The following is a 44402-nucleotide window of genomic DNA, read 5'->3' on the forward strand; positions in this document are numbered from 1 at the left end:
CAAGGGCTGGGAGAACAAGGACGAGCACGGCTCGGACTACGGCTCGGACAACGGCTCCGACAAGGGCTGGGAGAACAAGGACGAGCACGGCTCCGAGTACGGCTCGGACGAGCGCGGCGGTTACGGCAAGGACGAGCGCGGCTCGGACGAGCGTGACTGGGACAAGGAGCGCGAGTTCGTCTACTACGGCGAAGCCAAGGTCGACAAGGACGCCAAGCCGGGTCGCTACGAGCTCAAGGGCTCCTGCGGCGAGGGCGAGCTCGTCGTGCTGCCGCACGGCGGTGTCGACGGTGGTGACGGTGGCGTCAGCACCGGTACCGACCGGGGCCTGGCCACCGGCGGGGCGGGCCTGCTCGGCGCTGCCGCGCTGGGCGGGATCGTGCTGATGCGTCGTCGGCGGACCGATGGTTCGCTCGTCTGACGTGACGGCGACACCGGCCGGCGGCCGTCACGGGAAACCGTGGCGTGCCGCCGGCACGGCCGTCGTCGTCACCCTGGCCATGATCGGCGCCGGCATGATCGGCGCCTCACTGAAGACAACGCCCACTCCCCGGCCGCCGCAGCCGCTGGCCCAGGCCGGCCCCGAGGCGACGGCGCCGGCGAGCACCGCCGACGATGCCGCGCCGGTCGACGGGCAGCCGGTCGGTCAGGCCGCGGCCGGGTTGGCCCGTTCGGCACCGACCAGCATCGAGATCCCCCGGATCGGTGTCGACGCGACGATCATGTCGTTGGGTACCAACCCGGACGGCACCGTTCAGGTCCCACCGCTGGACAAGGCAGACCAGGCCGGGTGGTACGAGCCCGGTGCGAGCCCGGGCGAGACGGGTAACGCGGTCATCGTCGGGCACGTGGACTCGGCGGTGCTCGGCCCGGCCGTCTTCTTCGACCTCGGCGCTCTCCTCCCCGGCGACACCGTCACCGTGCGCCGCGCCGACGGAGTGCCGGCCACCTTCACTGTCGACTCGGTGAAGTCGTACCCGAAGACGGCCTTCCCCACCGAGTTGGTCTACGGGCCGAGTGACCGGCCCAGCCTGCGGGTGGTCACCTGCGGCGGTCAGTTCGACCAGGCCGCGAAGAGCTACCCGGACAACATCGTCGTCTTCGCCACTTTGGCGGCCTGACCGGCGGCGAAACGAAACGCGGTCCGGCCGGTCGGGTCACCCCGACCGGCCGGACCGCGTCCGGCGTACCTGACTCAGGCAGCCGCGGAGGTCCGCACCAGGGTACGGATCTGACGCAGCAGCACCGACAGGGCGGCGAGGTCCGCCCGCGACTCGTCGAACTCACCCATCGCCCGTCGGGCCCGGTGGATGGAGGTGGCGTTCGACTGCTCCCACTGCTGCACCCGCTCGTGCGGCGGCAGGTCGCCCGGGGTGGAGTCGAGTACCTCCGCGGTGAGCGCGGCCAGCGCTGCGTACAGGTCGTATCGCAGCGCCATCCGAGCCAGCGTCTGCCAGCGGTCCTCCCGCGGCAGCAGGGAGATCTTCGACAGCAGCGAGTCCACCCGGAACAGGTCGGACAGCACGAAGTAGACCGAGGCCACCTCGCTGACGTCCCGCCCGCTGGCGTTCGCGGTCTCCACCACGTCCATCAGACCGAAGCTGTACATCAGCCGGGTCGCCCGCTCCGCCAGCTCGCGGGGCAGCCCACGCTCGGTCATCGAGTCCATGTGCGCGGCGATGCCCTGGCGCTCGTTGCCGTAGAACAGCTCCTCCAGCCCCGGCAGCAACCGGGTGACCCCGTCTCGCAGCCGGGCGATCTCGGCCGGCACGTCGATCGGCGAACGCCGGTTGGAGACCAGCCACCGCACCGCCCGATCGAGCAGACGACGGGTGTCCAGGTAGACGCTGGTCTGCAGCTCCGGCGCCACCTTGTTGTCCAGCGCCTCGACCGCGTCCCACAGGTCGCGCAGGCCGAACACCTCGCTGACCACCACGTACGCCCGGATCACGTCGGCCGCGCTGGCCGCCGTCTCCTCGACCACCCGGAAGATGAACGAGATGCCACCCCGGTTGATCGCCTCGTTGACCAGCACCGTGGTCACGATGTCCCGGCGCAGCCGGTGCCGGCCCATCCGGTCGGCGAACCGCTCGCGCATCGGCGTCGGGAAGTAGTTCACCAGGACGTCGGTGGTCCACTCCTCGTCGGCCAACCCCTCGGTGAGGATCTCCCGCTCCAGGACGATCTTCACGTACGCGAGCAGCACGGCGAACTCCGGCGCGGTCAGCCCGGACTCGCTGCGGACCGCCAGCTCCTCGTCCGGCGGCAGCGCCTCCAACGCGCGGTCCAACCCGCCCGAACGCTCCAGCTCGTTGATCATCCGACGGTGCACCGGGAGCAGCGAGGCGGCCTGGGCCTGGGCGTTGTTGATCGCCCGAGCCTGGTCGTAGTTGTCCCGCAGCACCAGCTCCGCGACCTCATTGGTCATCCCGGCCAGCAGCTCGTCCCGGTCGGCCATTGTCAGCTCGCCATCGGCCACCGCCGTGTTGAGCAGGATCTTGATGTTCACCTCGTGGTCGGAGGTGTCCACCCCTGCCGCGTTGTCGATGAAGTCCGTGTAGATCCGGCCACCGGTCAGCGCGTACTCGATCCGGCCGAGCTGGGTCCAGCCCAGGTTGCCGCCCTCGCCCGCCACCCGGCAGCGCAGGTTCCGCCCGTCCACCCGGATCGCGTCGTTGGACTTGTCACCCACCTCGGCGTTGGTCTGGGTGGAGGCCTTGACGTAGGTGCCGATGCCGCCGTTCCAGAAAAGGTCCACCGGGGCGGTGACGATCGCCTTCATCAGATCCTGTGGCGACAACTGCGTGACGTCGTCGTCCAGGCCGATCGCCGCCCGGACCTGCGGCGTGATCGGGATGGACTTCGCGGTACGCGGGAAGATGCCGCCACCTGCCGAGATCAGCTCCGGGTTGTAGTCCTCCCAGGAGGAACGGGGCAGGTCGAACAGCCGTCGACGCTCCGTGTACGAGGTGGCGGCGTCCGGCTCCGGGTCGAGGAAGATGTGCCGGTGGTCGAAGGCGGCCACCAGCCGGATGTGCTCGGAGAGCAGCATTCCGTTGCCGAAGACGTCGCCGGACATGTCGCCGACGCCGACCACTGTGAAGTCCTGGGTCTGGGTGTCCACCCCCAGCTCACGGAAGTGCCGCTTGACCGACTCCCAGGCGCCCCGGGCGGTGATGCCCATCTTCTTGTGGTCGTAACCGGCGGATCCGCCGGACGCGAACGCGTCGCCCATCCAGAAGTTGTGGGCCTTCGAGATCTCGTTGGCGACGTCGGAGAACGTCGCGGTGCCCTTGTCGGCCGCCACCACCAGGTACGGATCGTCGCCGTCGTGCCGGACAACGTCCTCGGGCGGCACGATCTGCCCGCTGACGATGTTGTCGGTGACGTCCAGCATCGCGCCGACGAACTCCTGGTAGCAGGCGACCGCCTCGTCCCGGTCGCCAGGCTTCTGCTTCAACACGAAGCCGCCCTTGGCGCCGACCGGCACGATCACCGTGTTCTTCACCATCTGCGCCTTGACCAGGCCCAGCACCTCGGTACGGAAGTCCTCCCGACGGTCGGACCAGCGCAACCCGCCCCGGGCCACCGGCCCGAACCGCAGGTGCACACCCTCGAAGCGCGGCGAGTAGACGAAGATCTCGAACTTCGGTCGCGGCGCGGGCAGGTCCGGAATGGCCTGCGGGTCGAGCTTGAACGCCACGTACGCCTTCGGCCGCCCGTCGGCGCGCTTCTGGTAGAAGCTGGTCCGCAGGGTCGCCTCGATCAGCGTCAGGTACGAGCGCAGGATCCGGTCCTGGTCGAGGCTCGCCACGTCGTCCAACGCGCCCCGGATCGTCTCCACCAGCTCACCGCTGCGCTGCTGCCGCTGCTCGGTGCTCGACTCGCCCGGCGCGAACCGGGTCTCGAAGAGCTCCACCAGCAACGCGGCGAGCTTCGGGTACGCGATGAAGGTCTGCTCCATGTAGTCCTGCGAGAAGACAGTGCCGGCCTGCCGCAGGTACTTCGCGTACGCCCGGAGCACCACCACCTGCCGCCAGGTCAGCCCGCCGCGCAGCACCAGCTCGTTGAACCGGTCCACCTCGGCCTCGCCGCGCCAGGCTGCCGCGAAGGCGTTCTCCACGTGCGGGCGCACCTCGGCCAGCTCGTGATGCCCCTCGGGCAGCATGAGGCCGAAGTCGTACAGGTAGACCCGGCCGTCGATGCGGTCCACCTCGTACGGGTGCTCGTCGACCACCCGTACGCCGAGCGAGTGCAGCACCGGCAGCACGGCGGAGAGCATCATCGGCTCGCCGTACCGGTAGACCTTGAACCGGACGTCCATGGCCTCGGCGAGGTCCGCGCCTGGCACCCGGGTGCCCGGTCGGGGCGCGAGCTGCTTGCGGAACAGGTGCATCTCCAGCTGGCCGGGCTCCTCGAGCAGCTCCAGCTTCGCCAGGTCCTTCATCGCCTCGTACGGCGTGTGCCCGTCCTTGTAGCCCTCCGGGAACGCGTCGGCGTACCGGGTGAACAGGTGCTTGGCCTGCTCGTCGCCGAGCTTGCGCTCCAGCACCAACCGGTAGTCGTCGTCCCAGAGTCGGGTGGCGTCGGCCAGCTCCTCGGCGAGCAGGTCGGCGTCGATGTCGCCGGGTGGCCGCGTCGGGTCGGTACGAACGATGAAGTGCACCCGGGCCAGCATCGACTCGGTGACGCGGGTGGTGTAGTCCACCCCGACACCGTTCAGCTCACGCAGCAGGATGTCCTGCATGCGCAGCCGGTTCTGAGTGGTGAACCGGTCCCGGGGCAGGTAGATCAGGCAGGAGATGAACCGCCCGTACGCGTCCCGACGCAGGAACACCCGCAGCTGCCGGCGGCCGGCCATCCGCAGCACGCCGACGACAGCGTGGTACAGGTCGTCGGTCTTGATCTGGAACAGCTCGTCGCGCGGGTAGGTCTCCAGGATCTGGATCAGATCCTTGCCCGAGTGGCTGCGCTGGCTCAGGCCGGAGCGGTCCAGCACCTCGGCCACCTTGCGGCGTACCACCGGCAGCTCGCGGACGCTGGTCCGGTAGGCGGCCGTCGAGAACAGGCCCAGGAAGCGCCGCTCACCGATCACGTCACCGGCGGAGTTGAAGATCTTGAAGCCGATGTAGTCCAGGTACGCCGAGCGGTGCACTGTGGCACGGGAGTTGGCCTTGGTGATGATCAGCAGGCGCTTCTCCAGCACCTTCTCGTGCGCCTCGGGCGTCATCGAGGACAGCGACCGCGCATCCGGCGAATCGGAGCGCAGGATGCCCAGACCGGTGCCGAGCACCGCCTCCAACGCCTTGCCGTCGACCGGGTCGGCGGCGTCGCCGCCGTCGGCGTCCACCAACCGGTACTCGCGGTAGCCGAGGAAGGTGAAGTGGTCCTGGGCGAGCCACCGCAGCAGCTCCACCGAGTCGGTGATGTCCTTTTCCGGCACCGGTGGGCGGTTGTCGGAGGTACGGGCGGACGCCAACTCGTCGGCGAGCGCGAGGGCACGCTGACGCATCTTCGGCCAGTCCTCCACCGCCTCCCGCACGTCGGTGAGCACCCGCTGCAACTCGCGGCGCAACCGGTCCCGTTCGGCAGCGTCCCGGACCGGGTCGATCTCGATCCGCATCCAGCTCTCGATGATGTCGCCGGCGATCGCGTCGTCCGGTTCCACATCCGCGGAGACCTCGGTGAGCCGGCCCAGCGGCTCCCGCCGCACCACCACCAGCGGGTGCACCAGCAGGTGCACGTCGAGGTGGTACGAGTTGAGCAGGGCCGTCACAGAGTCGACCAGGAACGGCATGTCGTCAGTGACGATCTCGACGACCGTGTGGTGCTGGTCGGCGTGCGGTTCGTGGATCCGCAGCTTCAACTCGCCCGGCACCCGCTGCTGGGCGAGATCCCGGTGCGCCCGGGCCGCGTCGAGCATCTCTTCCGCCGTGAAGCCGACCAGCTCCTCGTCCGGGGCGAACCGCCAGAAACGGCCGACAAGTGTCGCCGCGTCGTGGTCGTCCCCGGCGAGCGCGACGGCCTGGGCCACCAGGCGCTCCGCGTTGGGGACTGGTTCGTCGAGCTCGGCGTCCTCCACGTCGTCGGCCAGCGCCTCGGCTGGCAGACCCAGATCGTAGATGGTGTCGATGCTCGACCCGGTCAGCCCGGTGACTCCCGTGTCGAGTCGGCCGTAGCCGTCCCCGTCGGTCGCCGAATCGAAGCTGTCATCGTCCCGGCCGGAGTCATCCTGCCGGAGGTCGGGTTCCGGTTTGATCGCCGGACGCCGGTCCATCGGTGCCACTCCCCTCGACCCACCGCGTTGTGGGTCACTCTGCCGCCCAGCCTAGGCCCTGCCGTTGTGCGCCTTCGTCGGCGGACCACTGGCCAGACGTCCGGATCGGGACTTTGTCCTTTCACCCGTTGCGGGTCCGAGGTTGGCCGGCTGCGGGATACCCCGCCACGCGATGTTCATCACACGGGCGCGGCCCGTCTTTGGGCGCGGCCGAGCGCCGGGGGGACGTTGGGGACGGCGTTCCCGTACTACCGTGCGAGGGCAGTCCGAGATCGGAAGGACCAGCTTCATGCCCTTGTCGTACCCTCGGCCCCACCGGCCGAACCCCGCCCGCCGGCTCGCCGCCGCCGTCACCACGGCGCTGCTCGCGGCGGGTGTCCTGGTCGGTTGTTCCGGTGACGACGGGCCGCAGCGCACCGTCGACGCCTTCCTGGCGGGCTGGCGTAGCGGTGACCTCCAGGCGGTCGGTCTGATCGACCCGCTCGGCTCGAAACTGCCGTCGGCCGACGTGGCGCGCGAGATCAAGGACCTCTCCGGTGAGCTCGCGGCCACCCCACCCAAGTTGACGCGTCGCGGCGAGCCGAAGATCACGAAGGACATCGCCACCACGACAGTCCAGGTGGAGTGGGCCCTGCCCGGTCAGGCCCGCTGGGCGTACGACCGGGAGGTGCGGCTCGCCCACGGCGACGACGACCAGTGGCAGGTGATCTGGGAGCCGACTGTGGTGCACGAGCAGCTCGCCAAGGGCGACCGGTTGGCGCTGCGGCGCGACCCCGGTGCCCGCGCCGCGGTGTTGGACAACGCCGGAAAGCCGCTGGTGACCCCGCGCCCGGTGGTCCGGGTGGGTGTGCAGCCCAACGGGGTCACCGACCTCAAGAAGCTCGTCAAGGACCTCGACGCGGCGTTCAAGGCCATTCGCCCGGCGCTGGTCCCCGGCGTCGACCTGGCCGACCTGCCCGACCGGGTGGCAAAGGCCGAGCCGGGCGCATTCGTCGAGGTGGTGTCGCTCCGCGAGGAGGCGTACCGGCAGATCAAGCCCCGGATCTACGACCTGCCCGGCACCAAGTTCGTCTCCGACAAGATCGACCTGGCGCCCACCCGCGAGTTCGCCCGTGCCCTGCTCGGCTCTGTCGACCCGGCGCAGGCCGACGACCTCGCCGCACACCCCGACCGGTACGTCGTCGGTGATCTGGTCGGGCACGGCGGGCTACAGGGCCGCTACGACGAACGACTGCGCGGCGGCCCCGGGCTGACAGTGGTGGTCGAGCGTCCGGCCGAGGGCGGCAAACTCGAACCCACCGGCGCCGAACTGTTCCGCCGGGAGCCGCAGCCCGGGCAGGCGCTGAAGACCACGCTGGACGTCGCCGTGCAGAACGCGGCCGACGGGGCACTGCGCGCCGAGTCGCGCCGGTCCGCCCTGGTGGCGGTCCGGATCAGCGACGGCGCCGTGCTCGCCGCCGCGAACGGCCCCGGTCCGGCCGGGCAGAATCTGGCCTTCGACGCCCAGGTGCCTCCGGGCTCCACCTTCAAGATGGTCAGCACGCTGGGCCTGCTGGACCGGGGCGCGGTCACGCTGGACGGGCCGGTGGACTGCAAGAAGACCTTCACCGTGGACGGCCGGTCCTTCAAGAACTCGGACAACTTCGAGCTCGGCTCGGTGCCGTTCCGCACCGACTTCGCCAAGTCCTGCAACACGGCGTTCGCCGCGCTGGCCCCGAAGCTCGGCGGCGACGGGCTGGCCGCCGCCGGTCGCTCGCTGGGCCTGGAGGGTCAGTGGGACCTCGGCATGGACGCCTTCACCGGCAAGGTCTCGACGGGCGGCAGCCTGGCCGAGCAGGCCGCCGCGTCGTTCGGGCAGGGCACCACGCTGGTCAGCCCGCTCGCCATGGCCGGCGCCACCGCCGCCGTCGCCCGCGGCCGCTTCGAGCAGCCGAAGCTGCTGCTCGACCCGGCGCCGGCCAAGCCGGCACAGGCAGGCGAGCAGCTCAAGCCGGAGTCCGTCGCGGCGCTGCGCACGATGATGCGCGAGGTGGTCACCGCCGGCACCGGCAGCGCGCTCAAGGATGTGCCGGGTGAGGTGTACGGCAAGACCGGCACCGCCGAGTACGACGACAACCCGGCGCACACCCACGCCTGGTTCGTCGGCTGGCGGGGCGACGTGGCGTTCGCCGTGTTCGTGGAGAAGGGCGGGGCCAGCACCGCCTCGGCAGTCCCGATGGCCGAGCGCTTCCTCCGCGCCCTCCCCACCCCCTGACCCACCCGTCCGGGACTCCGCCGGGCGTCCGGCCGTTGCCCGGGGCCGTCCGCGGGCCCGCCGGACGTCCGGCCGCTGCCCGGGGCCGTCCGGAGGCCCGCCGGACGTCCGGCTACTGCCCCGGGGCCAACGCCCGGCCTTGATCGACTCGGTTTCGCTAAAACTGCGGTGTCCGAGCCACCCCGGATTCACTGACCCCGAGTGGATCAAGACCAGGAGGCCGAGGGACGGGTCAGGCAGTGTCGGCTTCGCGCCTTTCGGGCGGGTTCTGCGTCGACGGGGCGGTGCGTCGGAGGAGACCTGGGCCGGCCGACGCCGGCGGGCCGACCGGTTCGCGCTCGACAAGGGGCGCGACACTGGCCGCGATGCCCGACGGCTCGGAGTGGACCCGTCCGCCCGTGCCGGGTGGCTCCCCCTCGGCCGGGACGTCGTACGGCCCCGCGCTCACTGACGAACCCACGCCGGGGACACCGACGCCGGCAGACCCGACATCGGCAGACCCGAGCCCGGCAGGCCCGACGTCGGCGGGGTCATTGTCAGCGGGTTCGATGCCAGCCGGGAATTCAAGCCGCGCAACCCGCTCAGCGCGGTCGAGCCCGTCAAGCCCGGCAAGCCCGTCGAGCCGCTCGGCACGGTCGGGACGCTCGGCACGGTCGAGCCGCTCGGGACGCTCGGCACGGTCGGGACGCTCGGCACGGTCGAGCCGCTCGGTGGCGGTCGCAGCCCGGCCGTTGCCGCGTCGCGGGGAGGGCGTGGGCCGGGCCGACAGCAGTCGGGGCGGCACCGCTTCCGGGGCGGTCACCGGTGCCAGACCGGCGACCACTGTGTTGACGATCTCGGCCGCGTACGAGCCGTCCGGGTCGTAGTCGGGGTCGAAGACGGTCAGCTCCACGCCGAGGCAGTGCGGGGTGTCGACCAGGCCGGCGAGCAGGATCTCCAGCTCGGCGAAGGCGATTCCACCCGGGTCGGGGGCGTCCACGGCGGGCATCACCGCCGGGTCGAGCACGTCCACGTCGATGTGCACCCAGTAGCCCGCGCAGTCGGCGAGTTGCTCGTGCGCCCACTGGGCCGTCCGGGCGGCGCCCTCGGCGCGCAGGGCCGGCACCGGTCGGGTGGTGATCCCGGCGGCCTGAAGGTCGAGCCGGTACTCGTCCTGGGCACGGATGCCGAGCACCACCACGTCGATGTCGCGGAAGTAGGGCCGGCGGCCCTCCAGCGCGGCCAGGTCGGCCTGCCCTCGACCGGTGACCAGGGCCAGGTCCTCACCGGCGGCAGCGCCGACGTAGGAGGCGTTGCCGGGGTGCCGGAAGTCGGAGTGCCCGTCGACGAAGACCAGCCCGATCCGCCCTCCGACGGCCTCGCCGAGGCGGTGCATGGCCAGGGCCGAGCCGAGGAGCACTGAGCAGTCGCCGCCGAGCACCACCGGGAACTCGCCCCGGTCGATGATCGAGCCGATGCGTTCGGCGAGGGCCAACGAGTAGTCGGCGATCTCCCGGGCGTGGCACACCCCGTCGCCGGGTCGCCAGTCGCCCGGGTCGTACCGGGCGGGGGTGACGCAGCCGGCGTCGCGGGCGCGGAGCCGGGCCAGCAGGTCGTGGTCGCGCAGCGCCCCGGGCGCCTTGGCGCAACCCGGGACCGACGTTGACGTCGGCGGCCGTAGACCGAGATTTGTCGGCGCGTCGAGGACGGCGATCCGGCGCATCGTGAGCTCCCGTCCTCGGTGGTCGGGCGGGCCGGCCGGAACGCCGGCCCGCGCTGGCGTGCTACGAACTCAGAACAGGGCGCTGGCCAGGGCCCGACGCGCCGAGGCGACCGCCGGATCGTCCGGGCCGGCAATGGAGAAGAGCGAGACGAGGTGCTGGCGGACCGTCTCACGGTCCTCACCGGCGGTGCGCCGGACCAGACCGACGAGCCGCGCGTACGCCTGCTCGGCCAGGCCGCTGAGCACCTCGATGTCGGCGGCCAACAGCTGGGCGGCGACGTCGTCGGGGGCGCTCTCGGCGGCGGCCAGCGCGGTGGACGGGTCGGCGCCGGCCACCCGGCGGGCCACCCCGACCTGGGCCAGCCCCGCCGTGGCCGCGGCGTCCGCCGGGGCGTCGGCGAGGATCTTCCGGTACGCCTGTTCGGCGGCGTCCAGGTCGCCGCTCATCAGCGCGTCGTCCGCCTCGTCGAGCCGGGGGTCCTCCGGCTCGGCGACGCTCACGCCACCGGCCTTGAGCACGGCCTGGATCCACTGCCGCAGCTGAGCCTCGGGAACCACTCCGGAGAAGGCGTCGACCGGCTGGCCGCCGACGACCGCGTAGACCATGGGGATGCCCTGCACGCGGAACATCTGGGCGATTCGGGGATTTTCCTGCACGTCGACCCGGGCCAGCACCCAGGTGCCGCCGCCCTCGGCGTTCAGCCGCTCCAGGACCGGGGCGAACTCGTCGCTCTCCGGGAAGCCGGCCGCACCGAAGAACACGACGACGGGCGTGGCCATCGAGCGTTCGAGCACGTCGGACTGAATTGTCGCCTCGGTGACGTCCACGATGGCGGTGTCACCGCCGGCGGTGGGCGCGCCGGGGGCGCCGTTGGACGGGCCGCTCTGTGGGGGCGTGCCGGGGCGGGTACTTGCTGGTGCGGGGCCACGCAGCGTGCTGAGGTCGACCGCGCCGCGGGTGAAGATCGACGAGGTGATCCGTGGGTCGCTCATGGTTACCTAGTCTCGCACGTGAGCCCCCGATCTCAGCTCACCCGCAACCCCGACGTTGCAACTCTCACGCCCCGCCCCCACCCCCCCGATCTTGCACATTCTGTCGCCGGTACGCCACATTTATGCCTTATGCCAGCACCGAAACTGCAAGATCGACGGGGTGGGGGGGTGGCGGGCAGGGTTAGAAGCGGGCTGGTTCGCGGTAGGTGCCCCACTCGGCCCGCAGGGCGTCGCAGATCTCGCCCAGGGTCGCCTCGGCGCGGACCGCGTCGAGCATGGCGGGGATCATGTTCTCGTCGGTGCGGCTCGCCTCGATCATCCGGGTCACCGCCGCGCGGACGGCCGACTCGTCCCGCGCGGTCTTGCGCTCGGCGAGCACCCGACGCTGCTCCAGCTCCACCTCGTGTGAGATGCGCAGGATCTCCAGCTCCTTGGCGACGGTGCCGGTGTGGCAGTTGACCCCGACGATCTTCTTGTCGCCCTTCTCGAGGGCCTGCTGGTAGACGAAGGCCGACTCGGCGATGTGCCCGGTGAACCAGCCGTCCTCGATGCCGCGCAGGATGCCCGAGGTCATCGGGCCGATCTGGTGTGGCCCGTCCCCGCCGAGCTGCCGGATCCGGGCGAAGATCTCCTCCGCCTCGGCCTCGATCTTGTCGGTCAACGCCTCCACGTACCAGGAGCCGCCGAGCGGGTCGGCCACGTTGACCACACCGGTCTCCTCCATCAACACCTGCTGGGTACGCAGGGCGATCTCGGCCGACTCGTCGGTGGGCAGCGCCAGGGTCTCGTCCAGTGCGTTGGTGTGCAGTGAGTTCGTGCCGCCGAGCACCGCCGCGAGAGCCTCGACGGCGGTGCGTACGACGTTGTTTACCGGCTGCTGCGCTGTCAGCGACACACCGGCGGTCTGCGTGTGGAACCGCAGCCACAGGGCCTTCTCGCTGGTCGCGCCGTAGACGTCACGCAGCCAGCGGGCCCAGATCCGGCGGGCGGCACGGAACTTGGCGATCTCCTCGAAGAAGTCGAGGTGCGAGTCGAAGAAGAAGCTCAGCCCCGGCGCGAAGACGTTCACGTCGAGCCCACGCGAGAGACCCAGCTCGACGTAGCCGAAGCCGTCCGCCAGGGTGTACGCCAGCTCCTGCGCAGCGGTCGAGCCGGCCTCACGAATGTGGTAGCCGGAGACCGACAGCGGCTTGTAGCGCGGGATCTCCCGGGCGCAGTACTCCATCAGGTCGCCGATCAGGCGCAGGTGCGGCTCCGGGTCGAAGAGCCACTCCTTCTGCGCGATGTACTCCTTGAAGATGTCGGTCTGCAGGGTGCCGTCCAGCTTGGACAGGTCGGCGCCCTGCCGCTCGGCGGCGACCAGGTACATGCAGAACACCGGCACGGCCGGACCGGAGATGGTCATCGAGGTGGTCACGCCGGCCAGGTCGATGCCGTCGAAGAGCGCCTGCATGTCGGTGGCGGTGTCGATGGCAACGCCGCAGTGGCCGACCTCGCCGAGCGCCTGCGGGTCGTCCGAGTCGCGACCCATCAGCGTCGGCATGTCGAACGCAACCGAGAGCCCGCCGCCGCCGGCGCCGAGGATCATCTTGTAGCGCTCGTTGGTCTGCTGGGCGTTGCCGAAGCCGGCGAACTGCCGGATCGTCCAGGTCCGACCCCGGTAGCCGGTCGGATACAAACCCCGGGTGTACGGGTACTCGCCCGGCCAACCAATCCTTTCGAAGCCCGGATAGGTGGCACCCTCCGGTGGCCCGTACACCGGCTCCACCGGCATCCCGGAGAGTGTGGTGAAGTCCGCGTCCCGCTTGCGCGCGGCGTCGTACCGGGCCTGCCAGCGCGCCCGTCCGGCGTCGATCTCGTCGGCGTCCATGAGCAGGGCTCCTCCTCGGGTCCTCGACTGCACGTCGAGTGTAAGGCCCCTACCTGAACGATCGCTAAGTCAGCCCGTACCGACGAGTAACGGCGAGCGCCCGCATCGATCATAGAGTTGTGGTGGTGCACAAATCCCGCAACCGGGGCCAAAATGGCCACCACGACTGCATGATCGACGGGGGAACTGGGTCAGATCGCGCAACGCACCGGTCAGGCGGGGGGCACGGTGGGGGTTTCGCTGATCGCCAGGTCGTCGACCCGGATGTTGACCTCATCGACCCGCATTCCGAACGCCTCGACCGCCTCGGTCACTCGAGCGCGCACCTGACCGCTGACCTCTGCCACCTGTCGACCGGCCTCGATCACCAACACCAGGTTGACCACGGCCGCGTCCCCGGTCACGTGGGCCGAACAACCCCGACGGGCGTCACCCACCTGGTCCAGCCCGACCCGGTCGAGAACCGCGTTGAAGAACCGGGCGACGTCTCCACCCAAGTCGGCCACACCGGGCACCGCGCGGGCCGCCGCGACGGCGATCTTCTCGATCACCTCGTCGGCGACCTGCGTCGTCCCGCCGGCCGGCACCGACGCCCTGCTCAGCTCCTGCGTTGCTTCCAGGTCCACAGTCGCTCCTGCTCCTCACACCACCGAGTCAACCGTCAGGCTGTTGGGCAGCTACGTCTCAGGCTCCGGCTGCCGCGCCCGGCTGGTTCAGCTCGATGTCGTCCACAGTGACGTTGACCTGGGTGACAGTCAGGCCGTACTTCTCCACCGCTTCGATCACCGCGGCCCGCACCGCCTCGGTCACGTCGGCCACGACGTGCCCGGCGTCGATCACCAGGACCACGTTGATGACGGCCGAGCTGCCCTTCACGTCGGCCGACACGCCCCGCCGAGCGTCGCCCACCTCGTCCAGGCCGATCTTGTCCAGCACGCTGTTGAAGAAACGGGAGACATCGCCGCCGAGGTCGGCGACACCGGGCACGGCACGAGCGGCCGCACCGGCGATCTTCTCCACGACCTCGTCGGAAACCGACGTGACACCCCGGGCCGCGCCCGTGGCGGGCTGCACTGCGCCGGCGTTCTCCACCGCGTCCGTCATGATCACATCTCCCCTGGTCCCGTGCACTGTGGACCGACCCGCTCGTCAGCCCGCTTCGCGGAAGCCCCGCTTGCGGCCACGCGCGGCGAGCCTACTAAAACCAGAGCGACCTTCGCTTGTGGGCGTGCGGCGCGCACGAGCGACGGCGTCGGTCCGCACCGGACAGTGCCGATCGGGTTCGTCCAGGTGGACACGCCGGCCGGCGGGTCGCCGGGTCAGCGCGCGAGCTGGGCGAGCAACTCGTCCGCTGCCGTGTACGGATCGGTAGCGCCCTCGGCAACCTTGGTGGCGAGCGTGGCCAACTCCGTACCGTCGCGCAGTGAGCCGATCCGGGAGCGGAGGGTACCGAGCGCGATCGCCTCGATCTCGGCGGCGGCCCGCGCCTCCTGGCGGCGGCGCAGCTCGCCGTGCTCGACCAGCCAGCCCCGGTGCTTGTCGATGGCGGCGGCGATGTCGTCGATGCCCTCGCCCCGCGCGGCGACCGACCGGACCACCTGGGGCCGCCACTGCCCCGGCCCGCGCTCACCGAGCGCGATCATGCCCTGGATGTCACGGACTGTGGCGTCGACGCCGTCCCGGTCCGCCTTGTTGACCACGAACACGTCAGCGATCTCCAGGATGCCGGCCTTGACCGCCTGGATCGCGTCGCCCATCCCGGGTGCGAGCAGCACCAGCGTCGTGTCGGCGAGCGAGGCGACCTCCACCTCGGCCTGCCCGACGCCGACCGTCTCCACCAGCACCACGTCACAGCCGGCGCCCTCCAGCACCCGGACCGCCTGCGGCGTGGCCGCGGCCAGCCCGCCGAGGTGGCCCCGGCTGGACATCGACCGGATGTAGACGCCCGGATCGGTGGCGTGGTCCTGCATCCGCACCCGGTCACCGAGGATCGCTCCGCCGGTGAACGGGCTGGACGGGTCGACAGCCAGCACACCCACCCGGTGCCCGCGCGCCCGCAGCGCGCGGACCAGCTCGTTCGTGGTGGTCGACTTACCCACCCCGGGTGAACCGGTCAGCCCGACCACCTGGGCCTGCCCGGCGTACGGCGCCAGCGCCGCGGCGATCTCCGGCAACAGCGCGTCACCGTTCTCCACCAACGTGATCAGGCGAGCCACCGCCCGGGGGTCGCCGGTGCGGGCCCGCTCGACAAGCAGCGGTACGTCCCGGCTGCGGCGCACCGACGTGGTGCCCGCTGCCGGGACGTGCTCAGTCTCGCTCACTGCGCCATCCCCGTTCGCGACCGCGGGGCTCGCAAGACCGGCTCACTCCTCGCGCTCACTGGCTGGTCTCGGCCTTGCCCGGCACGTGGATGATCAGCGCGTCGCCCTGGCCGCCGCCGCCACACAGCGCGGCCGCACCGGTGCCACCGCCGCGCCGCTTCAGCTCCAGGGCGAGGGTGAGTACGAGACGCGCGCCGGACATGCCGATCGGGTGCCCCAGCGCGATCGCGCCGCCGTTGACGTTGACCTTCTCCGGGCTGATCCCGAGGTCCCGGGTGGACTGGACGCCGACCTGCGCGAACGCCTCGTTGATCTCGATGAGGTCCAGGTCCGCGACGCTCAGGCCACCCTTCTTCAGGGCGTGGTTGATCGCGTTGGACGGCTGCGAGTGCAGGGAGTTGTCCGGGCCCGCCACGTTGCCGTGCGCACCGATCTCGGCCAGCCAGGTCAGCCCCAGCTCCTTCGCCTTGGCCTTGCTCATCACGAGCACCGCGGCGGCGCCGTCGGAGATCGGCGACGAGCTGCCGGCGGTGATGGTGCCGTCCTTGGCGAAGGCGGGGCGCAGCTTGGCCAGTGACTCGACTGTGGTGTCCGGACGGATGCCCTCGTCCTCGGTGATCACCAGCGGGTCACCCTTGCGCTGCGGGATGACCACCGGGGCGATCTCGTCGGCGAAGTGGCCGTTCTTCTGCGCGGCGGCAGCCCGCTGGTGGCTGGCGGCGGCGAAGGCGTCCTGCTCCTCGCGGGAGATGCCGTGCTTGGCACCGAGCCGCTCGGTCGACTCGCCCATCGAGCAGCAGTCCCAGGCGTCGCTGAGCCCGTCGTGTGCCATGTGGTCCTTGACCACCACGTCGCCGTACTTGTAGCCGGTGCGCTGGCCCATCAGCAGGTGCGGGGCGTTGGTCATCGACTCCATGCCGCCGGCCACCACGATGTCGAACTCGCCGGCGCGGATCAGCTGGTCGGCCAGGGCGATCGCGTCCAGGCCGGAGAGGCAGACCTTGTTGATGGTCAGCGCCGGCACCGACATCGGCACGCCGGCTTCGACCGCCGCCTGCCGAGCCGGGATCTGACCGGTGCCGGCCTGCAACACCTGGCCCATGATCACGTACTGGACCTGGTCCGGGCTGACGCCGGCACGCTCCAGCGCCGCCTTGATGGCGATTCCGCCGAGCTTCGTGGCCGGGAGGTCCTTGAGGTTGCCCAGCAGCCGGCCCATCGGGGTCCGCGCGCCGCTGACGATCACCGAAGCCATGCCTGCCTCCGAAGGGGGTGCCGAGCTGTACGCCTTAACGATTGTTCGGCCAGACTAGCGCCATGGCAGAGAACTCCCCCGTCGAGCCCGGTGCGGACTACGTCACAGACATCGGACTTCGCAAGATTGACCACGTCGGGATCGCCGTGGCCGACCTGGACGCCGCGATCGACTTCTACCAGCGGACGTTCGGGATGCGCTGCGTTCACGTGGAGACCAACACCGAGCAGGGCGTCCGGGAAGCGATGCTGGCCGTCGGGCCGACCACCGAGGGTGGCTGCGTGCAGTTGCTCGCCCCGCTCACCCCGGAGTCGACGATCGCGAAGTTCCTGGACCGCAACGGGCCGGGCGTGCAGCAGGTCGCGTACACGGTGGTGGACATCGACGCGGCCTGCGCGGCGCTACGCGAGCGCGGCATGCGCCTTCTCTACGACGCTCCGAGGCGTGGCACCGCGGACAGCCGGATCAACTTCGTCCACCCCAAGGACGCCGGTGGCGTCCTCGTCGAACTGGTCCAACCCGCCCCCACCCCCCACTGACCCCACCCCTGCCCCGCCCATCCACCCCCTGGTTGATCACGAGGTTTGCGTCATCCCGCGCCCCGCAGGTGACCGAAAGCTCTTGATCAACCAGGGGGTGGTGGCCGTCGGGGCCCTGGTGCGCGCACGTCAGTGCGCGGTTGGCGGGCTGGTTGGACACCTTCACGCATCGGCGGATGCAGTTTTTCACAGAGGACTTCCCGGCCTAGCTACCGTTCAGTAACGTCCGGCCCCACAGGAGCGCGACCGGTGCCGGATGTGTCGAATGCCGACATGGCGGTCGTGCCCCACCGGCGCCGACGATGGCAGCACCCGGGCCCGTGCGGGTGCGGATGAACCGGAGGTCACCGTGCAGGACATCCTCGAAGCGATCATGGCGGCGGAGGAATCGAACGATCCGGACCGCGAACTCGCCGGCCTCGCCGGGCTGCCCGTACCGGAGAGCTACCGGGGCGTGGTGGTCCGCGCCGAGGAAGCCCGGATGTTCGACGGCATGGCCACCCGGGACAAGGACCCACGCAAGGCCCTGCACGTGCAGGAGGTGCCGACGCCGGAGCTGGCGCCGGGCGAGGCGCTGATCGCGGTGATGGCCAGCGCGATCAACTACAACACGGTGTGGACCAGCATCTTCGAGCCGCTGCCCACCTTCAAGTTCCTGGAGCGCTACGGCCGGGTCTCCGAGCTGACCCGCCGGCACGACCTGCCGTACCACGTGGTCGGCTCGGACGCGGCCGGCGTGGTGCTGCGCACCGGCCCCGGGGTGACCCGCTGGGCCCCCGGCGACGAGGTTGTCGCGCACTGCCTCTCCGTCGAGTTGGAGGACGCGGCCGGGCACGACGACACGATGCTCGACCCGCAACAGCGGATCTGGGGCTTCGAGACCAACTTCGGCGGGCTGGCCGAGCTGGCGGTGGTCAAGGCCAACCAGCTGATGCCCAAGCCACGGCACCTGAGCTGGGAGGAGGCGGCCAGTCCCGGGCTGGTCAACTCCACCGCGTACCGGCAGCTCGTCTCGCACCACGGCGCCAACATGAAGCAGGGCGATGTCGTGCTGATCTGGGGCGCCTCCGGCGGCCTCGGTGGGTACGCCACCCAGATGGCACTCAACGGCGGCGCGATTCCAGTCTGCGTGGTGTCCTCGCCGGAGAAGGCCGAGCTGTGCCGCCGGATGGGCGCGGAGCTGGTCATCGACCGGGCCGCGGAGGGCTTCCGCTTCTGGAAGGACGAGGAGACCCAGGACCCGGACGAGTGGCGGCGCTTCGGCGAACGGATTCGCGAGCTGACCAGCGGCGAGGACCCGGACATCGTGTTCGAGCACCCGGGCCGGGAGACGTTCGGCGCCAGCGTCTACGTGGCCCGGCGCGGTGGGACCATCGTCACCTGCGCCTCCACGAGCGGCTTCCTGCACCAGTACGACAACCGCTACCTGTGGATGCACCTCAAGCGGATCGTGGGCAGCCACTTCGCCAACTACCACGAGGCGTGGCAGGCCAACCGCCTGGTCGCGCTCGGCAAGGTGCACCCGACGGTGTCCCGCACCTACCCGCTGGAGCAGACCGGCCAGGCCGCGTACGAGGTGCACCGCAACGCCCACCAGGGCAAGGTCGGCGTGCGCTGCCTCGCGCCCACCGACGGACTGGGCGTACGTGACGGGGAGTTGCGGGCCCGGCACGAGGACGCGATCAACCGGTTCCGGGGTCACTGACCGGCACCGCCGGCCCGGGGTGACTGACCGGCACCGCCGGCCCGGGGTGACTGACCGGCACCGCCGGCCCGGGGTGACTGACCGGCACCGCCGGCCCGGGGTCGTCGACCGGCATCCGGAGCGCCGAGGCGGGTCCCGGCCGGACGGTGGAACGCTGGATGACCATTGCGCTGATCGCTCATTGTTCTTCCGCCCCCATTAGCGGATAAGCCACCCGGATCGAACAAAGGGCCTCGGGGTAACCCCGGGGCCCTTTTCCGCGTCACGCTGCGTGGCGTCCGACCCGCCAGGACCTGCCAAGATCGCCGATTGGTCCAACCTCGCCGATCGCGGGAGTTGACCATGTAAAGAGGGCACGAAAGCTTCGCACCGCTCTTGCGAAGCACCCTGGGGCGTCTGCCAGTATGTCCCAATGCCCCAGCAGCAGTCCTCCCCTCTCGCGTTCTTCGATAACGCGAACTCGCAGCCAGATTTCACCGTTGGCCTGCGCGGATACAACACCCATCAGGTCGACGACTTCCTCGGCCGGATGACCGCCGCGCTGACCCAGTCCGAGCAGGCCCGTGCCGAGGCCGAGCAGCGGATGAACGACGCCCAGCGTCGGCTCCGCCAGGCCGAGCAGCGCATGAGTGCGCTGGAGCAGAAGCTCACCGACACGAACAAGCAGCTCGAAGAGAACAGCCGGCCCACCCTCTCCGGGCTGGGCACGCGCGTCGAGCAGATCCTCCGGCTCGCCGAGGAGCAGGCCAACGACCACCGCAACGAGGCCAAGCGCGAGTCGGAGGGCATCCTCTCCGCCGCCCGCCTCGAGGCTCGCGAGATCACCGACAAGGCCCGCGCCGAGGCCGCCGCCATGAAGGCGAGCGCCGAGCGCGAGGCGGGCAACCTGCGTACGGCCGCCGAGCGCGAAGCCGCCGAGGTCCGGGTGCAGGCTCGCCGCGAGGCCGACACGCTGCGCGCCGACGCCGACCGGGAGACCAAGCAGCTACGTACGGTCACCGCGCACGAGGTGGCCGAGCTGAAGTCGACAGTCGAGCGGGAGGTCGCCACCCTGCGGGCCACCGCCGAGCGGGAGATCACCCAGCAGCGGGCGAAGGCCGCCCGCGAGGCTGAGGAGAAGCGCGCCGAGGCGACCAAGCTGCTCACCGACGCGCGGGACAAGCGCGACAAGGACCTGCAGGCCCTGGAGCTCCAGCTGGCCGAGCGGCGGGAGAAGGCCGAGCGCGAGGAGTCCGAGCGGCACGCCGCCCAGGTCGCGCAGACGCAGAAGATGGTCAGCGAGGCCGAGCAGCGTGCGCGGGCCGCGCAGGAGCGGGCCAAGGAGATCGAGCAGCGCGCCGAGGCGCGGCGGGTCGAGTCGGAGCGCAACGCCGCCGAGACGGTCGACAAGGCCAAGGCCCACTCGGAGAAGACCCTCAACGAGGCGAAGGCCGAGTCGCAGCGCCTGCTCACCGAGGCTCGCACCGAGGCGGAGCTGACCACGCAGGCCGCCCGCCGCGAGGTCGAGGACCTCACCCGACAGAAGGACGCTGTCACGTCGCAGCTGGGTCAGATGCTCTCCGGCCTCGCCGGCATCGTCCCGGGAATGCCGGCGCAGGCCGCTCCGGCTGCCAAGCCGGAAGCAGCAAAGAAGACCGATGGTGGTCAGGAGCGGGTGCCCGCGGAGACCGCCGGCTGACGCGAGGCGTCAGGTAGGGGCATCGACGGCGCGAGGTGACACCGGGTAACCGGTGCCACCTCGCGCCGTATGCGTTTCCTAACCCCTGGTATTCGTTGACCGCAACGGAGTGAAGTAGCTCCCACAAGGCCCGTCCGTATCGCCCCAGCAGGGCCCGTTGCGTGTGAGGATGGGGGCATGTCGCACGGCGAGGAACTGTTCGCTCTCGGCGGGGACGTGACGACGGAGCCCAGCTTCGAGTCCGCTCTGCGGGGGTACGAGAAGAAACAGGTCGACCGTTATGTCGCACGTGCTGAGCACGAGATCGCGACCCTCGCCTCCGAACGGGAACAGGCGTATACACAGATCCACAAGCTCGCCGGCCAGGTCGAGGTTCTCCAGCGCGACCTGACCCAGGTGCGCAAGCAGATGAACGTGGTCGACCGGGCGTCCTTCCGGCACCTCGGCCCGCGGGTCGAGTCGATCCTCACTCTCGCCGAGGAGCAGGCGGAGCAGATCCTCGGCGACGCGAACGGGGAGATCGAGGCCCGTCGTGCCGCGGCCGAGCACATCATCGAGGAGGCCCGCGAGCAGGCCGCGCGGGCTCTGAAGGACTTCGAGATCGCCCTCGCCGCCCGACGTGCGGAGGAGGAGCGGCACAGCGCCGCACAGCGGGCCGAGGCGGACGCGGCCCTGCGGTCGGCCAAGGACGAGTCGGCGCAGTTGCGCAAGGCCGCACAGGACGCTCTGGCGAAGGCCCAGCAGGAGGCCACCCAGCTGCGGGATTCCGCCAAGGAGATCCACACCCGGGCCCAGCAGGAGGCCACCAAGCTGCGCGAGACGGCCCGCGAGACGCTGGCCAACGCCCGGCAGGAGGCCAGCGATCTGCGCGATGCCGCCAAGGAGGTGCATGCCAAGGCACTCCAGGAGGCCAAGCGGCTCACCGACACCGCGACCGAAGCCGGGCGGGCCACCCATGCCAAGGCGCAGCAGGAGGCCAAGCAGATCATCGACGACGCGTCGATGGCCGGGCGGGCCACCCGCGCCAAGGCGCAGCAGGAGGCCGAGCGGCTGACGACGCAGGCCACCGAGTCGGCGAAGCGCAGCCGGGCCGAGACCGAGGCGTACGTGCAGCGCATGCGCACCGAGACCGAGGCGTACGTGCAGCACACCCGGGCGCAGACCCAGCAGGAGCTGGGCGCGTGGCGGGCCGGTGTGGAGCAGGAGGTCAACTCCCGTCGGGAGGCGGCCGACCGGGAGTTGGCGCAGCGGCGGTCCGCGGCCGAGCAGGAGTTCGCCAAGCGCCGCGACGAGTTGGACAAGCAACACGCGGCGCGCCAGCAGGAGTTGGAGGCCGGGCTCGCCAGCCGTCAGCAGGAGCTGGAGAGCGGGTTCACCACCCGTCGGGACGAGCTGGAAACCGAATACTCCACTCGGAAGAACGAGCTGGAGACCGAGTACACGGCTCGCAAGAACGAGATCGAGCAGGGCGCGGCCGGCGTCCGTCAGGCGGCCGAGCAGGATGCGGCGGGGCTGCGCCAGCGTTCCGAGGCGGAGGCCGCCGAGCTGCTGAGCCAGGCCGAGGCCGAGGCCAGCGACAAGCGCCGCAAGGCCGACGAGCATGTCGCGGCGTCCCGGCGGCAGTTCGAGGAGTACGCGGCCACCACGCAGCAGCACCTGGCCACAACCCAGCAGCACCTGGCGGCGACCCAGCAGGAGTCGGCGGCGGGCCGTCAGCAGTTGGCCCAGGTGATGTTGGAGATCGCCCAGGCCCAGCAGCAGTTGGCGGATCTGCGGCAGGAGACCTGGAAGGCGCGGCAGGAGTCCGACGAGTTCCAGCGTCAGATGTCCGAGCTGCGGTTGCAGAGTGTCGCCGGTCCGATCGACGGCCCGACCGCGCCGGCCGGCGACGCCAGCGCGAGCGAGGGCGTGCCCGGTGGTGGCGACGACGGCGTGAGCGTTGCCGCCGGCGCGGCCTCCGGGTCGGGTACGGGCACCGGGCTGAAGACTGAGCCCGCCGACACCAGGCAGCCGGTGAACGCCGGTGCGGACGAGTCCGGGCAGTCCACGACGCGGCCGGTGGCCGAGCCGATGACCACAGTGGACGGTGGGTTGGCGAGCGCCGGGGTGGACGGGGAGCCGACAGTGGCCGCCGTTCCGGGCGAGGGCGGCCGGGGCGCCAAGCCCACCAAGATCACTAGCACCGGTGAGAACGGCAAGCGACCCACCAAGCCGACCACCGACGAGCGCAGCGCCAAGCCCAGCAAGGTCACCATCGAGAAGGAGTGACGGGCACCCCGCCCGTCGAAGCTTCGAAATCTTGGACACTTTCCGTCAGCGGCTGACGGAAAGTGTCCAAGATTCATTTCTGCGTCGAGTGGCGTACGGGCGCGGTGGGGGTCCAGCCGGCCGCGATGAGGGCGCGGCGGACGGTGTCGGCGACCTCGTCCGGGCGGGCGCGGACCAGCCAGGCCGGAAAGCGCAGAATCCGGTCGCCGCTGGTCCAGACGTCGTTCTGCCGACGCATGTCGGCCGCCCACTGCTTGGCGTCCATGTGGTGCGCGCCATCGATCTCCACCTGCACCCGCCACTCCCGCCAGTACGCGTCCAGCCAGCGGTTCCGGCCGGCCGCGTCGACCCGGTGTTCCTGCAGGTCCGGGGCGGGCAGCCGGTGCCTGCGGCACAGCCGCAGGAAGTCGATCTCCGAGAGCGCCTGCGCGCCGCCCGCGATGTCGCCGACGGTCTGCCCGATCAGCCGTCGACGGGGAGCCCGAGGGAGAACGTCGAGCACCGCCTGCAACTCCTCGGGCAGCACCCTGCGTTGCTGGCAACCGGCGGCCAGCACCGACTGCGCCTCGTCCACGCCGGCCGCCCAGCCCGCCGCGTCCACCAGGGCGCGCGCCGTGGTGGTACGCGGCGGGCGGGCACGTTGGAGATGGGCCTCGGGGAGGACCGTCGTGCGGTGGACCAGGACCGCGGGCATGTCGATCGGAAGTCGACGCAGGGTGGCCCGCGCGGCACGACGGGCTGCCGGCACCAGCACGTGCAGCGGCTCGCGTCGCAGTCCTCGTACCCCGGCTTCGGCAGCGGCGGACACCCCGGCGAGCACCGCCCCCGGCCCGGCCGCCAGCACCGCCACCCAGAGTTGTTGGTCGCGGGTGAGCCGACCGTTGCCGGCCAGCAGGATCCCGCGGCAGACCGACCGCCACCGACCGGAGCGAATCCGGCCCCGCACCCGCCCCTCGCTGAGCAACCCGGCGACCTGCGCGGTCGTCAGCACGCCCGCCTGCTCGAAGGCGAGCCAGTCGAGTGCGTCGGCGTCGTCGGCGGGCAGCATCCGGACAGCTTTCGCCCTTGAGCGTCGCCCCACCACCAGATCTTGGACAGTTTCCGTCACGGCCTAACGGAAACTGTCCAAGATCTGCACGGATGCGGCAGCGTTCCGGCCGACATCGGACCGCACGTCGGCCTTTCCGGACCGTTCAATCTGGCCCGAGGCGCCGACGGTGGTTGGGTGGGGCACATGGAGCATCAGATTGACTGTCTCGTGGTCGATGGCGACCATGAGGTGGCTACGCTGCTGGCGCGCTGGGAGATGATCAGAAACGCTGCGTTGTCTCGCCGCCAGTCGATCGCGCTGATGAAGGAAGTTGTGACCTCATGGACCTGACCGGCGCGCTCTGGCGCACGTCCAGCCGTAGCGGCAACGGAGAGTGTGTCGAGGTGGCGGACGATCTGCCCGGGGTCGTGGGGGTGCGGGACAGCAAGGACCCGGCTGGCCCGGTGCTGGTGTTCGCGCCCGCCGCGTGGCGGGCGTTCGTGGCCGTCGCCCGTCATCCGACGGCCTGAGCCGGGAGGTCCCTGGTGCCACAGCACAAGCCGTCCGGCGACGAGCCGGACGTGACCCCCAGTCCCCCGCCAGGGGAAACCCCACAGCCAGCGGTAACCCCACAGCCAGCGGAGACGCCACCCCCGGTGCCGGTCCCCGTCCCGGGGGTCGACCCGGACGAGCCGCCGGCGGTCCCGTCCGGGAAGTTCGGCACACCGGGGCGGCCACTGCGCCGCAGCAGCTTCCTGATCGGCTTCACCGGTGCGCTGGGCGTGCTGCTGGCGTACACCCTCTATCTGGGGATTCGCAATGCCGGCGGCATCCTCGTGCTGGTGGTGATCGCGCTCTTCCTCGCGGTCGGCCTCAACCCGGCGGTGGTCCGACTGGGCCGCTGGGGTGTGCCGCACGGCTTGGCGGTGGCAGGGGTCGCCCTGACTGTGGTGCTGCTGCTCTGCGGCGGCGTGGTGGCGTTGGTCCCGCCGATCGTCACCCAGTCGGGGCAGTTCATCGACCAGATCCCGAGCCTGCTCGACGAGTTGCGCCGCAACCCGACGGTCAATGACCTGGTCGAGCGGTACGACGTGGTGGAGCGGGTGCAGGGCGCGGCCAACGCGGAGACGGTCGGACGGGCGCTCGGCGGGGTGCTGGGCGGCGCACAACTGATCTTCGGCACGGTGTTCCGGACGCTGACCGTGCTGGTGCTGACCATCTACTTCCTGGCGTACTTCGACAAGCTGCGTTCGCTGGGCTACTCGTTGGTGCCCCGGTCGCGGCGGCAGCGGGTGCAGCTGATCGGCGACGAGATCCTGGCCAAGGTGGGCTCGTACATGGTCGGCGCGCTGAGCATCGCGGTGCTGGCCGGCGCGACCACCTTCGTCTTCGCGTTGATCGTCGACCTGCCGTACCCGTTCGCGCTGGCAGTGGTGGTCGCGGTGACCGACCTGATCCCGCAGATCGGCGCCACCCTGGGCGCGGTGATCGTGAGCCTGGTCGGTTTCGCCGCCGACCTGCCCACCGGCATCGCCTGCGCGGTCTTCTTCCTGATCTACCAGCAGGTGGAGAACTACCTCATCTACCCGAAGGTGATGCGGCGTTCGGTGGAGGTCAACGAGGTGGCAGCCCTGCTGGCCGCGCTGCTCGGGGTGGCGCTGCTGGGTGTGGTGGGCGCGCTGATCGCCATCCCCACTGTGGCCGCGTTGCAACTGATCCTGCGCGAGGTGGTGCTGCCCCGCCAGGAGCGCCGCTGAGCGTCGGCCCGCCCGACCGGCGGCCGGGCCGCGGACGGGCGGGTCAGTCCGCCTTGGTGGCAGCCGGGCCGGGGACGGGGGTGTCGGCGAAGGCGGCCACCGTCCGGTCGGCGTACGCGCTGACGTCACCGGCCTCCATCGGGCCGTCCCAGGTCGTCGGCAGCGGGACCTCGACGGCCGGGTTGACCCGTCGGACGATCTCGTCGAGCACCGTCTCCGCGTCGCCCACCCACAGGTGCTTGGCACCCGGCACCCCGACCACCTCGGCCTGGGGCACCGCGGCGAACCGCTCCCGCGCCTCGGTGGGGCGTAGGTAGTCGTCGAACTCCGGCACCAGCGCCACCAACGGCCGGCCCGAGTTGGCCCAGGTGGCCAAGTCCTCGGGGGCGGAGAAGCGCAGCGGCGGGGAGAGCAGGATCGCCCCGGCGATCGTCGGGTCGCAGCCGTACTTCAGGGCCAGGTCGGTGCCGAACGACCAGCCGACGAGCCAGATGTTGGGCAGTTCGGCGAACTCCGCGTACTCGATGGCGGCGGCCACGTCGTACCGCTCGCCCACCGCGCCGTCGAAGGCTCCCTCGCTGGTGCCCCGCACGCTGCTGGTGCCCCGGGTGTTGAACCGCAGCACCGCCAGGTCGGCCAGCGCGGGCAGCCGCCAGGCCGCCTTGCGGAACACGTGGCTGTCCATCATTCCGCCGTGGGTCGGCAGCGGGTGCAGGCAGACCAGGGTGGCCACCGGCGGCCGGTCGGCCGGCAGGGCCAGCTCACCGACCAGCCGCAGACCGTCGGCGGTGTGCAGCTCGATGTCCTCCCGGCGGCCGGGCAGGATCGACGACGCGCGGATCGCTGTGCTCACCGCCCAAGTCTGTCGCGAAGTCGCCGCCGCCGCCCGCCCAGGCACGAACAGGGTGACCCAGGTCGCTACCGGGCCCGGTCGCTCAGTAGCGCGGGGAGCCCCGGCCACGCTGCACCGCCGGGCCGCGCCGCTCCCGGGCCCGCCAGCAGCCGCTGTGCCAGTGCCGCCGGTCGGTCAGGTCGCCCAGGCCGTCCGCCGGCCAGGCGACCAGGTGGGCCACCCCAGGTGGGATCTCCTGGTTACAACCGGGGCAGCGGTACGTCTTGACCGACGCGCCAGCGCCGATGCCGCGTACCTGCCAGGCACCGTCGGTCCACTGCTGCACCGAGGCGACGCCCTGCCGGACCCGGTCGGCGTCCAGGTTGGCGTTCTCGTCCCGGCGAGGGCGGTTGCGACGGGGGCTCACAGTCACCAAGGTTACGGTCACTCCCAGCTGGCCGGCTCGCCACGGTCGTCGGCGACCCGGAGCCCGCCGATAACCGTGCTGACCTCCGCGTCCGTGGGCGACCGCTCCCAGCGGTTCTCGTGCCCCATGGACAGCAGGGTGTTCGGGATGCCGAGCACGTGCCAGAAGTCGCCCATGTCGAACACTGGCCTGCCGGCGATCCTGCGGTTGGCCTTGGCCCGGTCGGGCGAGGATGGGCGGGGTGAGTAGGTGAGCCGCACCGGCAATGTGGCAGCACCCTGGAGAGCGACTGTCAACGCCGCTTCGGTGTCGTTCGAAGCCGCAACGGGCATCTGCGTCGGCGTCGTGGTCCCCGCCACATTCACGATGCGGGGCCAGAACAGTTGCCGCACCGCCACCTCGCACGCGCTGATCCGGGCACCCGGGGGCAAGGCGGTCAATCGAACCGGCGCGACACAGCGGCGGGCTTCGTCGAACCGGAGCGCCGCCGCCGCCCGGGAGACCTCGGCGCTGGTCTCCCCGAGAGCCGCGACCCGGACGTACAGGCCCGGGACGGGCTGCCAGCGCAGCACCCAGCCCTTCGTGACCCTGTCGAGCTGACGTACCACCCCGTTGTACCTCGACGCGGCGTCGACGCCCCGGCCGGGCGAGGCAGGATCCCTGTCGCTGGTGCCGGCGCCCGCTCTGTCGGGGCCGACGTCACGAACCTGGCTCGGGTCGCCGGTCTCGGCCAACAGTGGGTCAGCGGCAACGATCACCATCGCCTGAACGCCGCCACCCAGATCCAGTCGCATGCTCTCGACCTGGCCCGCGGAGCGCCAGGCGACCGGCATCGCCGCTGCCGGATCGACCCCGAAGTGCAGCAACCGTGGGTCCGTGCCGATCAGGGCGGGGCGCTCCGCTGCCCCCGGAACCCCCGGTGCCCGGGGCGGCGTGACCACTACCGGGCTGGGCGTGACGGCTGGCTGCGGCGGCGCGGCTGACGGCGTACGCAGTGCCACACCCGCCCCGAGCAGCACCGCGACGCCGAGCGCTGCCCCGATGACGGCACGTCGCCGCCGCCGACGGGCCCGTCCCCCGTTCACCGCCGCCGTCAGCAGGCTGTCGGTGTCCACCGGCCCGTCGGCCTGCTCCCGGAGTGCCCGTGCGATCCGCTCGTCGAGGTCGGTCACGGCCGGCTCCCGTTCGTCGTGGGAACGCCGTGGCGCTCCCGCAGCTGGCTGAGCGCCCGCATCGCATGGGTGCGGACGGTGACCGGGGAACAGCCGAGAATCTGGGCGATGGTCAGGTCGTCGAGGTCCTCGTAGTAGCGCAGCACGAGCACCGCGCGCTGCCGGTCGGGCAGGCCGAGGATCAGCCGCCACACCTCGTCCCGGTCGGCCGCATCGCCGCCCAGGTCGCCGCGCCCCGGCCGGTCGGCGAACTCGGCAGTGGCCAACTCCCTGCTGGATCGGCGGCGCCACCAGGAGGTGTTGGCGTTGACCATCATCCGGCGTACGTAGACGTCCGGGTGGTCGGCACGGGCGATCTTCCGCCAGTGCACGTAGGCGCGCGCCAACACGTCCTGGGTGAGGTCCTCGGCCCGGTGCTCGTCACCGGTCAGCAGCCGGGCCAGCCGGACGAGCGCCGGCCCGCGACTGCTGACGTATTCCTCGAAGGTCACACCACTCAGACGCCGTCACCGGCGCCCCCTGTTGACACCGGTCAGCGGTGCGAGTGGTCGCGGAAGCCGCGGCGGGTCTTGCGGCCCAGGTAGCCGGCGGTGACCAGGTGCTCCAGCAGCGGCGCGGGCGCGAAGCCCGGCTCACGCAGTTCCAGGTACAGCTCGCGCTGGATGGCCAGGGAGACGTCCAACCCGACCACGTCGAGCAGCTCGAACGGGCCCATCGGGTAGCCGCAGCCCAACTTCATGGCGTGGTCGATGTCGTCGGCCGTCGAGTAGCTGGCCTCCAGCATCTTCACCGCGTCGTTCAGGTACGGGAAGAGCAACGCGTTGACGATGAAGCCGGACCGGTCGCCGCAGACCACGCCGGTCTTGCCGAGAGCGGCGCAGACGGCGCGGGCGGTGGCGGTGGCCTCCGGCGAGGTGCGGATGGTGCGGACGACCTCGACCAGCGGCATGACCGGCGCCGGGTTGAAGAAGTGCAGCCCCACCACATCGGCCGGTCGCTGGGTGGCCATCGCCACCTCGATCACCGGCAGCGACGAGGTGGTGGTGGCAAGCACCACACCCGGCTTGCAGATTTCGTCGAGGCTGGCGAAGAGGGCCTTCTTGACGCTCAACTCCTCGACGACCGCCTCGACCACCAGGTCGACGTCGGCGAGATGGTCGAGTGTGGCGGACCAGCTGATCCGGCCCAGGGCGGCGTCCCGGTCGGCCTCGGCGAGCTTGCCGCGCACCACGCCCTTGTTCAGCGAGGTCTTCACCGCCTCGCAGACCTTCGCGGACTTCTCCATGCCACGGGTCACCGAGACGACCTCGTAGCCGGCCTTCGCGAAGACCTCGATGATCCCGGTGGCCATCGTTCCGGAGCCGACCACGCCGACCTTCGCGATGGCGCGTGCGCCGTCGGCGAGCGCGGCGTCAGTGGCCAGCGGCGTCGCCTCATCCGGTACGACAACCGGGGAGCCGGGCCGCTCGTAGGTGTAGAAGCCCCGGCCCGACTTCCGGCCGAGCAGCCCTGCCGTCACCATCTGCTTGAGCAGCGGCACCGGGGCGTGGCGGCGGTCCCGCCCGCCGCGCCGGTACATGGTGTCCAGGATCTCGTACGCGGTGTCCAGGCCGATGAGGTCCATCAACGCCAGCGGGCCCATCGGCAGGCCGCAGCCGAGCTTCATGGCGGCGTCGATGTCCTCCCGGGTCGCGTAGTGCGACTCGAACATGGCGACCGCGTGGTTGAGGTAGCCGAAGAGCAGCGCGTTGGCGATGAAGCCGGCCCGGTCGTTGATGGTGACGTCGACCTTGCCGAGCCGGGCGCAGAGCGCCTCCACGTCGGCGACCACCTCGGGGGCGGTGACGACAGTGCGAACCACCTCGACCAGCTTCATCACCGGGGCCGGGTTGAAGAAGTGGATGCCGATCACCTGGTTGGGTCGGCTGGTGGCGACCGAGATCTCGGTGACGCTCAACGACGAGGTGTTGGTGGCGAGGATCGTCTCCGGTCGGCAGACCCGGTCCAGCTCCGCGAAGATCCGCTGCTTGAGGTCCAGGTGCTCGGGCACCGCCTCGATCACCAGGTCGACGGAGTGCAGCGCGTCCAGCCCGACCGCGAAGTGCACCCGCTCGTGCAGGGCGTCGCGGTCCGCCTCGGCGAGCTTGCCCTTGGCGACCGCCCGGTCGGTGGAGCCCTTCAGTGTGGCCCGGCCGCGCTCCAGCGCCGGCGCGGAGATTTCCACTGCCACCACGTCGATGCCGTTGCGGGCGAAGACCTCGACGATGCCGGCACCCATGGTGCCCAGCCCCACCACGCCAACGGTGCTGAACTCGCGCGCCACGACCGGCCTCCCCAGAGACTCCGCACGGCCACTGAACGGCCGCTAAGGTTATGCGCGCGAGTCTGCCACGTGACGGTGAGTTGTCGAGACGCCGTGGCATATTTCACCCACGGCTCAGCGGCACCCGTTACCCGGCCGCCACGCTGGTCAGAGCCAACAACTCCGCGACGAACTCCGCCGGGCGCTCCAGGTGCGGACTGTGCCCGCAACCCGGCAGCACCACCTCGTGGTATGCGCCGCCGGCCGCCGCGTACCGGTCGAGCACCGCCCGGGTCTGGCCGACCATCGGCTGCGGTGGGCAGGCGTCCGCGCCGGGCCAGCCGGGCACGAGATCCAGCGAACCCAGGTACGCCAGGTCGAACAGCGAGGTGTCCGAGACGATGACGTCGACGTCTCCGCGTACCCAGGTGACCGGCGGTTTCTCGGCGACGGCCACCAGCTCGTCGGCGAGCCGGAACCAGGTCGGCGCCAACGCGTTGAGCACCCCGCGCTCCCCCGGCGCGGTGCCCGGCCAGTTCTCCGACGGCACAGCGGTGCCCGGGTAGTTGTCGTCACCGGTGGCTGTGGAGAGCACTGTGTCCAGTAGCAGTTCCTCGTCAGTGCCCAGCGAGGCGGGATCGGCCACATAGGTGGCTCGCAGCACGGCGCGCGGGCTGGCCGGCGCGTCAGTGCTCCGGTCACCGGCCGCGAGGCGGGCGACGAAGTCCGGGTTCGCCGTGCCGGCGCCGGTGCCGGCGAAGTCGGCTGTGGTCGGCGTGCCGGTCAGGTCGCGGGTGCCGCCGAAGCCGTACGGGGAGACCGGCGCGGCGAGCAGCAACGCCTCCACCCGGTGCGGATGGTCGACCAGCAGGCGCATCGCCACCCCTCCGCCGAGGGAGTGCCCGACCACCACCGGTCGCGCGTCGGCGGCGAAGAGCGTCGGGTCGTCCAGCAGTGCGGCCACGTCGTCGGCGAAGTCCCGCAGACCCCGGGTGGCGTCCACCGGGGCGGTCGCGGAGTCGCCGTACCCCCGCAGGTCGGGGGCGACCACCCGCAGCGTCGATGGCAGGCGGCGGACCAGCGGCTCCCAGAACAGCGCGGACGAGCAGTTGCCGTGGATCAGCAGCACCGGTGTGCCGTCCGGCGGGCCGGCCACCCGTACCGCCTGAGTGATGCCGTTCGCCGTCACGGTCCGCTGCTCGGTCTCCATCCGCGGCATGGTGCCACGGGCGCCCCCGCCGGTCCAGGTGTCGGAGCGCCACCCAACGGAGCCATCCGGTGTGGCAGGCCGCCAGGCGATCAGCGACGCGAGCCCGGTGGCGCGGCCAGCGGCAGCGGCAGCGTCGGTCGGACGTCGCGCCGGGACGGGCCGAAGCTGAGCCCCACCGGGTCGGTGAGCGCCACCCCGGGGTCGAACAGGCGCAGTTCGGTACGGCCCAGCCGGATCACGTCACCGTCGGAGAGTCGTTCCACCTCGGTGATCCGCCGGTCGTTGAGCCAGGTGCCGTTGGTGGAGCCCAGGTCCCGCAGGGACGGGCCCTCCGGCGCCAACCACACCTCGGCGTGGCGACGGCTCAGGTGTGGGTCGTTGATGACCACCTGACCGCTCGGCGCTCGGCCGATCACCTGTATCTCGGCTCGCATACGAAAGCTCGCGCCGCGCATCGGTCCACCCGCGACCGTCAACAGCGGCATCAGTTCCGGATGTTCCTCCATGGACAGTCAGCCCTCCACCCCGCACCGTCACTCCGCGCGTCAGCTTGCCATCAGACGGTAGTCGTCAATACCGACCGGCCGGTCAGCCTCTCGTCACCTCCCGGCCATCTGCCGTTCGACGATTCGGGCGGGCCGCATCCGTCACCAACGCCCTGACCTGCACTGATCAACGATCGGCCAGGTTGGTGCGACGCCGCTCCCCCGGTCTCGAATCGGGGACCCTACCGGTGAGTAATCCTCGGGTCTAGACTTCCGCCATGACGGCAGTGCATATCCCGGGCGTTCCGGTCATCGACGCGGGCCAGTTGGTCTCCACCAGCCCGGCGACCGGCGCCGAGGCCGGTCGCCTCCCGGTCGCCACCGACGCCGACGTGCGGCAGGCCGTCGACAGCGCTCGCGCCGCCGGCGAATGGTGGGCGGGTCTCGGCTTCGCCGGCCGCCGCCAGCGGATGCTGCGGTGGCGCGCCCTGCTCGCCAAGCGCATCGAGCAGTTGGCCGAGTTGGTGCACGTCGAGGGCGGGAAGCCGGTCGCCGACGCCATCGTCGAGATCGTCACCGCGATCGAGCACATCGACTGGGCCGCCCGCAACGCCGGCCGCGTGCTCGGTCCACGCCGGGTGCGGTCCCGGCTCATCCTGGCCGAGTTCTCCGGGCACCTCGAATACCAGCCGTACGGGGTGGTCGGCGTGATCGGGCCGTGGAACTATCCGGTCTTCACGCCGATCGGCTCCGCCGCGTACGCCCTGGCCGCCGGCAACGCCGTGGTGCTCAAGCCGAGCGAGTACACGCCCGCCGTCGGCCAGTGGCTGGTGGACAGCTTCGCCGAGGTGGTGCCCGAGCAGCCGGTATTCACCGCCGTGCACGGGCTGGGCGACGTGGGCGCGGCGCTGTGCCGCTCCGGCGTCAACAAGCTGGCCTTCACCGGCTCCACCGCCACCGCCCGGAAGGTGATGGCCGCCTGCGCCGAGACGCTGACCCCGGTGCTCATCGAGGGCGGCGGCAAGGACGCCATGATCGTGGACAGCGACGCCGACCTGGACGCGGCCGCCGAGGCGTGTGTCTGGGGTGGCATGACCAACGCCGGCCAGACCTGCATCGGCATCGAGCGGGTCTACGCCGTCGACGCCGTCTTCGACGCCTTCGTCGACAAGGTGGTGACCCGCGCCGGTCGACTGACTGTCGGGCCGGAGGGCACCGACATCGGCCCGATCACCATGCCCAAGCAGATCGACGTGATCCGCCGGCACATCGACGCCGCGATCACGTCCGGCGGGCGCGCCGTGCTCGGCGGCCCGAGCGCCGTGCAACCGCCGTACGTCCACCCCACGGTGCTGGTGGACGTACCGGAGGAGTCGGCCGCCGTCCGCGAGGAGACCTTCGGCCCCACGCTGACCATCAGCCGGGTCCGCGACGCCGACGAGGCCGTCACCCGCGCCAACGCCCTCTCGTACGGCCTCGGGGGTTCGGTCTTCGGCCGGCGGCGGGCGGTGGCCATCGCCCGGCGGCTGCGCTCCGGGATGGCGTCGATCAACTCCACGCTGACCTTCGCCGGCATGTCGACACTGCCGTTCGGCGGTGTCGGCGACTCCGGCTTCGGGCGGATCCACGGGGAGGACGGCCTGCGTGAGTTCGGTCGATCCAAGGCGATCACCCGACGTCGAGCCCGCTCACTGCTGCCGTCGATGACCTTCGAGCGCACCCCCGCCGACGTGGCCCGACTCGTCAAGGCCATCAAGGTCATGTACGGGAGGTAAGTGTCGGATAGCCGATCATCAACAAGGATCGGCGTATCCACATGTTTATACGCCGTGGTCACGGCGGTACATTGCGTTAAATGGGCCCCAATCGATTGCGCTACCGCCTTGTCGACAGTGACCAGTCGTGGAGCGCCCGACGGCGTCGGCACCGCTCGGACTGGCTGGCGCGCACCTTTCCCGACATCGGCGACATGCACGTGGTCGACCTCGGCGGTCGGCTCGGCACCTGGCACCGCTCCACCGTCCGACCGGCCCGGGTGACAGTCGTCAACCTGGAGCAGCCGCCCGCCATCGTCCCGGAATGGGCCCACGTCGAGCAGGCAGACGCCTGCGACCTGCCCGCGCACCTCACCAAGGGCAGCTTCGACCTGGTCTTCTCGAACTCCGTGCTGGAGCATGTGGGCGGGCACGAACGCCGGATTCGCTTCGCCGCCGCCGCCCGCTCACTGGCCGACCGGCACTGGGTGCAGACGCCCTACCGCTACTTCCCCATCGAGCCGCACTGGATCGCGCCCGGCATGCAGTTCCTGCCGGTACGACTGCGCACCGCGTTCGCCCAACGTTGGCCGTTGGGCCACAAACCGACCCGCAGCCACGAAGCCGCCATCCACCAGGTGCTCTGGACCGAGCTGTTGGACCGCTCGCAGATGCGTCACTACTTCCCCGACTCGACGATGCTGGTGGAGCGGGTGTTCGGTCTGCCGAAGTCACTGATCGCGGTGCGCACCGGGTAGTGCGCCGGTCAGAAGAGAGTCAGCTCGTCCTTCACGATGCCGCGCAGCTTGTCGTAGTCCACTACCACACACCGGATGCCCCGGTCGGTGGCGAGCACCCGCGCCTGCGGCTTGATCTCCTGGGCGGCGAAGACCCCGACGACCGGGCTGAGCAGCGGGTCACGGTTCATCAGCTCGAGATAACGGGTCAACTGCTCCACGCCGTCGATGTCGCCACGCCGCTTGACCTCGACGGCGACGGAGCCCGAGTTGGCATCCCGGCACAGCAGGTCGACCGGGCCGATCGCCGTCATGTACTCGCGGCGGACCAGCGTGAACCCCTCACCCAAGGCACCCGGGTTGGCGGCCAGCAACTCCTGGAGGTGCGCCTCCACCCCGTCCTTGCGCAGGCCCGGATCCACACCCAACTCGTACGAGGTGTCCTGGAAGATCTCCTCCAGGGTGATCCGCAACTCCTCGCCAGCCTTGTTGACGACCCGCCACACACCGGGGGCCTCCTCCAACCGACACGGCGGGCTCATCCAGTTCAACGGCTTGTACGCCCGGTCGTCGGCGTGAATAGACACCGACCCGTCCGCCTTCACCATCAACAACCGGGTGGCCAGCGGCAGGTGAGCCGAGAGCCGTCCGACATAGTCCACCGAGCACTTCGCAATGACCAACCGCACCCGACGAGGGTAGCCGAGCACCCACCGGTCGCCAGCGAGCGGCACTGGCGCGTCGATGCGATGCTGAGACCGTGTTCGAAGTCCTCACCGGCACCGGTCTCGCCGCCTCGGCGGGGCTGAACGCCTACATACCCCTGCTCATCCTCGGTCTACTCGGCCGTTACACCGACCTGATCGACCTGCCCAGCGGCTGGACCTGGCTCGGCAACGGCTGGGTCATCGCCATCATGGCCGTGCTGCTCGCCGTGGAGATGGTGGCGGACAAGGTGCCAGTGGTCGACCACATCAACGACGTGGTGCAGACGGTTGTCCGACCCACCGCCGGTGGCCTTGCCTTCGGCGCCGGCTCCTCGTCGGAGACGGTGACGGTCAGCGACCCGGGGAGCTTCTTCTCGTCCCACCAGTGGGTGCCTGTCGTCACCGGCGTACTGCTGGCGTTGGGCGTGCACCTGCTCAAGTCCGCGGCCCGCCCGGTCATCAACGCGACCACCGCCGGGATCGGCGCCCCGGTCGCCAGCACCGCCGAGGACGCCACCAGCGTGGTGGTCTCCCTGGTGGCGATCATCCTGCCGGTGCTGGTGCTCGTCGCACTGGTCGGCCTGGCGTTCTTCACCTTCTGGTTTTTCCGTCGGCGATCCGAACGACGCCGCGAACGAGAGGCCGCCCGCGCCGCCGGCTTCCGCGTCTGACGCGGCGGATCGGCGGCCCGCGATACCGGGGCTCCACGGTCCGACAAAAGCCTAGGATCGGGGCAAGAGCCTAGAGGAGGTCGGCATGACCGCAGCGTTGGAGATGCCCCGAGTCCAGGAATGTGTGGTCGCCGCGTGCGCGTACAACCAGTCGGGTGACTGCCACGCCTTCGCGATCACCATCGGCAGCATGGATCACGCCCACTGCCACACGTTCGTCGAGTCGCCCGTCCGGGGCGGCGTGGAGAGCATGATCGCGCAGGTGGGCGCCTGCCAGCGCGCCGACTGCCGGCACAACGAGCAGCTGGAGTGCCAGGCGGCGTCGATCAGGGTCGGCCCGGACAACGACATGGCCGACTGCATGACCTACGCCGGCCGCTGACCCACGCCGGTCGGCGACCCACGCCGGCCGACGACCTGCCGGGACAGCTCTCGATCAGGGCAGGTCGTTGGCGTGACGGATGACCGTCACCAGGTCGTCGATGATGCCGGTCAGGGCGAAGTCCTTCGGGGTGAAGACCCGGGCGACACCGGCCGCCCGCAGGGTGTCCGCGTCACTGGCCGGGATGATGCCGCCCACCACCACCGGCAGGTCCGCCCGGCCGGCGGCGCGCAGCCCGTCGAGCACAGCGGGCACGGCGGCCAGGTGCGACCCGGAGAGCACGGAGAGCCCGACCAGGTCGACGTCCTCCTCGACGGCGGCGGCGACGATCTGCCCCGCGGTCAACCGGATGCCCTGGTAGACGACCTCGAAGCCGGCGTCGCGGGCACGTACCGCGATCTGCTCCGCGCCGTTGGAGTGCCCGTCCAGGCCGGGTTTGCCGACCAGCAGCCGCAGCCGGCCGCTACCCAGCTCCCGCGCTGTGGCGGTGACCCGCTCGCGGACCGCCAGCAGGCCCGGCTCCCCACCGCCGCCGGTGGCACCGGCCAGGCCGGTCGGCGCCCGGTACTCGCCGAAGACCTGGCGCAGCGCGCCGGCCCACTCGCCGGTGGTCACCCCGGCCCGCACGCACTCCACTGTGGCCGGCATCAGGTTGGTGGTGGTCGCGGCGTCCGCGCGCAGCCAGGCCAGCGCCGCGTCGACGACGGCCGCGTCCCGGTCGGCCCGCCACCGGCGTACGCCGTCCACGGCGGCCGCCTCGACCGCCGGATCGACCTGTTCGACGGCGTCCGCGCCGGCGGCGGTCAGCGGGGAGGGTTCGGTCTCGGTGTACCGGTTGACCCCGACCACCACGTCGGCACCGGACTCCATCCGCCGACGGCGCTCGGCCAGCGACGCGACAAGCGCGCTCTTGAGGTAGCCGGTCTCCACGGCGGCGACGACGCCGCCCAGCTCCAGCACCTTGTCCAGCTCGACCCGCGCTCCGGTGACGACCTCGTCGACCAGCGCGGTCATCACGTGCGAGCCGGCGAAGAGGTCGGGATATTCGAGCAGATCCGACTCGTACGCCAGGACCTGCTGCATCCGCAGCGACCACTGCTGGTCCCACGGTCGGGGTAGGCCGAGCGCCTCGTTCCAGGCGGGCAGTTGGACAGCGCGGGCCCGGGCGTCGCGGGACATCGTCACGCCGAGCATCTCCAGCACGATGCGCTGGATGTTGTTCTCCGGCTGCGCCTCGGTGAGGCCGAGCGAGTTGACCTGCACGCCGTAGCGGAACCGCCGTTGTCTGGTGTCGGTGACCCCGTACCGGTCCCGGGTGATCTCGTCCCAGAGCACGCCGAACGCGCGCATCTTGGCGATCTCCTCGACGAAGCGCACCCCGGCGTTGACGAAGAACGAGATCCGCTGGACCACGTCGCCCATCCGCTCGGCCGGCACCTGGCCGGAGTCCCGGACCGCGTCGAGCACGGCGACCGCTGTGGCCAGCGCGAAGCCGACCTCCTGCACGGGCGTGGCGCCGGCTTCCTGGAGGTGGTACGAGCAGATGTTGACAGGGTTCCACCGGGGCATCTCGCGCAGCGTGTACGCCACCATGTCGGCGGTGAGCCGCAGCGACGCCGCCGGCGGAAAGATGTAGGTACCCCGGGACAGGTACTCCTTGATGATGTCGTTCTGGGTGGTGCCGGCGCAGCGGGTGAGGTCGGCGCCCTGCTCCAGCCCGACGGTTCCGTACAGGGCGAGCAGCCACATCGCCGGGGCGTTGATGGTCATCGAGGTGTTCGTGTCGGCGAGCGGGAGACCGTCGAAGAGCGCCCGCATGTCGCCGAGGTGGGCCACCGGCACGCCGACCCGCCCGACCTCGCCGGCGGCGAGTTCGTGGTCCGGGTCGTACCCGGTCTGGGTGGGCAGGTCGAAGGCGACCGACAGGCCGGTCTGCCCCTTCGCCAGGTTGCGGCGGAAGAGGGCGTTGGTGGCCGCGGCCGACGAGTGGCCGGCGTAGGTGCGCATCACCCACGGGCGGTCCCGCTCGGGCAGTCGCCCCGGGAATGCCGTCTCATCCATGGCCGGAGTCTAAGTTACCGTTCAGTAAAAGGAGCTGTGGAAAACCACACAGGTCCATGTCGGGGACGTCCGGGTGGCAAGCGCCCGCAGTGGCGTGGACCGCCACACCCCGGGCACCACCCGACCCAGGCCAGGACGCACACTGGACGGCATGGATGACGAGCTGGCCATCTCCGTCCGGGGGCTGCGCAAGGCGTACGGCGACAACGTGGCGGTGGCGGGCGTGGATCTGGACGTCCACCGCGGCGAGGTGTTCGCGTTGCTCGGCCCGAACGGCGCCGGCAAGACCACAACGGTGGAGATCCTGGAGGGTTACCGCCGCCGGGACGCGGGCGAGGTCACCGTCCTCGGCGTCGACCCTGCCCACCCGGATGCCGACTGGCGCTCCCGGGTCGGCATCGTGCTTCAGGGCACCGGCGAGTTCGACGAGCTGACAGTGGCCGAGGTGATCCGGCACTTCTCCGGCTTCTACCCCGACGCGGACGACCCGGAGAAGGTGATCGAGCGGGTCGGGCTGGCCGACAAGGCGAAGGCCCGGACGCACACCCTCTCCGGCGGGCAGAAGCGCCGCCTGGACGTGGCCCTGGGCATCATCGGCCGCCCCGAGCTGCTCTTCCTCGACGAGCCGACCACCGGTTTCGACCCGGAGGCCCGCCGCGAGTTCTGGGAGCTGATCCGCGACCTCGCCGCGGCCGGCACCACGATCGTGCTCACCACCCACTACCTGGACGAGGCCGAGGCCCTCGCCGACCGGGTCGGCGTGATCGCCGGCGGCCGGCTGGTCGAGGTCGCCGCCCCCAACCGGCTGGGCAATCGGCAGGATGCCCTCGCGACGGTCTCCTGGCGTACACCGGAAGGGATGTTGGAAAGCGCGCAGAGCGCGACGCCGACGGCCTTCGTGGCCGACCTCGCCGCGCGCTACGGCGGCGAGGTCCCCGGGCTCACGGTGACCCGGCCGACCCTGGAGGACGTCTACCTCACCATGATCGGACACGCGCGATGACGACCACGACGAAGCCGGCGACGCCGGTCACCGCGACTCGCGGCCGACGGCCGGGTGCCGGCGCGCTCGCCCTGCGCCAGGGACGACTGGAGATCACCCAGTTCCTGCGCAGCCGGGAGTCGGTGGTCTTCACGATGGGCTTCCCCATCATCATGATCCTGATCTTCGCGTCGATCTTCGACGGCACGATCGGCGGCGGGGTCAAGTTCACCCAGTACTTCATCACCGGCATGATCGCGACCGGCCTGATGACGGTGAGCTTCCAGAACCTCGGCATCTGGATCCCGATCGAGCGGGACCGGGGCGTGCTCAAGCGCTACCGGGGCACGCCGATGCCGAAGTGGGTCTGGTTCGCCGGCAAAGTGATCATGGTGGTGGCGATCGGGATCGCCGAGACGGTCCTGCTGCTGGCCGTCGCGGTGGCGCTGTTCGACCTCGACCTGCCAGGCACCGCCGCGAAGTGGTTCACCTTCGGCTGGGTCGCCGTGCTCGGGGTGACCGCGTGCACCCTGTGCGGCATCGCGATCTCGTCGCTGGCCCGCACCGCCCGCAGCGGCTCGGCGGTGGTCACCCCGGTGGCTCTGGTGCTTCAGTTCATCTCCGGGGTGTTCTTCGTCTTCACCGACCTGCCCACCTGGATGCAGCAGGTGGCGGCGGTGTTCCCGCTCAAGTGGATGTGCCAGGGGCTGCGGTCGGTGTTCCTGCCGGAGAGTTTCGGCGCCCAGGAGCCGGGCGGTTCGTTCGAGCTGGGCCGGGTGGCGGTGGTGCTGGCCCTGTGGTGCGTGATCGGTGTGGTGCTCTGCCTGACCACCTTCCGCTGGACCACCAAGCGCGACGGCTGACCCCTTTCCGGGGCACCCGATCCGCCCCAGGGCTGCCAGACTCTGGCGATGACCGCTCGACCGACCCGGCGCGGGCTCCTGTTCGCGGGGGCAGGGGCGACGGCGCTGGCCGTCGGGGTCGGCTGGACGGCCCGCGACCTGATCCGCCCGTCGCCGACGCGACCCGTCCCCCCGGACGCGCCGGCCGGCGACGAGCGACTGGTCAGCCGTCAGTCCGCCGCACGTGGCCGCTCGGTCGACTTCTACACCGCCGTCCCGGACGGGCACGGCGACGGTCAGGGGTTGCCGGTCTGCCTGGTGCTGCACGGCGCGTCCACCACCGCACGGGACTTTTCCGGGCTCGGCCTGGGGCGCTTCCTGACCGACGCGGTACGTCGGGGTGCGCCGCCGTTCGTGCTCGCCGGAGCGACAGGCGACCGCCTCTCCTGGCGCCCCGCCGGCCGGGACGACCCGCAGCGGATGGTGCGTGAGGAGGTGCCGGCCTGGTGCGCCGAGCGGGGCTTCGACGCCACCCGGCTGGCGGCCTGGGGCTGGTCCATGGGGGGCTTCGGCTCGCTGTTGCTCGCCGCCACCTGGCCGGGGTCGCTCCGGGCGGTGGCGGCCTTCTCCCCCGCCGTCGCGCCCGGTGATGCCGTCTTCGCCGGTGTCGACCGGCTGCGCGGCACTCCGCTGGGCCTCTGGTGCGGTCGCCAGGACGACCTCCTCGCCGACGTGCAGGCGCTGGAGCGGGCGCTTCCCGAGCCGGCCGCCCGAGCCGAGTACGCCGACGGCGGGCACGACTTCCGATACTGGGGCTCGGTCATACCCGGCGCCCTCGACTTCGTCGCGGCGGCGCTGGCCGCGCCGCCCGGCCCGAGTTGAGCTGACCGCGGGGGCCACGAAAGGGCCCCCGCGGCCGCCGGTCTCAGTAGGTGTAGAAGCCCTTGCCGGTCTTGCGGCCCAGGTCGCCTGCGGTGACCATCCGCTGGAGCAGCTCCGGCGGGAAGAACTTCTCGTCGGCGGTGTCGGTGTAGATGTTCTTCGAGGCGTGCAGCAGCACGTCCACGCCGGTCAGGTCGGTGGTGGCCAGCGGGCCCATCGCGTGCCCGAAGCCCAGCCGGCAGGCGGTGTCCAGGTCCTCCGCTGACACCACCCCGGACTCGACAAGCTTGACCGCCTCCATCACCAGGGCGGAGATCAGCCGGGTGGTGACGAAGCCGGCGATGTCCCGGTTGACCACGACGACCGTCTTACCGATCTCCTCGGCGAAGGCCCGCGCGGTGTCCAGCGTGGCGTCGCTGGTCTTGTAACCGCGCACCAGCTCGCAGAGCTGCATCATCGGCACCGGGGAGAAGAAGTGGGTGCCGACCACCGCCTCGGGCCGCTCGGTCACCGCGGCGATCTGGGTGACCGGGATCGCGGAGGTGTTGGTGGCGAGCACCGCGTCCGACTTGCAGATCTTGTCCAGTGCGCGGAACACCTCGTGCTTGATCTCCAGGCGCTCGAAGACCGCCTCGACCACGATGTCGGCGTCCGCCGCCGCCTCCAGGTCGGTGGTCGTGGTGATCCGAGCCAGCGTCGCCTCGACCTCGGACGCCTCGATCTTGCCCTTCTCGGCGAACTTCTCCAATGACTTCCGGATACCGCCCAGACCCCGGGTGGTGGCCGCGTCGTCCAGGTCGCGCAGCGTCACCTGCCAGCCCGCCTGCGCCGCCACCTGGGCGATGCCGGAACCCATCAACCCGGCCCCGACGACCGCGAGTCGACCCGCCATCTGCTTCTCCCTCGCTGCGATTGAGTGCCTGCCTGCACCCTAGTCGGCGAGCCTGAACGATGGCTAAGTGGCGGTCGGGCCGGGTCGTTGGGGGCCTCAGATCTCCAGTGCCGGCTCCTCCGGCGTGGTGCCCCGCTCGACCGCCACCCCGAGCGCGCGCAGGTCGGCCACGAAGTCCGGGTAGCCCCGGTCGACGTGGTGCACGTGGGAGACCTCGGTGACCCCCTCCGCGCAGAGTCCGGCGATGATCAACCCTGCTCCGGCCCGAATGTCGGTGGCCCGCACCGGGGCACCGGAGAGCCGATCCCGGCCCCGGACCACAGCGTGATGCCCGTCGGTCTTGATGTCCGCGCCGAGCCGCATCATCTCGTTGGCGAACATGAACCGGCCGTCGAAGATGTTCTCGGTGATCAGGGAGGCGCCGTCGCTGACGGCCGCCAGCCCGATCGCCATCGGCAGCAGGTCGGTGGCGAAGCCGGGGTACGGCAGCGTCACCACGTCCACCGCCCGGGGCCGCTCGTCCATCCGGACCCGGAAGCCGTCTCCCCGGGTCTCCACCAGCCCGCCGGCGGCCACCACCTTGTCAAGGGCGACCTCCAGGAAGGCCGGATCCAGCCCGGTCACCGTCACGTCGCCCCGGGTCATCGCCGCGCCGAACGCCCAGGTGCCGGCGACGATCCGGTCCCCCACGGTGGCGTGGCGCACCGGACGCAGACCGGGCACACCAGTGATGTGCAACAACGACGTGCCCGCGCCGACAATGCGCGCGCCCATCTGGTTGAGCATCGTGCAGATGTCGACGATCTCCGGCTCCCGGGCCGCGTTGTCGATCATCGTGGTGCCCTGGGCCAGCACCGCCGCCATCACCAGGTTCTCGGTGGCGCCGACGCTGGGGAAATCCAGCACGATGTCCGCGCCACGCAGCCCGTGCGGGGCGGAGGCGATGACGAACCCGTGCTCACCGGAGATCTCCGCGCCCATCCTGGTCAGCCCGGAGATGTGCATGTCCAATCCACGCGACCCGATCGCGTCGCCGCCGGGATGGGCCACCCGCACGTACCCCCGGCGGGCCAGCAACGGGCCGAGCACACAGATCGATGCGCGCAACCGCCGGACCAGGTCGTAGTCGGCCTCCGCGCCCGGCTGCTCGGGTACGTCGATCGTCACCGACCGGGACCGGGCCACGCCGCCACGGGCGACCATCGGGTCGACCGGGTCGTCCGCGTCGAACTGGACGTCGCAGCCCAGCCGGCGCAGCACCTCCCCCATGATCGCGATGTCGGTGATCCGGGGGACGTTGGTGATCACACTGCGGCCCGGCGCGAGCAGCGCGGCGGCCATCAGTTTCAACGCCGAGTTCTTCGCACCGACCACGTGCACGGTGCCGGCCAGTCGGGCGTCACCGCGGACCCGGATGACGTCGACATCGTTGACCGCCGCATCGCCGGCGTCGCCGGGGCCCACCACCACCGGCCAACCGGCGGTGCTGTCCGGCCGGGCCGGGATCGTCAGGTCGGGAATCCGTAGGCTGTGCGTCATGGCCGTCCACCTCACGCGCATCTACACCAAGGCCGGCGACGCCGGCATGACCAGGCTGAGCAACAACGAGCAGGTGCCGAAGACCGATCCACGGATCGCCGCGTACGCGGATGTCGACGAGTGCAACGCGGCGATCGGCGTCGCGCTCGCACTGGGAAACCTCGACGAGGAGCTTCGCGGCGTGCTGGGGTCGGTGCAGAACGACCTGTTCGACGTCGGCGCCGACCTGTCCACCCCGGTCGAGCCGGAGCCGAAGTACCCGCCGCTGCGGGTCACCGAGGAGTACGTCGAGCGCCTGGAGGGCTGGTGCGACGAGTACAACGCACGCCTGAGCAAGCTCGACTCCTTCATCCTCCCCGGCGGCACCGCAGGTGCGGCGCTGCTGCACGTGGCGCGGACCGTCGCCCGGCGTGCCGAACGGGCAGCGTGGGCGCTGGTCAGCCACGATCCGGAACGAACCAGCACGCTCCCGGCAAAGTATCTCAACCGGCTCTCCGATCTGCTCTTTATCCTGTCAAGAACGGCAAATCCGGCAGGAGATGTGCTATGGGTGCCGGGCGGCAAGCGCTGAACGTCGGGCGCTCCGCACCACGTCGAGGTCTGGGTTCCCACTCTGCCCGCCACCACGCGTAGCCAAGGCCGACTACTCAAGCCAGGCCGACCAACACCTCGACCGACGCGCAAGCCGCGCAGCCCGGCGCGCAGCGCACACCGAGGGAGGCGGGACTCAGCTACACCGGTAACGGCAGGTGATCAAAGCCCGCCGGATCGACGCACAGCGGCAACGAAGGGTTTCCGGGGGAGCCCGCCCGGCGCAGGGATCAACTGGTCCAGCAGATCAACCGCCTGGCACTGCTCAAACTCGACGTCCAGGGC

The 44402-nt window shown here is 71.0% G+C and carries 37 protein-coding genes and 2 pseudogenes; 18 read left to right on the forward strand and 21 right to left on the reverse strand.

All coding sequences use genetic code 11. The features are described from left to right. Together AB0C20_RS13195 and AB0C20_RS13200 are read left to right on the forward strand one after the other, a co-directional pair. Nucleotides 1-421, forward strand: a pseudogene (locus AB0C20_RS13195) (hypothetical protein); the annotation flags it as partial. A gap of 1 nt (nt 422) precedes the next feature. Further along, on the forward strand, nt 423-1121 hold the full coding sequence (locus AB0C20_RS13200) for a class F sortase (RefSeq protein ID WP_357568036.1): 699 nt from the start codon (nt 423-425) through the stop codon (nt 1119-1121). A 74-nt stretch (nt 1122-1195) separates the two neighbouring features. Here AB0C20_RS13200 and AB0C20_RS13205 read toward each other — a convergent pair whose 3' ends face one another. Continuing rightward, nucleotides 1196-6277, reverse strand: a complete 5082-nt coding sequence (locus AB0C20_RS13205) for an NAD-glutamate dehydrogenase (protein ID WP_357568037.1) — start codon at nt 6275-6277, stop codon at nt 1196-1198. Nucleotides 6278-6566: 289 nt separating this feature from the next. Between AB0C20_RS13205 and AB0C20_RS13210 the strand changes: the two genes are divergently transcribed. Then, nucleotides 6567-8531: a penicillin-binding transpeptidase domain-containing protein gene (locus tag AB0C20_RS13210; RefSeq protein WP_357568038.1), complete on the forward strand. Its 1965-nt coding sequence runs from the start codon at nt 6567-6569 to the stop codon at nt 8529-8531. Between the two features lie 736 nt (nt 8532-9267). Here the strand turns inward: AB0C20_RS13210 and AB0C20_RS13215 are convergent. The 7 genes and pseudogenes from AB0C20_RS13215 to AB0C20_RS13245 form a co-directional block, all read right to left on the reverse strand. Beyond that, nucleotides 9268-10233, reverse strand: a pseudogene (locus tag AB0C20_RS13215) (arginase family protein); the annotation flags it as partial. 69 nt (nt 10234-10302) lie between these two features. Beyond that, nucleotides 10303-11226 (reverse strand): tetratricopeptide repeat protein, encoded by a 924-nt coding sequence (locus AB0C20_RS13220; RefSeq protein ID WP_357568040.1) that lies wholly within the window; start codon nt 11224-11226, stop codon nt 10303-10305. A gap of 181 nt (nt 11227-11407) precedes the next feature. Continuing rightward, on the reverse strand, nt 11408-13096 hold the full coding sequence (locus tag AB0C20_RS13225) for a methylmalonyl-CoA mutase family protein (protein WP_357184929.1): 1689 nt from the start codon (nt 13094-13096) through the stop codon (nt 11408-11410). Nucleotides 13097-13308: 212 nt separating this feature from the next. Further along, nucleotides 13309-13722 carry an Asp23/Gls24 family envelope stress response protein gene (locus AB0C20_RS13230; protein ID WP_357184926.1) on the reverse strand — a complete coding sequence of 138 codons (414 nt, stop codon included), beginning with the start codon at nt 13720-13722 and terminating at the stop codon, nt 13309-13311. A gap of 58 nt (nt 13723-13780) precedes the next feature. Then, on the reverse strand, nt 13781-14200 hold the full coding sequence (locus AB0C20_RS13235) for an Asp23/Gls24 family envelope stress response protein (RefSeq protein WP_112621678.1): 420 nt from the start codon (nt 14198-14200) through the stop codon (nt 13781-13783). A 215-nt stretch (nt 14201-14415) separates the two neighbouring features. After that, entirely contained in the window at nt 14416-15417 is a 1002-nt protein-coding gene (gene meaB, locus AB0C20_RS13240; RefSeq protein WP_357184921.1) for a methylmalonyl Co-A mutase-associated GTPase MeaB, read from the reverse strand. Nucleotides 15418-15472: 55 nt separating this feature from the next. After that, the gene (locus AB0C20_RS13245) at nt 15473-16672 is read right to left on the reverse strand and encodes an acetyl-CoA C-acetyltransferase (protein ID WP_328652378.1); all 1200 of its coding nucleotides are present in this window, start codon (nt 16670-16672) and stop codon (nt 15473-15475) included. Nucleotides 16673-16734: 62 nt separating this feature from the next. Here AB0C20_RS13245 and mce point away from each other — a divergent pair, with 62 nt between their 5' ends. Both mce and ccrA read left to right on the forward strand, forming a co-directional pair. Continuing rightward, the gene (gene mce / locus AB0C20_RS13250; RefSeq protein WP_112621592.1) at nt 16735-17211 is read left to right on the forward strand and encodes a methylmalonyl-CoA epimerase; all 477 of its coding nucleotides are present in this window, start codon (nt 16735-16737) and stop codon (nt 17209-17211) included. 349 nt (nt 17212-17560) lie between these two features. Beyond that, nucleotides 17561-18916 (forward strand): crotonyl-CoA carboxylase/reductase, encoded by a 1356-nt coding sequence (gene ccrA, locus AB0C20_RS13255; protein WP_238677326.1) that lies wholly within the window; start codon nt 17561-17563, stop codon nt 18914-18916. Here the strand turns inward: ccrA and AB0C20_RS13260 are convergent. Next, the gene (locus tag AB0C20_RS13260; protein WP_357568041.1) at nt 18894-19082 is read right to left on the reverse strand and encodes a hypothetical protein; all 189 of its coding nucleotides are present in this window, start codon (nt 19080-19082) and stop codon (nt 18894-18896) included. The two genes, ccrA and AB0C20_RS13260, sit on opposite strands and share 23 nt — an antisense overlap. A 246-nt stretch (nt 19083-19328) precedes the next feature. Between AB0C20_RS13260 and AB0C20_RS13265 the strand changes: the two genes are divergently transcribed. Continuing rightward, a complete protein-coding gene (locus AB0C20_RS13265) occupies nt 19329-20594 on the forward strand; it encodes a DivIVA domain-containing protein (protein ID WP_091405818.1) in 1266 nt (421 codons plus the stop codon). 177 nt (nt 20595-20771) lie between these two features. Further along, the gene (locus tag AB0C20_RS13270) at nt 20772-22862 is read left to right on the forward strand and encodes a hypothetical protein (RefSeq protein WP_357184916.1); all 2091 of its coding nucleotides are present in this window, start codon (nt 20772-20774) and stop codon (nt 22860-22862) included. 73 nt (nt 22863-22935) lie between these two features. On the opposite strand, the gene AB0C20_RS13275 is transcribed toward AB0C20_RS13270, so the two are convergent. Next, a complete protein-coding gene (locus AB0C20_RS13275; RefSeq protein WP_357184913.1) occupies nt 22936-23910 on the reverse strand; it encodes a hypothetical protein in 975 nt (324 codons plus the stop codon). Between the two features lie 42 nt (nt 23911-23952). Here AB0C20_RS13275 and AB0C20_RS13280 point away from each other — a divergent pair, with 42 nt between their 5' ends. The 3 genes from AB0C20_RS13280 to AB0C20_RS13290 all read left to right on the forward strand — a co-directional run bounded on the left by AB0C20_RS13280 (nt 23953) and on the right by AB0C20_RS13290 (nt 25649). Next, a complete protein-coding gene (locus AB0C20_RS13280) occupies nt 23953-24243 on the forward strand; it encodes a Scr1 family TA system antitoxin-like transcriptional regulator (protein WP_357568043.1) in 291 nt (96 codons plus the stop codon). After that, on the forward strand, nt 24234-24422 hold the full coding sequence (locus AB0C20_RS13285; RefSeq protein WP_357184907.1) for a DUF397 domain-containing protein: 189 nt from the start codon (nt 24234-24236) through the stop codon (nt 24420-24422). Before AB0C20_RS13280 ends, AB0C20_RS13285 begins: the two co-directional genes overlap by 10 nt. Nucleotides 24423-24548: 126 nt before the next feature. Next, nucleotides 24549-25649 (forward strand): AI-2E family transporter, encoded by a 1101-nt coding sequence (locus tag AB0C20_RS13290; protein ID WP_357184904.1) that lies wholly within the window; start codon nt 24549-24551, stop codon nt 25647-25649. Nucleotides 25650-25692: 43 nt separating this feature from the next. On the opposite strand, the gene AB0C20_RS13295 is transcribed toward AB0C20_RS13290, so the two are convergent. The 7 genes from AB0C20_RS13295 to AB0C20_RS13325 all read right to left on the reverse strand — a co-directional run bounded on the left by AB0C20_RS13295 (nt 25693) and on the right by AB0C20_RS13325 (nt 32098). Then, nucleotides 25693-26502 carry an alpha/beta hydrolase gene (locus AB0C20_RS13295; protein WP_330438868.1) on the reverse strand — a complete coding sequence of 270 codons (810 nt, stop codon included), beginning with the start codon at nt 26500-26502 and terminating at the stop codon, nt 25693-25695. A gap of 82 nt (nt 26503-26584) precedes the next feature. Continuing rightward, nucleotides 26585-26914 carry an ATP/GTP-binding protein gene (locus AB0C20_RS13300; protein ID WP_124821217.1) on the reverse strand — a complete coding sequence of 110 codons (330 nt, stop codon included), beginning with the start codon at nt 26912-26914 and terminating at the stop codon, nt 26585-26587. An 11-nt stretch (nt 26915-26925) separates the two neighbouring features. Beyond that, nucleotides 26926-28080, reverse strand: coding sequence for a hypothetical protein (locus AB0C20_RS13305; RefSeq protein ID WP_357184899.1), 1155 nt, complete (start codon nt 28078-28080; stop codon nt 26926-26928). Then, nucleotides 28077-28571 carry a SigE family RNA polymerase sigma factor gene (locus tag AB0C20_RS13310; RefSeq protein WP_357184897.1) on the reverse strand — a complete coding sequence of 165 codons (495 nt, stop codon included), beginning with the start codon at nt 28569-28571 and terminating at the stop codon, nt 28077-28079. Before AB0C20_RS13310 ends, AB0C20_RS13305 begins: the two co-directional genes overlap by 4 nt. Nucleotides 28572-28612: 41 nt before the next feature. Further along, a complete protein-coding gene (locus AB0C20_RS13315; RefSeq protein ID WP_357184894.1) occupies nt 28613-30403 on the reverse strand; it encodes a 3-hydroxybutyryl-CoA dehydrogenase in 1791 nt (596 codons plus the stop codon). A 127-nt stretch (nt 30404-30530) separates the two neighbouring features. Further along, nucleotides 30531-31592, reverse strand: a complete 1062-nt coding sequence (locus AB0C20_RS13320) for an alpha/beta hydrolase (RefSeq protein ID WP_357568044.1) — start codon at nt 31590-31592, stop codon at nt 30531-30533. An 89-nt stretch (nt 31593-31681) separates the two neighbouring features. Further along, nucleotides 31682-32098 (reverse strand): FHA domain-containing protein, encoded by a 417-nt coding sequence (locus AB0C20_RS13325; RefSeq protein ID WP_274526073.1) that lies wholly within the window; start codon nt 32096-32098, stop codon nt 31682-31684. Between the two features lie 257 nt (nt 32099-32355). Here AB0C20_RS13325 and AB0C20_RS13330 point away from each other — a divergent pair, with 257 nt between their 5' ends. Both AB0C20_RS13330 and AB0C20_RS13335 read left to right on the forward strand, forming a co-directional pair. Then, nucleotides 32356-33852: an aldehyde dehydrogenase family protein gene (locus tag AB0C20_RS13330; protein WP_357568046.1), complete on the forward strand. Its 1497-nt coding sequence runs from the start codon at nt 32356-32358 to the stop codon at nt 33850-33852. 80 nt (nt 33853-33932) lie between these two features. Next, nucleotides 33933-34589 (forward strand): methyltransferase domain-containing protein, encoded by a 657-nt coding sequence (locus AB0C20_RS13335; RefSeq protein ID WP_357184885.1) that lies wholly within the window; start codon nt 33933-33935, stop codon nt 34587-34589. 8 nt (nt 34590-34597) lie between these two features. Here AB0C20_RS13335 and nucS read toward each other — a convergent pair whose 3' ends face one another. Continuing rightward, nucleotides 34598-35257, reverse strand: a complete 660-nt coding sequence (nucS, locus tag AB0C20_RS13340; RefSeq protein ID WP_112584054.1) for an endonuclease NucS — start codon at nt 35255-35257, stop codon at nt 34598-34600. Nucleotides 35258-35328: 71 nt separating this feature from the next. Here nucS and AB0C20_RS13345 point away from each other — a divergent pair, with 71 nt between their 5' ends. Together AB0C20_RS13345 and AB0C20_RS13350 are read left to right on the forward strand one after the other, a co-directional pair. Beyond that, nucleotides 35329-35946 carry a DUF4126 domain-containing protein gene (locus AB0C20_RS13345; protein WP_124857624.1) on the forward strand — a complete coding sequence of 206 codons (618 nt, stop codon included), beginning with the start codon at nt 35329-35331 and terminating at the stop codon, nt 35944-35946. An 85-nt stretch (nt 35947-36031) separates the two neighbouring features. Beyond that, nucleotides 36032-36328, forward strand: coding sequence for a DUF1540 domain-containing protein (locus tag AB0C20_RS13350; protein ID WP_357568047.1), 297 nt, complete (start codon nt 36032-36034; stop codon nt 36326-36328). A gap of 54 nt (nt 36329-36382) precedes the next feature. Here the strand turns inward: AB0C20_RS13350 and AB0C20_RS13355 are convergent, their stop codons facing one another. Next, the gene (locus tag AB0C20_RS13355) at nt 36383-38389 is read right to left on the reverse strand and encodes a protein meaA (RefSeq protein WP_357568048.1); all 2007 of its coding nucleotides are present in this window, start codon (nt 38387-38389) and stop codon (nt 36383-36385) included. A gap of 151 nt (nt 38390-38540) precedes the next feature. Here AB0C20_RS13355 and AB0C20_RS13360 point away from each other — a divergent pair, with 151 nt between their 5' ends. Genes AB0C20_RS13360 through AB0C20_RS13370 form a run of 3 tightly spaced genes read left to right on the forward strand, consistent with a single transcriptional unit; the run spans nt 38541 to nt 41095 of the window. Continuing rightward, nucleotides 38541-39392, forward strand: a complete 852-nt coding sequence (locus tag AB0C20_RS13360; protein WP_357568049.1) for an ABC transporter ATP-binding protein — start codon at nt 38541-38543, stop codon at nt 39390-39392. Beyond that, the gene (locus tag AB0C20_RS13365) at nt 39389-40234 is read left to right on the forward strand and encodes an ABC transporter permease (protein ID WP_091405863.1); all 846 of its coding nucleotides are present in this window, start codon (nt 39389-39391) and stop codon (nt 40232-40234) included. Before AB0C20_RS13360 ends, AB0C20_RS13365 begins: the two co-directional genes overlap by 4 nt. A gap of 48 nt (nt 40235-40282) precedes the next feature. Next, the gene (locus tag AB0C20_RS13370; protein ID WP_357568050.1) at nt 40283-41095 is read left to right on the forward strand and encodes an alpha/beta hydrolase-fold protein; all 813 of its coding nucleotides are present in this window, start codon (nt 40283-40285) and stop codon (nt 41093-41095) included. A 43-nt stretch (nt 41096-41138) separates the two neighbouring features. On the opposite strand, the gene AB0C20_RS13375 is transcribed toward AB0C20_RS13370, so the two are convergent. Both AB0C20_RS13375 and murA read right to left on the reverse strand, forming a co-directional pair. Beyond that, entirely contained in the window at nt 41139-41987 is an 849-nt protein-coding gene (locus AB0C20_RS13375; protein ID WP_357568051.1) for a 3-hydroxyacyl-CoA dehydrogenase family protein, read from the reverse strand. A gap of 96 nt (nt 41988-42083) precedes the next feature. Further along, the gene (gene murA, locus AB0C20_RS13380) at nt 42084-43526 is read right to left on the reverse strand and encodes a UDP-N-acetylglucosamine 1-carboxyvinyltransferase (RefSeq protein WP_357568052.1); all 1443 of its coding nucleotides are present in this window, start codon (nt 43524-43526) and stop codon (nt 42084-42086) included. Here murA and AB0C20_RS13385 point away from each other — a divergent pair. Beyond that, nucleotides 43525-44097: a cob(I)yrinic acid a,c-diamide adenosyltransferase gene (locus tag AB0C20_RS13385; RefSeq protein WP_091405871.1), complete on the forward strand. Its 573-nt coding sequence runs from the start codon at nt 43525-43527 to the stop codon at nt 44095-44097. The genes murA and AB0C20_RS13385 overlap by 2 nt on opposite strands. Nucleotides 44098-44402 lie beyond the last annotated feature (305 nt).

Origin of the sequence: Micromonospora sp. NPDC048843, from assembly GCF_040649965.1 — a bacterium.
Lineage (GTDB): Bacteria > Actinomycetota > Actinomycetes > Mycobacteriales > Micromonosporaceae > Micromonospora > Micromonospora hortensis.

What these genes read in the sequence shown, in the direction of transcription:
- AB0C20_RS13205 (WP_357568037.1), bottom strand. Translation starts at nt 6,277, where the DNA reads ATGGACCGGCGTCCGGCGATCAAACCGGAACCCGACCTCCGGCAGGAT.
- AB0C20_RS13210 (WP_357568038.1), top strand. Translation starts at nt 6,567, where the DNA reads ATGCCCTTGTCGTACCCTCGGCCCCACCGGCCGAACCCCGCCCGCCGG.
- AB0C20_RS13220 (WP_357568040.1), bottom strand. Translation starts at nt 11,226, where the DNA reads ATGAGCGACCCACGGATCACCTCGTCGATCTTCACCCGCGGCGCGGTC.
- AB0C20_RS13225 (WP_357184929.1), bottom strand. Translation starts at nt 13,096, where the DNA reads ATGGACGCCGACGAGATCGACGCCGGACGGGCGCGCTGGCAGGCCCGG.
- AB0C20_RS13235 (WP_112621678.1), bottom strand. Translation starts at nt 14,200, where the DNA reads ATGACGGACGCGGTGGAGAACGCCGGCGCAGTGCAGCCCGCCACGGGC.
- AB0C20_RS13245 (WP_328652378.1), bottom strand. Translation starts at nt 16,672, where the DNA reads ATGGCTTCGGTGATCGTCAGCGGCGCGCGGACCCCGATGGGCCGGCTG.
- mce (WP_112621592.1), top strand. Translation starts at nt 16,735, where the DNA reads ATGGCAGAGAACTCCCCCGTCGAGCCCGGTGCGGACTACGTCACAGAC.
- AB0C20_RS13260 (WP_357568041.1), bottom strand. Translation starts at nt 19,082, where the DNA reads ATGGTCATCCAGCGTTCCACCGTCCGGCCGGGACCCGCCTCGGCGCTC.
- AB0C20_RS13265 (WP_091405818.1), top strand. Translation starts at nt 19,329, where the DNA reads ATGCCCCAGCAGCAGTCCTCCCCTCTCGCGTTCTTCGATAACGCGAAC.
- AB0C20_RS13270 (WP_357184916.1), top strand. Translation starts at nt 20,772, where the DNA reads ATGTCGCACGGCGAGGAACTGTTCGCTCTCGGCGGGGACGTGACGACG.
- AB0C20_RS13275 (WP_357184913.1), bottom strand. Translation starts at nt 23,910, where the DNA reads ATGCTGCCCGCCGACGACGCCGACGCACTCGACTGGCTCGCCTTCGAG.
- AB0C20_RS13285 (WP_357184907.1), top strand. Translation starts at nt 24,234, where the DNA reads ATGGACCTGACCGGCGCGCTCTGGCGCACGTCCAGCCGTAGCGGCAAC.
- AB0C20_RS13320 (WP_357568044.1), bottom strand. Translation starts at nt 31,592, where the DNA reads ATGGAGACCGAGCAGCGGACCGTGACGGCGAACGGCATCACTCAGGCG.
- AB0C20_RS13325 (WP_274526073.1), bottom strand. Translation starts at nt 32,098, where the DNA reads ATGGAGGAACATCCGGAACTGATGCCGCTGTTGACGGTCGCGGGTGGA.
- AB0C20_RS13330 (WP_357568046.1), top strand. Translation starts at nt 32,356, where the DNA reads ATGACGGCAGTGCATATCCCGGGCGTTCCGGTCATCGACGCGGGCCAG.
- AB0C20_RS13335 (WP_357184885.1), top strand. Translation starts at nt 33,933, where the DNA reads ATGGGCCCCAATCGATTGCGCTACCGCCTTGTCGACAGTGACCAGTCG.
- AB0C20_RS13350 (WP_357568047.1), top strand. Translation starts at nt 36,032, where the DNA reads ATGACCGCAGCGTTGGAGATGCCCCGAGTCCAGGAATGTGTGGTCGCC.
- AB0C20_RS13355 (WP_357568048.1), bottom strand. Translation starts at nt 38,389, where the DNA reads ATGGATGAGACGGCATTCCCGGGGCGACTGCCCGAGCGGGACCGCCCG.
- AB0C20_RS13360 (WP_357568049.1), top strand. Translation starts at nt 38,541, where the DNA reads ATGGATGACGAGCTGGCCATCTCCGTCCGGGGGCTGCGCAAGGCGTAC.
- AB0C20_RS13365 (WP_091405863.1), top strand. Translation starts at nt 39,389, where the DNA reads ATGACGACCACGACGAAGCCGGCGACGCCGGTCACCGCGACTCGCGGC.
- AB0C20_RS13370 (WP_357568050.1), top strand. Translation starts at nt 40,283, where the DNA reads ATGACCGCTCGACCGACCCGGCGCGGGCTCCTGTTCGCGGGGGCAGGG.
- AB0C20_RS13375 (WP_357568051.1), bottom strand. Translation starts at nt 41,987, where the DNA reads ATGGCGGGTCGACTCGCGGTCGTCGGGGCCGGGTTGATGGGTTCCGGC.
- AB0C20_RS13385 (WP_091405871.1), top strand. Translation starts at nt 43,525, where the DNA reads ATGGCCGTCCACCTCACGCGCATCTACACCAAGGCCGGCGACGCCGGC.
- murA (WP_357568052.1), bottom strand. Translation starts at nt 43,526, where the DNA reads ATGACGCACAGCCTACGGATTCCCGACCTGACGATCCCGGCCCGGCCG.